The organism is Methanomassiliicoccaceae archaeon, from assembly GCA_034928305.1.
Lineage (GTDB): Archaea > Thermoplasmatota > Thermoplasmata > Methanomassiliicoccales > Methanomethylophilaceae > VadinCA11.
Genome location: JAYFOZ010000002.1, coordinates 170,921 through 226,750, shown reverse-complemented (window position 1 = coordinate 226,750; position 55,830 = coordinate 170,921). Strand labels below are relative to the sequence as shown.

Below are 55,830 nucleotides of genomic sequence, written 5' to 3'. Positions count from 1 at the left end.
GCGCCGAGCACGCTTCATCGCCGGTTAGCACCCTGTCGACGGATTCCTTCAGGCCCTCTGTGTCGAAGAAAGAATTGTCCGGAAGACCTGTGGCGAATGATATCATGCCGGGCCTTTCTGCGACCTCCACGAGCCCCATGATATACGAAGCCATCGTGCCGTCTGCGGCTTCGGAAAAAGATGGGCGCATGATGACGTGATGTGACCAAACCATAAAAGCATACACCTGCGCGCGAGCATAACCTTTAAGTCCTACTCGGCTTAGCGGACACAGGAGATAAAATGGGGAACGAAGAAGATTACTTGGCATTGCTCGGCAGAGCGAAGATGAACCTACCGGAGACTATCGAGAGCCACGAGAGGTTCGTACTTCCGGAACTGGACATCATACAGGAAGGTAAGATTACCATCCTCAGGAACTTCATGGATATCGCCGACAAGGTCAGACGCGACCCTCAGCATCTTTTGCACTTCCTCCTCAGAGAATTGGGGGCGCCTGGCGACATTGACAACAGAAGGGCGGTCTTCAAGGCTAAAATCTCATCTCAGACCATCTCCGAAAGACTTCAGCAATACATGGACACCTACGTCGTGTGCACCGAATGCGGACGCCCCGATACGAAGATCGTGAAAGAAGACAGAGTCATGGTATTGGAGTGCGAGGCGTGCGGTGCACGCAGGCCCATCGCCGTCCGCAAGACGATCAAGACAGACGCCAATGCACTGAAAGTGGGAGATATCCTCGAAATACTGATAACCGACGTCGGAAAGAAGGGGGACGGAATAGGCAAGTACAATGATTTCGTAATAATCGTCCCGGGCACAACCAAAGGGGCCCGCGTACATGCCAAGGTCACCAACATATCGAACAAGACCGGTTTCGGCCAGGTGACGAACGAGGCCGTAACCCGCTGATATCCATGAGATATTTCGTCGAATCCTACGGATGCACGATGAACTACGGCGAGGGGGCGCAGCTCTCCGAACGTATGTCTGGCATGGGATACGAAGAGGCTGCGTCCGCAGAAACAGCGGACGTGGTCATTTTGAACACTTGCACCGTGGTCGATGCAACAGAAAAGAAAATGGTCAAAAGGATGACCGAACTCAGAAGAATGGGTAAAGAGGTCATAGTCACTGGCTGCATGGCCGAGGTACAGCCCGGAAGAATATCTGTGCGGTTGCCCGATTCGTTGATCATACCTCCTAAAAGTTATTCCGAGTTCTCTGATAAGGTTGGAAATAAATACGGATGCTGGCACCCTCTAGACAATATGGAGACTGGCACTTCGGCGATACTGCCGATAGCCCAGGGTTGCTTGGGCGCCTGCTCGTACTGCATCACCCGTTTCGCGAGAGGAAAGCTTCTCAGTTATCCAGGGGACGAGCTTCTCGCAGAGTTCAGAAAAAGGGTTCAAAGAGGGGCGAAGGAGATCCTCGTTACTGCCCAGGACACTGCATGCTACGGCCGCGACATCGGCTCCAGCCTGCCCGATCTTCTCTCCAGGATGCTTGAGGTCCCGGGGGATTTCAGGGTCCGCATCGGCATGATGAACCCCGACTGGCTCTCCCCGGTAGCCGACGAACTGATGTACGTTTTTGAAGATCCGAGAGTCTATAAATTCCTGCATATCCCCGTACAGAGCGGGAGCGACGACGTACTCAAGGCCATGAAGAGGGGATACACCGCAGGAGAGTACCTGTCTTTGGTTAAATCCATACGTGCCAGATACCCCGAGATCAGCATTTCTACCGACATGATAGCCGGATTCCCGGGGGAAACGGAACAAGACCATATGAAAAGCGTAGGGCTGTTGCGCGAACTCAGGGCCGATACTGTCAATATAACGCGGTTCTCGCCCCGTCCCGGGACGAAGGCGGCGGAGATGGAACAGGTCAACGGACGTCTGATCAAAGCCCGTTCGACCGAGCTCACCGATGTAAAGAACGAGGTCGAGCTTGCCAATAACGAGAAGCTTGTGGGAAGGACCTTCAATGTCCTCGTTACTGAAGAGGGAAAGGATAGTTCTGTGATCGCCAGGACCGATAACTACAGGCCCGTAGGGATATCCGGGAACATTCCGCTGGGTACTTTTTGCGATGTCGAGATAACCGGGTGCAGCTCGACTTACCTCATCGGAAGAACGTTAAATAACGGAAGCAGATAACCGTTTAGAGTCCTGTAGTGTAGCGGTCAATCATGCTGGCCTTTGGAGCCGGCGACCCTGGTTCGAATCCGGGCAGGACTACCATTATAATTCTGAATCTGGCTCATATCAGTTCAAAAAAGCGCGCAAGACCGTATGAGGCACCGATGGACACGAATAGCGAGAAGGTCGTCCTTGCCGCTGCTCCCATACCACGTGCCTTACTGGCCTTTCTCCCCTCGCCGGTCTTGAAGAATCTTCCGTAATTTACCCAATAACTTCCGAGAGCCAACATTATCGCCACAGGGATCAGGGACCTGAAAAAGAGCACCAATACGAATTCCTCTGAAAAAAACGACCTTTGGAAAAGAGATGCACCGATCATGCATCCCGAAATAATGTGCAGAATGCCATTCACTGTGGAGATCCTCTTCTGATCATACAATGACAGTTCCTCACGGGACATCGAAGAAAATTCTTTCAACGTACCGATGGGCCTGTTTCCTAATATCTCGTGCACCCCTTCCGTAGCGATAACAGCCGAGAATGCTGCGAACAAGGTCATCAAAAACGATTCCAGGAATCCGGTCCGAGAGAGGATTATCAGATTGACCGCAAGAAGCAGGAAGAGGGTCCAAACAATGAAACCAGGCAATGACGCCCTGACCCCGTCGCTCATATCGGTTCAACATCGTTCCGATAAATATAGCTGCGGAAACCATCGGCTTCCAGTTTGAGAACGATCGGCCCGCCGATGTATACAATATTATAATGGCCTCGGCCATAGAACAATTACCGTGGGAGTGCAGACATGAAAGAGAATATCAAGGGCAACGTCAGCTGGGTCGGATATATGGATTGGGAACTTCAGAAGTTCCACGGAGATGACTTCACCATAATGAACGGATCAAGTCAGAACGCATATCTTGTCGAGGAGGGCAAGACCGTGCTAATTGATACTGTCTGGACGCCGCATGGGGCAGAATTCGTCGACAATCTCAGGAAAGAGGTCGGCCTGGAAAATATAGATATCATAGTGATTAACCACGGAGAGGCCGACCATTCCGGGGCACTGCCCGAACTCATGAGAAATATTCCTGACGTACCGATATACTGCACCGCCAACGCCGTTAAGAGCCTGGAAGGACAGTACGGCAAGAGAGGATGGGACCTGAGAACGGTCAAGACCGGTGACTCGGTGGACATAGGCAACGGCAAGAATCTCATTTTCATAGAGATGAGGATGCTCCACTGGCCCGACAGTATGGCCACATATCTGACGGGGGATAACGTCCTCTTCTCCAACGACGCCTTCGGCCAGCACTTCGCCGTTGGAGGGCTCTTTAACGACACTGCAGACCAGTGTATACTGGAGAAGGAAGCGACGAAGTATTACGCTAACATACTCAACCCGTTCTCATCCTTCGTTTCTAAGAAGATAGACGAGATAAAATCCATGAAATTACCAATGGACATCATCGCCCCGAGCCACGGCGTCATATGGAGGGACGATCCTATGCAGATTGTCGAAAAATATGCCGAATGGGCCGCCGCATACCAGGAAGACCAGCTCACAATAGTGTACGACACCATGTGGCAGGGCACCGCGGCCATCGCCCATGAGATTGCTGGAGCCGTCGCGAAGGTCAGCCCCGGGACAGTTGTGAAGGTATTCAACTGCTCCAAAGCGGATAAGAGCGAGATAATGGCCGAAATCTTCAGGTCCAAAGCAATAGCGATAGGTTCCCCTACTGTGGGCGGCGATGTGCTCACCAGCGTCAGCGGCACCGTTCGCTTCATGAAGTCCCTGAAATTTAAAGGCAAGAAAGCTGCAACATTCGGATGCTACGGATGGAGCGGCGAGGGCGTGACCATCCTGAAAAGAGAGCTGACGGATGCTGGTTTCCAAGTCATAGATGAGAACATCCGCTCAATGTGGAAACCTGATGAGGGGGATCTTGCATCGGCCGAGTCCTTAGTGATGGCTTTGCTCGGATAAAACCCGAGTTTGACGAAAGAAAATATGTGCCGATCGACATCTCATTGGCCCTGATATGCAGACGGTCTACGCTCCGAACGATTCCGAATAGAAGAATCCGTGAGAGAGAATCTGAGAGGCGACATATGCTGCAACCGGCGGATAACGAGCAAACCGAATATTGGAACTGAATGTTTCGGCTTCGAATTCAGAGACATAGGAGCTCTCCAGCCCCGATTTCCCAGATTGCTTCGCGTACCTCTTCGATTGGCCCCTGCGCCCGCATTCTTTCCCATTCACACCAGGAATCGCGTCACCGCTTGCCGTACATGCGGACCGTTTCAAATTTATCAACGTTGAACATGATTAGGTCGCCAACGGTACCCCCGCGACAGAGGATATCGACACATATGGCGTTCCCCGCGTTATCGCGCACCATGATCGCTTCTGGCAAAATCGCATTTATGCCTTCGGCCGACTTCAAAAGAACGTCTGACACGCATACAACTCCTCACGGAACATACGTATCAGTATAGTTTATAGGAAAATATTAAAAAAATCATATGACGTTCGATGCTACGTTTAGTGCATGGCAAGCTGCCAAGGAATCGCGGGAAATCCGTTTAGAATTTCCTTGCTTATTTCGTTTTTATACACACTTAATTTTGGTTGAGGGTGGGGTGTGAACCCCACCCTGCTTAGGAGGTGATCCATCTGCAGGTTCCCCTACAGATACCTTGTTACGACTTAACCTTCCTTGCTAAATCTCAGTTCGAATACCCTAATTAGAGGTAACCTCACTGAAACCCAACTCGGATGGTTTGACGGGCGGTGTGTGCAAGGAGCAGGGGCATATTCACCGCGAGTTGTTGATTCGCGATTACTACGGAATCCAGCTTCATGAGGGTGAGTTACAACCCTCAATCCGAACTACGGACGGGTTTCGGGATTGCTTGCACCTTTCGGTGTCAGAACCCATTGTCCCGCCCTTTGTAGCGCGCGTGTAGCCCAGGAAATTCGGGGCATACTGACCTACCGTTGACCTCTCCTTCATCTGACTTAGCGCCAGCGGTCCCGATAATGTGCCTTACCCCCGGAGGGATAAGTAGCAATTATCGGTGAGGGTCTCGTTCGTTATCTCACTTAAGAGAACGCCTTACGGTACGAACTGACGATGGCCATGCACCACCTCTCTGAAAATCTGGCAGAGTCTTTAGCCCGGCCTTCATGTAACAGTCTTCCCTGGTGAGTTTTACGGTGTTGAATCCAATTAAACCGCACGCTCCTCCCGTTGCGGTGCTCCCCCGCCAATTCCTTTAAGTTTCATCCTTGCGGACGTACTCCCCAAGTAGCAGACTTAACAACTTCTCTCCGGCACTGAATGCCCCCAAAGGGCCTCCAACACCAAGTCTGCAGCGTTTACACCCTGGACTACCGGGGTATCTAATCCCGTTTGCGACCCAGGGCTTCGTCCCTCACCGTCGGATCCGTTCTAGCTAGACGCCTTCGCCACCGGTGGTCCTTCTAGGATTACAGGATTTTACCCCTACCCCAGAAGTACCTCTAGCCTCTCCCGGTCCCAAGTTCGGCAGTCTCCTCGGAAGTCGGGAGGTTAAGCCCCCCGATTTACCCAAAGATTTACCGAACCGGCTACGAACGTTTTAGACTCAATAAAATCGACCACCACTTGGGCTGCAGGTATTACCGCGGCGGCTGGCACCCGTCTTACCCAGCCCTTATTCCTCTAGTTTTCTAAGCTAAAGAAAAGCTAACACAAATGTGCTAGCACTAGGAATTCCCTCATCGGGGTTGCCCCCATTGTGAAGTTTTCGCGACTGCTGCGCCCCGTAGGGCCTGGATTCGTGTCTCAGAATCCAACTCTGGGCTCCCTCTCTCAAGGCCCATACCCGTCGTAGGCTAGTAGGTACGTTACACCCACTACTACCTGATAGGCCGCAGACCGATCCTTAAGCGCCGGAACTTTGAACCATGGGTCATTCCAGATCCCATGATCTATGGAGTATTATCCTCAATTTCCCGAGATTATCCTCCTCTTAAGGGCACGTTATCCACGTGTTACTGAGCAGTCCGCCGAGTCCATTACGACTCTCGACTCGCATGTCTTAATCGAATTCCTATAGCGGTGGCCGCCGGCAGGATCAACCGGAGTCAAATCCTATGACTTTATGTAATCGTCTTGGATGGATGAAATTTTTGAAACTGGCAGTTTACCATGTTTCACCACTGTCCTGTCAAACGGCTCACTCTTATCGAATGTTCCGTCAACAGAACATTCGTAGCATCGAACGTCAGAGTTCAAGAGTGCACGCCCAAAGGCGGAGATCTTGACTCTCCATGTGCCGCAACTTTCGAAGCCAGTACGTTTCCATACCGGCCTTCCAAGCCGCGCATCTCCTCGTATTGCGGTTGAGTATATAACAGTTTTGATGCTGTTATTCCTCCTCGCATATCGGGGATTTGAACAATACAGAACCCATATAAAATACTGCGCAAAGGCGCCACCGTTAATCGAGATTGTTACCCCCAGATGCCGGAACTTTGAGCTGAAAAACCATATCTGAACCTCAAATATGCTCCGATCGGCGAAATATCCAAAACTTTAATATCCCGACCCCATACCCCAAGGCATTGTGGGGGTGGCCCAGCCTGGTAAGGCGATAGACTGCTAATCTATTGTCCCAAAAGGACCCGCGAGTTCGAATCTCGCCCCCCACGCCATTTCTCAATTTAATTTCTGAAATTCTTATTCCGACTATTTCCGCGCTCAGCGCGCGCATATATGCGCGACTATTTGGTCGAGCGCACACGCTGACGCTCGCCCGGATACCTTATTTCAATATCGGCATTGGTTTTAACCCGCATATGGGTATGCGACCGCCTTAGAGTTCATGACACTGCGGTAAATATCTATCTCGTGCGGGCTCCCGCGCCCGAGCTCGATGCCAGTATCCGCGCTGTGCGCAAAATGTATTATAATTTCCTCACTGTATAGAAATTCATGAGATTTCTTGTCATTACCGATTTTCATCAAAAAATATCAATGCTCGATTTGATAAACAGCAGAATCGACGAGTACAAGCCAGAATTCACATTGTTCCTCGGAGACGTTACCGATATGGGCACTGGAGAAGATGCGGTCGGGATTATTTCTTCTATCAATTCAGACGTCTATGCTATACCGGGCAACTGCGACCCCAGGGATTTTCCGCAAAAGATTTCTGAAGCGGCCCATGATATGCACGGAAAGGGAGTCGATATCAGGGGACAATACTTCGCCGGGCTTGGCGGATCTAATATCACAATATTCGGGACACCGTTCGAACTTACGGAGGATGAGCTTTACAAAGGGCTCAAACCCATATCCAGGAAAGACATGGTGCTCATGACGCATGTCCCGTCCTACGGCGTGCTCGATATGATACCGTCGGGCCTTAACGTCGGCAGCAAATCCGTGAGACGGATAGTGGATGAATACAAGCCTGTGCTGGCACTGTCTGGGCACGTCCATGAGGCGATTGGTGCGATAGAGCTGAATGGGACCCTTTTTGTCAACCCAGGACCGGCCAGACAAGGCAGATGCGCCATCATAGATCTCGAAAACGGTCATGCCAGCGCCGAACTAATTGGTCCCATGGATTAAAGGAACCCACAAAGCTTTTTATAGGGCACCATGTTTAGTGGGTTCGATTAGAATGGCACTTTGGCAGGGTAAATCCAAAAGGAAGTCTACCGGAGGCAGGCGTGTGCTATGCGCCGGTAAGAGAAAGTTCGAGATCGGCAGAGAGAAACAATTCACCAAGATCGGCCCCCAGACATCCAAGGTATTCCGCGGAATGGGTGGCAACTTGAAGATTGGCGTGCTCACTGCTGAGTTTGCAAACGTTATCGACAAGAAGACGAACGCGACGAAAAAAGTAAAGATCATAAAGGTCAAATCCAACCCCACCGACCCCAACTACGTTCAGCGTAACATTCTGAACAAGGGAGCGACCATATCCACCGAAATCGGTGAGGCAGTCGTCACTTCCAGGCCTGGACAGGACGGGGTAGTAAACGCCGTTCTGATCTGAGTAATCTACTTTTCAGGGGCCGCCTGATTAGGCGGCCCTTGCCTGCCTCCTGCAATCAATTTTAATCGTATCATGCGATACGGTGCTTATTATGGTCTACGACGAAGACAACGCCATTATAATTTGGCCGGAATATTTCGACATCGAGAGGACTCGCGGGGAAGGAAGAAGGCTCCCGAAGTCCCTTTGTGTCAAGAATCCCGACCTGGATTTGATTGCCAAAGGTGCAATGATATTGGATTTAGAATATCGCATAGCCGATGGCAAATCATACCCGGGCAACGCAGCATCGAAGAGAGGTTGTATACGCGTTGAGAAGGGAAAAATGAGCAAGACTGAGATTATTCCGCGCATCGGCGAAGTCTTGGTAAAAAATCAGAAGTGATCCGGATGATGCCTGCGAAGGAATTCCGCATCCTGGACATCAACGCTGAAGCTGCAGGTGTGGATACCGTAACTTTGATGGGCAATGCCGGTTTGAAGCTTGCTGAAGTCCTTAAGAATAGATACGCGGGCAAGAGATTCCTTTTTGTCTGCGGCTCAGGTAACAACGGAGGGGACGGCTTCGCTGCGACGGCCGGGATGAAGGATGAAGACGTAACCGTCTGTCTGATCGGGCCTGCTTCTTCGATACATTCTGACGCTTCAAAGAATTATTTTTTAAATCTCGGCTGCCCCGTAATCGATTTCAAAGATGTGTCATTTGACGAATATGACATACTTGTAGACTGCGCATTGGGGACCGGACGGGCCGGCAATCCTCGTGGCCAATATTTAGATTATATCATACTGGCACGTTCGTTTAAGGGGCTGATTGTTTCTGCTGACGTACCTTCGGGCCTAGGTTGCCGGGATAGCATCAGACCGAATGTCACGGTGACTTTCCATGATGTCAAAAACAGCATGAACACAGAAAACTCTGGAGAGATTATTATCGCAGACATAGGTATACCGGAAGTGGCCGTAAACAACGTTGGTCCAGGAGATATGCTTAGGTACCCGATACCTGCACTTAATAGCCATAAAGGCCTTAACGGCCGTGTTTTGCTGATAGGAGGAGGCCCTTACTACGGGGCTCCGGCGATGTCTGGACTGGCTGCTTTGCGTGTGGGCGCAGATATTGTAAATATTGCCGTTCCGGAGCATATCGCTCAGACAATTGCCTCTTTCTCTCCGGTCTTCATGATCGAACCGCTGAGTGGAAAGTTCCTAAGATCCGAGCATGTGCCACACTTACTGAATAAGTCGAAGAGCTACAACACGGTTTTGATAGGTCCCGGACTCGGGACCGACATCGATACAATCGAAGCCGTGAGGGATTTTGTATTCAGATGCGAAGTGCCGTTGGTCATAGACGCAGATGCCATCGGCGCCATCGGCGCCGGTTTTATTGCCAATGTCCCTGTAGTTATAACGCCGCACAAAGGAGAGTTCATAAAGCTCGGAGGAGCCGACACGTTCGGGGAAGAGGATGTTCGCGCCCTTGCTTATTCTACGGGCTCCATTATTCTCCTCAAAGGCAATACTGACATTATTTCTGATGGAGTACGCACTAAAAAGAACACCACCGGTACGCCTGCCATGACCGGGGCCGGTACCGGCGATGTTCTGGCAGGCATCGTTGCAGGCCTTATGTCGAAGGGCATGACGTCTTTCGATGCCGCGTGCCTTGGGGCATACATCTGCGGCAAAGCGGGAGAATACGGATTCTCCGAAAGGTCGTACGGTCTGATAGCCACGGACGTCATAGAGAAGATTCCGATCGTTCTTAAAAATGAGCTGAAGGAGTAAAATGGACCTTCAGCCGATCAGCGGAACTCCTGCCCTGAAATACGACAGAACGCTGATAATTGGGGATCTCCATATCGGATTGGAATCTCATTTATTGTCCAAAGGGTTCCATGTGATCACGAGAACATGGGAAATGTTCGATTCTATAGTAGAAACATCGAAAGATTGTGACAGACTTATCATTCTCGGAGACATTAAAGACTCTGTTCCTGGCACATCTAAGCAGGAGTATCGTGAGATACCTGCATTCTTCGACAGTCTCCTGGAGTATTTCGATGACATCGATGTTGTGAGAGGAAACCATGATACCAACATTGAGGAATTCCTTCCCGGCGGCGTGAGGATACGTCCGGCGTCCGGTCTAAAGATCGGCGACGTCGGTTATGTGCACGGACACACCTGGCCCTCTCCGGAGGTGATGGAGTGCAACACGCTGGTATTGGCCCATGACCATCCGGCGGTCATGTTCAGGGACGGCGTTGGAAAGGTCACCACGGAGCCTTGTTGGCTACGCGGTAGGTTTGCTTCGGTCGCTTCTGAAAAATACGGTATGCTGCCGTCGGAGTTCGTAGTAGTCCCGGCCTTCAACAAAATGCTGGGCGGATCTCCCGTTAATATTATCGGCGAGCCTCTCCTCGGCCCGATCCTCAACAGCGAATTGCTGGACCTTGATAATGCCAGGATATACCTTCTTGACGGAATGGACCTCGGAAAGCGCAAGGACATGCTCCTGGAGGGACGCGACCGCTCCCGCTGGAAGAAGAGAAAATGAAAAAAGTAAAAAGTTGGAATGGGGGGTTCTTCCCCCCCCCCTGTTTTTCGCTCAGTTGCGGGAGACGGTCTCGAGGAGAGAGCCGTCTGCGTACCTGATCTCGGCCGTCATCGGCATCTGTCCGGGCAGGCTGTGGGTGGCACAGGAGTTGCAGGGGTCGTATGCCCTGAACGCCATCTCCACCATGTTCAGCAGACCGGGAGAAACCTCGAAGTTGTGGATCAGGCCCTTGGCCACCTTGGCAACGTCGCAGTTTATCGGTCCGTTGTTGTTGGTGGTTCCGACTATCATGTTGCAGGCGGTAACGATTCCGTTCTCGTCGCAAGTGTAGTCGTGGGTGAGCGTTCCCCTCGGTGCCTCGACGATACCGACGCCGCGTCCTCCGGGCATGACGTCGTGCTGCTTGACGTTCTGGTCGACGAACTTGTCGCTCTGAATATCAGCCAGGCACTTCTCTGCGGCGTAAATCATTTCGATGATCCTTGCCCAGTGGGTGGCCAGCGTGTGCTGGATGGGGCCTTCGACCCCAAGGTCCTTGAAGAACCCGTGGTAGTACTCGAACTCGGCCTGGGCCAACGGCGTGGAGATGCTCTCGGCGACGTTCAGCCTAGACAGGGGAGATGCACGGTACAGGCCGCTGTCCGGCCCTGCGACCATTCCCTTGTATCCGACGTTCTTGAGGTACGGGAACTTCTCGTAGCTCCACTCCTCGGACGCTTCTGAGACGTTGTCCAAATAGTCATAGGGCTCGTACTTTACGAACTCCCTGCCCTTCTGGTCGACGACCCTGACAGGTCCGTCATGGAACTCGAGCTGGTTCTTCTCATTGACCATTCCCATGTGGTAGGTCTCGTTGTAATAGAGGTCGGGGTTGGCGATGATGTCGACGTACTCTTTGTTTCCGAGCACGACGTCCTTCAGGACCTTCATGGACGTCTGAGAGAAGTCCACCATATCCTTCGCCATCGCTTCCATCTCCTTCTGCTCCTCGCTGTTGATCGGCTTGGTGACTCCGCCCGGGACTCCCATTACGGGGTGGGTGGCCTTTCCGCCTATCATGGCCTGGATCTTCTGTGCCTTTGCACGGGTAGCGAGGACCGCTCCTCCGAGCTCGAGACCCACGGTCGCAACGACTCCGAGCACGTTCCTCTGGGCAACGGGTGCGGCGGGTCCGCAAACGAAGTCAGCTGACGCAAGTGCATAGAAGTGCGCAATGTGGCTGTGCACAAAGTGGGCGTGGTAGAACGCATCCCTGATGGTGAACGCCGCCTCGGTAGGCTTGGTGTTGTAGCATCCGTCCGTTGCCTTGGTAGCGGCCATGTGGTGCGCACCGGGACATACACCGCAAAGTCTTGCGGTGATCTGGTTCATCTCGGTTACCTTTCTTCCGATGCAGAATCTTTCGAAGCCTCTCAGCTCCGGGACCTGCCAGTATGCGTTCTTTACGTTTCCGTTGTCGTCGAGGAATATCTCGATCTTGCCGTGTCCTTCGAGACGGGTAATGGGATCTATGACGACCCTCTTCTTATCTGTCTTATGTTTCTCATCCCAAATAATAGGTCCGGCCATTTACTGACCTCCTTCCTTGACGGATCTCCTAATCAGTGACTTAGACATCGAGAACGCATAGAAGTACCCGAGCGGGTCCTTTATCTGGCTCATGATCTCGTCGACCTTGTCCTCACCCATGAGCGGGTCCTCGTCGATGACCGGGAAGAGGGAAGCGATAGCCGTGAAAGCGCTCGATCCGATCTCCTGAACATCCGGCGAGGGTCCGTAGCATCCGCGACAGGGCTGTCCGACCCTGGTGCACTTTGCTCCGCACCCGCCCATCGTGGCCGCTCCGAGGCATAATATGCCCAGATCGACCAGGCACTGGTCGTTGTTGGTGTCAACCTGGTAGGGTTCTTTAACCTCAACTATCCTCTTGTAATCCTTCTTCCTGGGGCACTCCTCGCAGAGGGTCTTGGACGTGATTCCGACCATTGTTCCCTTCGGAGGCAGCGCAACGCCTTTGTAAGCGAAGTCGGCAACTGCTTTGAGCAGGTGCGAGATGGACTCCTGCATAGGGGGGCATCCCGGTATGTAGTAGTCGACATCGATGACCTGATCCAGAGAATAGACCGTATCATACATCAACGGGAGCGTCAGTTCTCCCTCGGGGACGGTTGTGGACGTCTGAGGGATTGTCGGCTTGACGTTGCTGTACTTTTTCTGGAAGGCCGCCGAGCTCGGCGTCTCGGTGTAGACATAGTCCAGAATCTCGTCCTTTCCACCGGGCACGAGGTTCGCAAGGGCAGGGGTTCCGCCGAAGCATGCGCACGTTCCGTAGGAAACGACGATCAGTGACTTCTTCCTGAGCAGCTTCACCATGTGCTCGTTCTCGCTGTTCCTGACCGCACCGTTGATCATGGATACGGTGATCGAACCGTCCTCCATGGCGGCGATGTCCTTTTCCTTACCGTCGATAGCGATTGGCCACATCACTATGTTGGCCATGTCGCCGATGGTCAGGATCCTCTCGTTAGAGTCGAGGATGGATACATCGCATCCGCCGCAACCGGCCGCCCAGTAGATAGCAAGGTTGACCTTGCCGTTCGGCGGGGCTCCGGGGAGCAGGGGTCCGAGGTCTGCAGCGGCGAGCCCGATGGGCTCTTTGTCGACTGCGCACTCGCACGCTCCGCCATCGGCTGCCTTCACAGTGGTGGCTTTCTTCTCGGAAGCGACCGGCTTAGCTGCCTTCTCCTCTTCCTTCTTTTTCTTTCTGTCTGCCCACCATCCCATTTACTCAGCCTCCTTTACTGCTTCCTTGCGGTCTACGACCTTCACCAGAGGGGTGGGGCCTAGTTCCTTTATTGTGTTCACGAAATTCGTTATTGTTGCCTGGAACTTCGTGGCCTCGGACGCGGAGACCCACTCGAGGTTTAGCCTCTTGGAGTCGAATCCGTACTGCTCGAGGACCATCCTGAGAAGGGATATCCTTCTCCTTGCCCTGTAGTTGCCACCGATGTAGTGGCAGTCTGCTGGGTGGCATCCCAGGACGATAACTCCGTCCGCACCTTTGGAGAGGGCCCTGAGGACAAACTCCGGGTCTATCCTTGCTGAGCACATCGTCCTGATGATGCGGAAGTTCGTGGGCATCTGGAGTCTGGCTACGCCTGCTCCGTCGGCGCCCGCGTACGAGCACCAGTTGCAGCAGAAAGCTACAATCTTTGGTTCAAAATCTGCCATGGTAATCACTCCCCTCCTGCAGGGTTAAGGAATGCGTCGATCTCGGCGCATATCTGCTTGCTCTTGAATCCTGCCTGTTCCATCGCTCCGGACGGGCATGAAGCAACACAGCTTCCGCATGCTTTGCACAGTGCGGCGTTGACGCTGCTCTTCAACTTCCCATTTCCGCAGTCCACGATGCTGATGGCATTGTAGTCACAGCATCCCACGCACACTCCGCAGCCGTCGCATCTCTCCGGGTTGGGGGATGCTACTATGCCTTCGGACACGCGCTTGTCCTTGGAGATGATGGTGATCATCCTGGAAGCGGCTCCGGATGCCTGCGCCATGCACTCGTCCATAAATTTGGGCCAGTGCGCGGTTCCTGCAACGAAGACACCTTCGGTGGCGAAATCTACCGGCCTCAGCTTCTGGTGGGCCTCGAAATAGAAGCCGTCTTTGCTGATGGGGACCTTGACCATCTTGGCGATCTCTTCCTTCTCCTCGCGACCGGGAGTCATGCCTGCTGCAAGAACAACTGTGTCAACAGGTATCTCGATCTCCGCTCCGAGAGTGGCGTCGAATGCCTTGACTCTCTTTCCATCATATGCCGGGAGGTCGTCCTCGACAGGATATCTCACGAACCTTATTCCGAGCTGGGATGCCAGATAGTACAGTTCCTCGCGGAATCCGTATGTCCTGACGTCCTTGTGGAAGTAAGTGACATCCGCCATCGGGTTGGCCATCTTGATCCGGACCGCATTGCGCAGTGCGCCCGAGCAACATACACGGGAACAGTACGCCACGTCCTTGGATCTGGACCCGACGCAGCTGATGAACGCGATCTTCTCGCCCTTGAAGGTGCCGTCTGCGATTTTCGCCTCCGCTTCGAGCGTGGTCATGACCTTTGGGTCCTTTCCATAGTTGAACTCGGTAGGCTTGTACTGGCTTGCACCGACTGCGAGAAGCACCGCTCCCGCCTCGATCTCGGACCCGTCGGACAGCTTCACGATGAAGTTGCCTACGTATCCCGGGATGTCCTTGACGGACACTCCGGTGTGCACCTTGATCAGGTTGCAGCTTTTGACCTTCTCTATTGTATCCTTGAGGAACTGGGCCACTTCGACCCCGTCTTCCTTGTGGTGGAAGTTGCGTGCGAATCCTCCGAGCTCCTTTTCCCTCTCGACGAGGTGGGTCTCGAATCCCTGGCCTGCAAGGTCGAGGGCCGCGGTCATACCGGTGATTCCTCCACCGATGACTGCGGCTACCTGCTTAACAGGAACGTCAGATCCGACGAGCGGCTCGAGGAGGACGGTCTTTGCGACCGCCATCTTAACGAGGTCCTTGGATTTCTTGGTTGCCGCTTCCGGGTTCTGCATATGGATCCACGAGCACTGGTCGCGGATGTTGGCCATGTTGCAGAGATACTTGTTAAGCCCTCCGTCCTGACATGCTTCCCTGAAGAGGGGCTCGTGCGTCCTGGGCGTGCATGAGGCAACGACGACCCTGTTGAGGTCCTTGGAAGTGATTGCTTCCGAGATTGCCTTGAGAGCGTCCTGTGCGCACGCGTAAGTTACATTAGTGGAGTATACGACTCCAGGCAGGTTCGCGGCGAATTCCGAGACCGCCTTTACATCAACGGTTCCCGCGATGTTCGATCCGCAGTGGCAGACCCAAACACCGACGCGGGGCTCCTTTCCGACGACGTCCTTCTCCTTAGGATACTCTTTGGGGGCGCAGGGCGTGAAGTCCTTGCCAACAATGTACTTTCCAGCCTTTGCGGATGCACCGCTCGCCTCTGCGACGGATGTCGGGATATCCTTGGGGGCCGCAAAAGACCCGGTGACGAATATTCCTTTCCTTGTGGTCTCGAGAGGGTAGTAGACGCTGGTCTTACAGAATCCATACTCGTTGAGCTCGATCCCGAGCATGTCGGCGAATTCCTTGGCTCCGTCCGGCGGTACGAGTCCGACAGACAATACGGCCATGTCGTATACCTCTGTCCTTCCGTTGTTGTCCGAGTCGGTGAAGTTGACCAGCACCTGTTTGGTGACTGGATCTTCCTCGAGATTGGAGACGCGGGCGCCTCTGATCATTCCGATCTTGTACTGGTCTTCGGCCCTGTGGATGTAGTCTTCGAACTCTTTTCCGTAGGACCTTATGTCCATGAAGTAGATGTCTTCTTCAACATCTGCAATGTGCTCCTTGGTAAGCATTGCCTCTTTGGTCGCATACATGCAGCATACGGACGAGCAGTACTTCTTCCATCCCTCTTTCTGGGACCTGGATCCGCAACACTGGATGAACGCTATCCTCTTGGGCGCTTCGCCGCTGGAGGGCATAACGATATGGCCGCTGCTGCAACCGGAAGCACACATGTACCTCTCGAATTCCATAGATGTGATGACGTTGGGTATCCTGCCGTATCCGTATTCGGTGGCTATCCCAGCGTTCCAGAGCTGGAATCCGTTGGCGGCGATTATGGATCCGACGTCGATGACGAGCTCCTCGTCCTTGTCGTCATAGTGTATAGCTCCCTTCTGGCATGCCTTCTGGCAGAGACCGCACTTTCCTTTTTGGATCATCCTGCAGTGCTCTCCATCGATGATGGCAACCCTGGGAACGGCCTGGGCGTGGGGGATATAGATCGCTTTCCTCTTGGTGAGCCCGTATTCGAACTCATCGGGAATATCCTTCACGGGACACTTAACGATGCAGTCGCCGCAGCTTGTGCACTCTTCAGGGTTAACGTATCTAGCTTTCTTCTTGACTGTTACTTTGAAGTCCCCTGCTTCACCGTCGATCTTCATTACCTCATGGTAAGTAAGCATCGAGATGTTCGGGTGACCCGCACAGTCTGCCATTTTCGGGGACAGAATGCATGCAGAGCAGTCGTTCGTCGGGAAAGTCTTGTCGAGACGGGACATCTTTCCGCCGATGGTGGGGTCCTTCTCCACCAAGTAGACGTGTATGCCTCTGTCTGCAAGATCCAACGAAGCCTGTATACCTGCAATCCCTCCTCCTATAACTAATGCTGATTTGGTCAAATCTTTGCCTCCGTTGTTCTAAGAAGTTTTGGAACGTACCGGTGTATATGATTTCTTATTATTAACCCTTCTACGCAACAGATTTAAATATATAACGACTTTAATTATGAACTTCGAATTTTCTAAAAATTACTTTCCGTAAAGAATCTTAGTAAATGATTTTTTTAACAGAGCCAGGTAGTTGAATAAATGTGGTTTTTCCATATTAGCTTATGAGATAACTCTACAATTATTTTTGTATTTGTGTTCATACATTTTTTGTATTCGTATGCCTTGGTTTAGGGCATTTATTCTTCCCTTCCGTGCATTATATATACAAAATGTTTATCTACTAGATTATGGACCTGACCGACACCGTTAATATGCTGGGTATCTTTTCAGCTGTGGCGATTTTAGTATCCATCGCGCTATTGGCCAGGCTCAACTCGGTAAGAAAAAATGTTGCTTTGAAGCGGCCGACCAGCGGAATTGCTACCTATTTTCTGGATGATTCCGAATCCGAGAAGAAGTGCGCGATCTGCTTCGGAAAAATAGGAACTAACGCCCTCTCAACATGCAACTGCGGCAAGATGTTCCACGACAGCTGCGCCTCTCCGACGGGGATGTGTCCTTACTGCGGAGGCCCCTATAGCAAAATGACCGTCGGCGAACCTAAACGTACCAGATGTCCTGTTTGCGGTCGTTTCCTGGACGAGAGCATATGTTCCTGCGGCGCTGTGTTCCCAAGAAGGGACGGCACTTTGATTTGCTCATGCGGCGGTTCTGTGGACTGCTCGCGTCCGCTCTGCGGAAAATGCGGCGCTCTTTACGAAAAGGTTGAAAAACACCCCGAACGCAGGGGCAAACATAAAACAGAAGCAGACGATTGAAGTATGATGACCGTCAAAAGCAAACGCGGAAGACGCAGATACATTGTCTTCGAGGTCGGCCCCGAGGTTAACGGAGGTGCGTTGTCCCGGGCGGTGTTCGGACTGGGGCCGCAGATCAAGGTCATCTCGTGCAGAGAGGGAATGGCTGCCATAAGATGCGCTCCGATAGATACGGAACGTGTCATTGCCACCGTGTTATCGTCCTTCCCGGGATCCAGATCGGTCAGGACGTCGGGGACTTTGAAGTCCCTCAGGGACCGTTACGGTTCTCTGAAAAAGGAACGCAGGCCCCCTGTGGGCCCTAGTAAAGGTGGGCACTGAAATAATATATACTGAGTCCCCTGTCTACCCGCGAGCACTATAGGAGAAGCATCATGCAACCAGGACAAATGGCTTATGACAGGGGGATTACGGTTTTCTCCCCCGACGGAAGGCTCTTTCAGGTCGAGTATGCCCGAGAAGCAGTGAAGAAGGGCACCACGACCATAGGGCTGAAGTACAAGGGCGGCGTGGCCCTCATCGTGGACAAAAAAGTGTCCAGTAAACTTGTGGAGCCGGCCTCCATCGAGAAGATCTATGACATTGATGAGCACATTGGGTGCGCGACATCCGGCCTCGTGGCAGATGCGAGAATCCTTGTAGAAGAAGCGAGGAAGAGCGCCCAGGTACACAAAATCACCTACGGCGAGAACATCTCCGTGGAGATGCTCGTCAAGAAGATCTGCGACTACAAACAGAACTACACCCAGTATGGCGGAGCACGCCCCTTCGGTACGGCCATGTTGATGGCTGGTATCGACGACATGGGCATCAGCCTTTTCGAGACTGATCCTTCGGGAGCGCTAGTATCCTACAGGGCGACATGCATAGGGTCCGGCCGCCCTGCCGTCATGGACATTCTCGAGAAGGAGTATGAGGACGGCATGGATTTCGAGGGCGCGCTTAAGCTCGCCCTGAAGGCGCTGGGCAGTGCCATGGAAGAGAAACCCGTTGCAGCGAATGTTGAGGTCGGTATCGTGGAGACCGGGAAGAAGTTCCGCAGGCTCACCGAAGAAGAGATTGCCGAACTGCTCAAAGAGTGAAAAGGAAATGGTCGACCTCGAAAACGCCATAGTGGCCAGGCTGGAGAGCCATGGCGAGACATTCGAGATACTTCTTGACCCTGCGGCGATGGACCTCATCAAACGTGGGAAAGAGATAGACTTATCAGAATATCTGGCAGTCGAGGACGTCTTTAAGAACGCCGGGAAGGGGACGCGTCCCCCCGAGGACAAGCTTAGAGAGGTGTTCGGCACCACGGACCCTCTCGCCGTAGCTAAAGTAGTGATACAGAAGGGCGAGGTGCAGATCACCACCGAGCAGAGGAGAGATATGCTCGAGGCGAAGCGCAGGCGGATAATAACGCATATCGCCGCCAACGCCATAAACCCACAGACGAAGCTGCCCCACCCTGCCCAGAGGATTGAAATTGCCCTGGACGAGGCCAGGTTCCGCCCGGACCTGTTCAAACCCATGGACAAGGAGATAGACGAGGCGATGAAGCTTCTCAGGCCGCTGCTTCCGATCAGATTCGAGAAGAGCAGAGTGGTCGTGAAAGTGAGCGGCCCTGATTACGCAAGGTGCTACGACGACATCGTACACTATGGCGTGGTCGAACGCGAGGAATGGGGAAGCGACGGCTCATGGATGGGGCTCATGGAGGTCCCTGCGGGACTTACTATGGAACTGTCCGAGAAGCTGAAGCACAAGACTAAGGGAACGGCATCCGTTAAGGTGCTCAATTAATTTCAAGATGTGATAGAATGGACAATAATAACGCAAAGAACGCCCGCGAGGTCGTCGTCCCAGGAGATAAATTGGACGGCGGTAACCTGAAAGCGGGAGAGAACACATATGTGCTGGACGGCGTGGTCCGAGCCAGCATACTCGGCGTCAAAATGGTACGTCAGAACACGATCAGCGTGATTCCGCTGGGAGGGCGCTACATGCCCGCGACCGGAGATACCGTCATCGGAATGGTCAACGACATAGGGTCTTCCAACTGGATGGTCGACATAGGCGCCCCCTATCCCGCACCGCTCCATGTGAGCGAAGTGCCCTGGAAGGTCGCATTTGGCGATACCTCGAAGTACCTGAACGTCGGGGACGTCGTCATGCTGAAAATCCTCATGGTCGATGAGAGCAACAAGATATCCGTCACAATGAAGGATTCCGGACTGAGAAAACTTGAGGGCGGGAGGCTCGTGAATGTCTCCCATACCAAAGTATCGAGGATCATCGGGAAAAGCGGGTCGATGATACAGATGATAAAAAACATCACCGACTGTCGCATATTCATCGGACAGAACGGAACAATATGGATCGATGGCGATGGCCTCAATGCGGACGTCGCGACTAAAGCGATCAAAATGATAGATGATGAGACCGTCAGGTCTAATCTGACCGAAAGGGTCAAGAAATTTTTAGAAAAGGAAATCCCTCAGGACGAGGAAGCAGAAGAGAACGAAGAGGGAGATGAGTGATCATGAGCGGACACAGTGACATTGTATTAGTTGACAAAAAAGGCATTAGGATCGACGGAAGGACCGCAGAGGAGCACAGACACGTGAAGATCGAAGCCGGCGTCCTCAAGAACGCCGACGGCTCGGCTTACGTAGAGATAGGAAAGAACAAAGTCCTCGCCGCGGTCTACGGACCCAGGGAATGCCACCCCAGGCACCTGCAGAACCCCACAAAGGCCATAGTCCAATGCAAGTACAATATGGAGGCCTACTCGGTAAGCGACAGGAAGAGGCCCGGAACCGACAGGAGGTCCGTCGAGATATCCAAGATAACGGCAGAGGCACTCGAGAACGTGATCCTCACCGGTCTGTTCCCCCGTGCATCGATCGACGTCTACATCGAGATCCTTCAGGCTAACGCAGGAACGAGGTGCGCCGGGCTCACCGCGGCATCGGTCGCCCTGGCAGACGCAGGAATACCCATGAGGGACATAATCCCTGCCATGGCCGCAGGAAAAGCCGACGGACACGTGCTGCTGGACCTCAACAAGGAAGAGGACAACTATGGTCAGGCGGACGTCCCCTTGGCCATCGTACCGAGCACGGACGAGATCGTCCTCCTCCAGATGGACGGCAACATGACCCGCGAAGAGTTCGACCGCGCCATAGAGATGGCTGTCGGAGGGTGCAAAGAACTATACGTCCTCCAGAAGGACGCACTTAAGAGACGCTACACCGTCGACGGAGAGGAGGATGATTCCGATGAGCAGTGAGATTATTTCAGAAATCAGGCGCGACTACATCGTAAACTTGCTCAAAGAAGGCAAGAGAGCCGACGGCCGCGGAGTGGCCGACATCAGGGACATCAAGTTCGAGGTCGGCCTCATTGAGAGTGCGGACGGTTCCGCAAAAGTAAGCCTGGGAGAGACCACCGTAATAGCCGGAGTGAAGATCATTCCCGGTACGCCGTTCCCCGACACACCGAACAGCGGAGTTCTGACCACCGGCGCGGAGCTGATCCCGATGGCGCACGCATCCTTCGAATCCGGACCTCCCGGAGAGGACGCCATCGAGCTCGCACGTGTCGTGGACCGCGGAATACGCGAGTCCGGAATGATCGACGTCAGCAAACTGTGCATAACGCCCGGACAGGAAGTCTGGATGTGCTACATAGACATCTACGTGATCGACTACTGCGGAAACCTGTTCGACGCCTGCAACCTCGCGGCAGTCCTGGCGATTAAGAACGCCATAGTTCCGGCGGAGCAGTACGGCAAGGGCGAGAACTATCCCATGCCGGTCACTTGCACTCCGATCTCGGTCACCGCGGCCAAGATAGGAAAAGACTTAATATTAGACCCAAATTTCGACGAGGAGCACATTGCCTCTGCACGTCTGACCATTGCGACGGACGATGACGGCAACTTCAGAGCCATGCAAAAGGGCGGCCAGGGTTCAATCACCCTCGACGAACTCAGCTCATGTCTCGACATGGCCGTGGAAACGGGAATCAAAATCAGAAAAATAATCGGGTGATATAATGTCTAAGAGAACCAACAAGGCAGGTAGCTCCGGAAGGTTCGGCGCAAGGTACGGTGTCGTCGTACGCAACAGGGTCAAATCAATCGAGGCCCAGCAGAAGATGAGACACGAGTGCCCAGTGTGCCACCACACGTCCGTAAAGAGGGTAAGTTCCGGAATCTGGGAGTGCAGCCGCTGCAACACGAAGTTCGCAGCACAAGCTTACACCCCCACCACCAAGAAAGAGATCTCCAAAGTATCGGAGCAGTGAGGCGACGCATGTACAGGTGCGCTAAATGCAACGAGCCTATAAGGAACGTCAACGCGCTGGGTCTCCAGTGCGAGAAGTGCGGCTCGAAGATCTTCTTCAAGGACAGACCGAACATCAAGAAGGTCCTTAAGTCAGACTGATGATATGCTGACTGCGGTCCTCGTCATCGGTTCCGGAGATGCCGACAGCATAGTCGCATCCGTCGGACCCGAGACAGGAGACCTCCCCCGTACACACGTGACCGTGCGTTCCGAGGGAGATTCCGCTGTGGTGGAGATTACCGCAGCGGACTCATCTGCGATGAGGGCTGCGCTAAACTCATATCTAGAATGCATAGCGATCACGGAAGACATAGAGAATATCATAAGGTGATACAATGAACGGAATCAGCCCCCAGCTCCAGAATCAGATAACTCAGTTCCAGCAGGTGCAGCAACAGCTGCAGAACGTCAGCACTCAGAAAGTACAGATGGAAGCCCAGCTCAGGGAGCTCCAGCGCACTTTGGAGGAACTCGGCAAGGCGAACGGCGACGTCTACAAGAACGTAGGGTCCCTTCTGATAAAGGTCGATGACAAAGACACGCTCAAACTGGACATCGAAGACTCGATGGAGACCATGGACATAAGGGTCAAAAGCCTGGACCGCCAGGAGAAGAGCCTGCGCGAGAAATACCAGTCGCTGCAGGACACCCTCAACAAGGCCATGGGAAACACCGCGGCCGGCGAAGAGTAAAAACAAATTACGGGCCTTCGGGTCCGAAAATATCCATTTTTCAGCATAGTTAACGCCCATGCAATAAATTTAATAACGCGCTATGCGTGAGCGCTCTCCATGGAAACTCTGCGCGTGGATAACGTGCACAAGATGTACGGGAACATAGAGGCCGTCAAAGGTATCGGCTTCTCGGTCAAGGAAGGAGAGATATTCGGCCTGATAGGCCCGAACGGTGCCGGTAAAACAACAGCGCTCAGGATGATATCGACGCTTATCACCATCACGTCCGGAAGCATCACCGTTTGCGGATACGACGTTGCAACTCAGGGTGACGAGGTCAGGAAATCCATCAGCTATCTTCCCGAGGACGCGGGCGCATACAAGGACCTGACCGGCCGTACATATCTGCGCTTTATTGCAGGCTTCTTCACTGACAATGAAGAGACGGATATAATGTGCCAGAGAGGTATCGATATCGCTAATCTAGGCGATAGGATCGACAGCAAGGTCAACACATACAGCAAAGGCATGATGAGACGCCTGCTCATCGCCAGAGCAATAATGACCGCTCCGCGCTTCGCCATCATGGACGAAGTCACATCTGGACTGGACGTAATGAACGCCCACGACATCAGAGAACTCATTCGGGATATAGCCAAATCCGGAGTTACCGTTCTGCTTTCCTCACACAACATGTTCGAGGTCGAATCCCTGTGCGACCGTGTCGCCATGATCAACAAAGGAGAAATCATCATGCAGGGAACTCCTGCCGAACTCAAGGCGAAGTACGATGCGAAAAATCTTGAAGAAGTCTTTATCAAGGGGGTGAAGTCGGTTGAACGATTTACTTAACCTCGTTAAAAAAGAGCTCAGGGAGCTAATGACCATCGAGTCTGCAATTTCGATAGTCGTCGTCATGGTATTGTTCGTGGGCCTGGGATTCATGATAAGCGACCAGACCGAACAGGCCATGGAACCTGTAAGGATGGGCATCATCAACTATGACGATCAGGGATCTTCGACTTATTACGACACGGTAAACTCCACATTGGATGAAATGTACGATCCCGCCACCAGAGACCAATATCTGATCAAACTTTACCCTTCCACGATACTAAGCGATGATAAGATAATATCGCTGATGAAAGATAACGGCCTCTCCAACCTGCTTATTGTGGATCCGTACTTCAGTGAAGATATCGATTCCGGAATACAGGGAAAAATCGAAGCGTATTATATAACGGTAAACTCCGGCGCGTTCGGCGGAATAGATTCTGATTCCGTACAGGGATTTGTATCCGTGATCAGCGGAGCGGTTTCGACAAAACTGATGGAGAACGAACTGTCTGTAGATCCTGCGGAGTCCGCGTTCCTCAAGAGCCCCGTGTCTTTCAACATGCCCGACAACCACACCTATGTCAACGGTAAGCTTTACTCCGACATAACGCCGTCGGCCATCAGCGGGGCGATGATGAGCCAGACGCTGATGGTTCCCATAATAATCATGATCGTCATCATGGTTGTCGGCAGCATCGTCATCTCTTCCATGGGCACTGAAAAGGAGAACAAGACACTGGAGACCTTGCTTACCTTGCCTGTGAAAAGGACGACCATCGTCAGCGGCAAGATCCTTGCATCCGGAATAATGGGCCTCGTTTACGGTGCTGCATATATGGTCGGGATGTACGCGTACATGAATGCCATGACTGCGAGCGCAGGGTCCGTTAACCTCGCAGATTACGGATTGGTATTGGAACCCATAGATTGGGCCATCACAATGCTTGTAATGTTCGCATCCATCCTATGCGCGCTTGGACTGTGCATGATAATGGGCGCGTTCGTCAAGAACTACAAGAGCGCACAGACCATGACTTTGCCTATATCCGTACTTGCGATGATCCCCATGTTCGTCTTCATGTTTGTAGGCTGGAACACGCTGCCGGCCGCGATGCAGGCCATCATGTTCATAATACCGTTCTCCCACCCGATGATGGTGATGCAGAACCTGATGTTCGGAGACTACCTTCTGGTCTTCGGAGGTCTGATATATTGCATCGCGTTCGCCGCGGTAACGGTCCTCATAACGGTAAGGCTGTACAACTCCGATATACTGCTTGTCGGCTTCGGACAGACAAGACTCGGCAGGATTTTGGCAAAGTTCAAAAAGGCAGACTGAGCATAGGGGCCATGGGACGATATACAGAAGTCGCGGAAGCTCTACGGCACGGAAAGAAGGCCGTGCTGGTGCACAGCAACGCGGACGTTGACGCGATCGGCTCCGCATACGCACTTTACAGATGCTTCCCGGACTGCACGATATGCGCATGCGGCGGGGTCGACTACGTTGCCAACGTATTCGCGGAAAAGCTGAAGATACCGATGACGAGCGAATATGACCCGTCCGACTACGACCTCACCGTCGTGGTCGATACGTCATCTCCCGAGCTGCTGTGTGTCACTGTCCCAGATAACAGTTTGGTCATCGACCACCACATCCCTACAAGCAAATGGGACGGCATGAGGTTCTTCTGCAACAGCGAAAGCGTGTCATGCTGCGAGATAATAGTCGAGATAATCCACGAAGCCGGGGCGAAGATCGACAGAGAAACAGGACTGGCACTTCTAGGAGGAATGCTCACCGACAGCGGTCATTTCCAGTTTTCCAAGTCGAATACACTTAGGCATTTCGCTGATGTGATGGATGAGAGCGGCGTGGCCATGGACGAAGCCATGTCCACCACTCACGCCGAGATCAGGATGTCCGAACGGACGGCAGTGCTGAAGACCATGGAGCGCGTGAAGTTCGAACGCGTAGGCGATATGATCGTCGCGTCGGCCGTGGGCAGCAGCTTCGAAGCCTCTGCCTGCAGAGCCGTAACATCTGCCGGTGCGGACGTGGTTTTCGTCGGTACGCAGAGAGATGATTTCTTTAGAGTAAGCGCCAGGGCGACCCAAGATATGGTCCGCAGGGGAATCAACCTCGGAGAAGTACTGAAAGACATCGGTTCCGAGATAGAATGTGACGGAGGGGGGCACATCGGTGCCGCAGGACTGTCCGGGATCGGAGATGTCGAAGCAGTGCTGGGCATCTGTGTTTACAGGACCATGGACTCCTTCCGGAAGATCAAGGCCCAGATGGGCGGCGGACCCGAGATCTGATCACATCTTTCCGAGTTTGACCAGCACTTCTTTCAGGGCCTCGAAGTTGTCCGGCTTTTTCCCGAAGTATTCCGATACGGGCTCAAGGGTCTCCGCCAGTGCATCAGATACGCCGTTCTTGAGGTCCAGCGGGAAAAGGGCCCCGCTGAAATATGCATCGGTCAGCTCCTCATAGCTGCCGTATGAGACCATGCCTCCGAACTTATCCGGGCGATTTATGTCCAGCCTGCCCATGCGCGGGAATATGACATAACGGCATAGCATAAGCACCGGATTAGTATCCTCTGATTCCCTCTCCTGAGGACAGAAGGCCTTCTTCATCTTTCTTGTGATCTCTTCCTTGGTATCGTGGATAGTTATGTTTCTGTCCGGCTTGCTCTTGGACATCTTCGACTCTGCGGGGTCCATCCTGTTGCCTCCTCCCAGGCCTGGCAACAATGGAGTGTGCAACGCTATAGGCTTTCTCCATCCCAACTTTTCGGCGGCATCTCTGGCGAGCATGTGCGCCCTCCTCTGGTCCATCCCCGCATACGCGAGGTCCACATCCATACAGAATATGTCCGTCACCTGAAGGATCGGATAGAATATCTTGGATGCGTCCACCTCTGCCTCGTCCTCGGAACGTCCCATGATGGTCATGGCCCTCTTGACCCTGTTCAGCGACGTCGCCTTTGCGACGATGATTACCTTCTCCCAGTAACCGGTGTCGCTTACAAGGTCGCTGGCATACTTGTACTCGACTTTATCCTGGGGCACTCCCAGGGCAGTAAAGCAATCCTCCATGTATCTGGCACATGTTCGGATATTTTCGATGTCACCTTCCAGTTTATCATTTATTGCCGCGTGCCAGTCTGCCCAGAATATTGTGACCTTGAACCCCGCATCCGCGAGGTCCCTGATCTTGGATGCCACGAGCACCCATCCCATATGGACAAGTCCTGACGGCTCGAAACCGATATACGCGGTGGGGTGCTCCTTAGTCCTGAGGAGTTCCATGAGCTCTTCCTCCGTTACTATCTCTTCCGCGTTTCGTGTTATCAGTTCGTACCTTTCGGTGGGATCCATTTTATCGATGATGTTATTGTACCTTCCCTTAAATACATCTCCTTCAGAACAGGTTAATATTTCCGAAGTGATGCACGGTCGGTGTACGAGCTTCTGAAAAAGAGCTTCATGGAGAGCCCGGTGATAGACAGGGGCGGTTATCCTTATTTTGTAAACCCCATAAGCGACGGCGTACCTCGCGTGGAGCCTGCGCTCCTCGAAGAGGTCATTGACGGCATAATCGACATCGGCGACTTCCAATGCGACGTCATACTGGCACCCGAGGCCATGGGCATACCTCTAGCCGTCCCCATTTCTCTCAGGCTTGGCATTCCGTACAGCATCATAAGAAAACGCAGGTACGGCCTTCCCGGCGAGATAGAGCTGAACCGCAGCACCGGTTATTCCTCCGGCGATCTATATATCAACGGGTTGGTCAGAGGCGATAAGGTTGTAGTGATCGAGGACACCCTCAGCACAGGTGGAACAGTTAGAGCGCTGGCGTCCGCCCTCGCTTCTCACGGGATCGAGCTGATGGAGGTTATCACTGTCTTCGATAAGACCGGGAATCTTGACACTGCGGTCTCGGGAATCAGCGTCAAAGCGATGTTGCGTGTAGGAATTAAGGACGGAAAGCCGTTTCTGGATTGCTAACTGTAATTACCTCCGTATATACCGCACGGCGACGGATAGCGCATTATGGGTGCAGAGGTTCTGCTACTTGTATTGCTGATGAGCTTGGCGGGAGCCTTCATGGGCGCGTTCACAGGACTCGTGCCGGGAATCCATGTCAACACGCTGGCGGCCATCATGCTGGCCTCGTATCCCTCCCTTTCTTCTTTCGTTTCAGGATTTGCGGACCCGGAGGTTGTCCCGCTTTTGGTCTCCGCATGCATAATCTCCGCGTCGGTGGTCCATTCGTTCCTCGATTTCATTCCTTCGGTCTTTATAGGGGCGCCGGATGCCGACGAAGCGCTTACGATGCTTCCCGGGCACCGACTGCTCACGGACGGCAGAGGCATGGCAGCAGTTAGGGCCGCCGCGGTCGGAAGCGCGGTCGGATCTTTCTGCGCGATAATGCTGGCTGTCCCCATCCAGTACATAATGTTGAACGGCGCGGCACTCGTCATGGAGGACCTTACGCTGGTCGTGGTCGTCTTCGTCTCCGCGGTTGTGATTTTTTCGGCGGAGGGCCTGCATGAACGGGCCCTTGCCGCGACACTGTTTGTTGCCTCCGGGATCCTGGGCTTAGTATGCGCGATGCCCGAGATGCCGTCCTCGGGAATTATCGAGAATGGCACTCTTCTTTTCCCGCTCCTCACGGGACTTTTCGGAATACCTCCCTTGCTGGAATCCACGAGGTCTGAAGGGATACCTGAACAGCTTGACGACGAAGGTGACACCGTTGGCCCCGTGCCAGGAATAAAGGGGGTGGTCACGGGCTGCATCGCAGGATGGTTTCCGGGAATAACCGCGACGGCCGGAGCCGCACTTTCGGCCAGCGTGACCCGCGAAGACGACCCCGAGAGATTCATATCGCTGGTAGCTTCGATTGGAACTGTTACGTCGGTGTTCTCCCTGGTAACGCTGTCTGTTACCGGGAGCGGAAGATCTGGCACATCCGCCGTTATAAAAGAAATCATCGGAGACGGGCTGGAAGGGTTCTGCTCGGGCGACTTCGTGCTCCTGCTGATCGCAATGTGCATCGCATCGATTCTGGGGTACATCATGACCATGGCCGCCGGACGGGGGATGTCGAAGTTGACGGAAAGTCTCGACCCCCGCATAATGAACCGCACCGCCCTTGTTCTGATACTCTCCCTTGTCCTCCTTATGACCGGCCCTTGCGGCATGGCCGTACTGGCTATATCGGCCCTCCTCGGGCTGGTCCCTCAGTCCGAGGGAGTCAGCCGCATTCCTCTGACAGGATGCCTCATGATGCCGGTGATATTGAGCGGACTGTTGTAAATCATATGCGCACGGCCGCCTTTTCAAGGAACTTTGCGACGTCTACGATGAATCTATCATGGGTGCCTTTGGCTATTTCGCCCGCACCGTCGCTGACCTTGAATTTGAACGAAAGGCGGCGGCGGTCGATTTCGACCAGTTCCGTCTCACATGTTACGGTCGATCCCACAAGGGTCGGAGCGAGATGTTCCAGTACCGTCCGGCTTCCGACACTGCATGTACCAGCTTCGAGCATGTCGATGATCGAGGTATATGCCGTTTTCTCCATGAGCGCAGAAAGTGCCGGGGTACCGAAAACTCTGAGCGTGCCGCTCCCCACGGATATTGCGGTCTTGTCCTCCGTCACCACTTCGGAGATTTTTCCTTTTATTCCCAATGACAGTTCATGCGCATCTCTAACCATTTGATCGCCCGCAGGGACAACATACTATAGGTTTTAATTATCACGCGCGGATTCGGGTCCGATGGGATCGAACGAGTTAGTTTTAGCGCTGAGCAGCCTCAGGGAAAAGATCAGGCGCGACGAGATGACGGACGACGGCCGTATGCCGAACGTCTGTTCGGACGAGGCGTTGCGTGAGATCTCGGAAAAGATGCCTTCGACCCCCGAGGAACTGGGATCCGTACGTGGTCTGGGCCCTGGCTTTGTCGACGATTACGGCGGTGCCTTTTTGGAAGCGCTTCAGAAATACCGCTCGGGCGGCGAGAACGGCTCGAACATGGATAAGAAGACGGCCGATACTCTCCGCGAGCTTGAAAAGAAACTTGTGAACATCAACAAGAACAACAGGATGCTGTACCAGGGAAGGATGGCCAAGGGCGTCACTTACGACCTGACCAGTATTGTGGGGCCCGATTTCTCCGATGTCCTGTTCGGCAACAAACGTTCCGCAAAGCTCTGCGACTCTGCGGCAGATCCGGAACAGATCAAGACCTACAAAGCCCTGAACGATATGATCAGAGAGGTCAACCGTAGTTCCAGAGAGACCGGACAATACGATCTTTTCATCGCATATCCGTTCGTACAGGGAAGGATGCCCGGAGAGGATTTTGATATAAGGGCTCCGCTCGCACTGTTCCCCGTACGCCTCGATAGAGACTCGCGCTACGTCACGCTCACCGTTGACAGGGACCGGGACCCCATCTATAACGGCACTCTCGTCCTGGCGTACATAAAATTCGCCGGAGAGAACAGGCCGATGCCTTACCTGACCATTGAGGACTACACTGCGGAGAACTTCTTCGGCAAAGTCATTGACTTTTATTCGAGCCAGGGCATATCGATGGAACTCTGCGATACCGCTCCCGCTCCTTTCAAAGAATACAGGTCCGGAGAATTTCCCAAATATCTCGCGGGAGACCTTAAGATGGTTCCCAATATGGTGCTCGGACGCTACTCTTCATATTCGAGCTCCATCCAATTGGATTTCGACCGCATCATAGAAAGTGGAGACATAAATGATGTCTTGAACGACCTGATAGTAGACCTGGAGTCAGGCGATTTCTATGACGACGGAAAGGACCCGCTGTCGGAAATACAGATCAAAGAAAAAGGCATCGAGGCGTCCGAAAAAGACCTCCTCTATGTCAATCCGCTGAACAGCGCCCAGGAGAACGTGCTGACCGGCATACAGAAAAACAAGGAGCTCGTGGTCCAGGGTCCCCCTGGGACCGGCAAGTCCCAGGTCATAACCGGCCTCATCATATCGGAGATCATGCGTGGAGGCAACGTCCTGATGGTCTCCGAGAAGAAGACCGCGCTTGACGTGGTCTATTCCAGACTGGGTACTCTTTCGAAATACTGTATAATGGTCGACGACGCTGCAGACAAAGAAGAGTTCTATTCACAAATCAGGCGCATGCTTGCGCCTTCGCCTCAGCGTCACGGTGCCAGCCTTAACGAGATATCCGAAGCTGTCGACAGGGACGTGGGAGTTTTGAGCAGTATAGCCGACCGGATGTACGAACCCGATTCGTTCGGCATAGCGCCTCACAAACTGTACTCGATGGACAGATGGCTCGACCTCGGGGACAGGCACCAGTATGAAGAATACAAGGAGCTCAAAGACGGCGTCCACCCGATCATACTCGCATTGGCCTATCCGGAGGTCAAAAATCTTCACAGGATGTTCTCTGACCCAATGACCTTGCGCGGGTTCAGAGAATATCACGAGTGCATAGCGCGCAACCCCTGGATAAGAGACATGAAGTCCGACCTGTCCGAATACGATATCGGAGAGATGAAAGTACTTTTGTCGGGTTTCATCGATGACGTGAAATCATGGAGGTCCAAGAACGCCATTTCGCGTTCGATGGGAAGGAAGAAGATCGAACAAGAGGCCGAAAATATCCTCGAGCGCGGTTTCGGGTCCCATGGCGAATCAATACTCCAGAACCTTATAGAAAATCCTGAGAACATCCTCTCGGCCCTTGACGACTATGAGATGTTTTCCGAGCGCAGCACCGTCTACAATCGCATGGATGACCATGAGAAGGCCTACGGAGAGACCCTCATGAAACTTGCCGTCTCCATGAAGTACCAGCCTCAGCAGTGCAACGACCAGATTTTGAAGTATGTGCTGAACGAGCGCCTTCAGAGGTTCGACGCGGACAATAAGGACCTTATTCAAAACATACAGGACTTCGACCGCATCGTTTCCGACATGGACTCCAAGATACACGAAAAGATGGAGATGTCGAAATCATCGGCAGAACAGAAGTTCCAGGAATTTCTCAGGAACATCAGCGAGTCCAAGAGGCGCGGCGATATAGCCAGAATCGCAGAGAGTAAACGTAAATGGAATATCAACAAGTTCGTGGAACGCTACAACTACGAACTTTTCAGAGGCGTGAGAGTATGGCTGCTCACGCCCGATGCCGTGTCCGAGATACTTCCTCTCAGGATGGGGCTTTTCGATCTGGTGATATTCGACGAGGCGTCTCAGATGTATGTCGAAAGGGGCGTACCCGCAATATATCGCGCAAAGAGGGCCGTCGTGGCCGGAGACCACAAGCAGCTCAGGCCCAGCAGTCTGGGTTTCGGCCGCATCGACTATGAGGACGGGGGAACGGACGAGGATGCCGCGGCCCTCGAGGAAGAAAGCCTTTTGGACCTTGCCAGGGCAAGATACGATTCGATACTGCTGAACTTCCACTACCGTTCCAGGTACGAGGAGCTTATCGCATTCTCCAACTACGCGCTCTACGGCGGACGCCTGTATGTATCTCCCAACATCTCCGAACCGGCAAAACCTCCCATCGAAGTACACAGGGTGAACGGCATCTGGGAAGACACCAGGAACGTGGCCGAGGCAAAGAGGATAATCGAAATGCTTCGGGATTTCTTCCTGAACAGACGTAACAACGAGACCGTCGGAGTGATAACCTTCAATGCATCTCAAAGGGACCTTATAAACGACATGCTGGACGATGAGTGCGCCAGGGACCCCACTTTCGGAAGAATCGTCAACGACGAACTTAGGAGGTTCGACAACGGCGAGGACGTGGGACTTTTCATAAAGAACATCGAGACCGTGCAGGGAGACGAGCGTGATGTTATCATGTTCTCGGTCGCCTACGCGCCGAACAAAGAGGGCAAGATGATGCAAAGGTTCGGCTGGTTGAACAACCGCGGAGGAGAGAACCGCCTAAACGTCGCCATAAGCCGCGCCAAGAGGAAGATCCACATAGTCACCTCGATCGATCCCGAGGACCTTAAGGTCGAAGAGACCATGAACGCCGGCCCGAAGATACTCAGGAAATACCTGCAGTACGCAAGGGCGATAAGCGACGGGGACAGACGCATGGCCGACAGCATCCTACGTTCGTTCAACGACGACAGGTGGAAGGAGGCACCGATCATAGAATCCGAGAGCGGAATAGCTGACAGGGTCTACAATTCGCTGATCCGCAAGGGTTACACTGTGGACCGCCATGTAGGCATAGGAGGATACCAGATCGACCTGGCCGTCAAGCAGAACGGGAACTACATCCTGGGGATCGAATGCGACAGCCACCTCTACGAGATGTCCCAGTCTACCAGAGAAAGAGATTATCACAGGCAGAAGTACCTTGAATCCAACGGATGGAGCATGCACAGGGTTTGGACCCCGGGAATGTGGAAGGACTCCGAACGTGAGATTTCAAAGATCGTCAAGGCCATAGAGAACCGTAACTGATTTTCAAATACCTGTATTCGGATGCGTGCTTATGTCTAAGTCCATTCTGAAAATCCAAGGTATGACTTGCGAGATGTGCTCCAAAAGCGTTGACAGGTCCCTCAGGGCCGTGAAAGGAGTGTCCGAGGTATCAATCGACTTGAAGAAGGGATTGGCTACGGTAGTCTACGACGAGGAACATTCTACAGACAAGGACCTTGTCCGCGCGGTCGTGGACGCGGGTTACAGAGCGGAGGTGAAGCGCGGTCTCTTCGGCTGAGGGCCGTGAAAGGATCACCCTCCGCATTGCAGGAATGTCATGTTCCGCATGCGCGACTAGGATCGAGAAATCGCTGCAGTCCGCTCACGGGGTCTATGAAGCTGCGGTAAACTTCGGCAACAGCGTAGCTGCCGTCAGTTTCGATCCGGAAAAAACGGACCGTGGAAAGCTTGTAAAAATAATCCAGAAGGCCGGATATTCCACCATCGATGACGATCCGGAAACAATCGCCAGAGCCGAGGCCGAGGAATCTTTACGCATGAGACGCGACCTTGTCCTCGCAGTTCTGTTCACCGTCCCCCTTTTCATAATCGCCATGGCGGACATGTTCACGGGGATACCTTGGCTTTCGGGTGAGCGCGCTCTGCTCGCCGTCCTAGAACTCACATTATGCATACCCGTGATTTACGCGGGGAGGAGGTTCTACATCCGCGGGTTTCCCGCCCTGTTCGCCGGGACGCCTTCGATGGATTCCCTTGTGGCCCTAGGGACCGCGGCTTCTTTCCTTTACGCTCTCTGGAACACGGCGACCGTGCTCTTCGGCGGATCTGCGGACGGCCTTACTTACGAATCGGCCGCAGTGATCATCGCCCTGGTCTCCGTCGGAAAGTACCTGGAGGCTCGCTCCAAGATCAGGACCGACTCGGCCGTGAGGTCTTTGATGAAGCTCCAGCCAGAGACGGCGACCGTAATACGCGACGGCGTAGAGAAGGAAGTTCCGATATCAGAGGTCGTTGTGGGAGACAGATTGTCGATAAAACCCGGAGACCGTATCCCAGCAGACGGAATAATCATATCTGGCACATCTTCTGTGAACGAATCTATGCTTACCGGAGAGAGCATGCCTGTCCCTAAATCCGAGGATAACGAAATCTTTGCGGGGACCGTTAACGGAACCGGCGGATTCATAATGGAAGCCGTCGAAACGGGAAAAAATACAGTGCTGTACCAGATAATCTCGATGATCGAGACCGCTCAGGGCACCAAAGCACCAGTGGCGAGGATCGCCGACCGCGTGGCGGGGATTTTCGTTCCGCTGGTTATCATCATTGCTGTGGGGGCATGTGTCGTCTGGCTTATCTCGGGAAGAACATTTGAATTTGCACTCACCGTGCTGATTTCCGTGCTCGTGATATCGTGCCCGTGCGCCCTGGGGCTCGCAACCCCTTTGGCCATAACCGTGGGCACCGGGATGGCCGCGGACCGAGGGATCTTATTCAAAAATGCATCGGCGCTCGAGAGGGCAGCAGATATAGATACCGTTATACTTGATAAGACTGGCACTATTACATTTGGGTCCCCGGAGGTAACAGGAATAGCTTACAGGGCAGACAAGGACGAGCTCATTGCCCTTGCCGCGGCGGCCGAGAGCGGTTCGGAGCATCCGATCGCCTCGGCCGTGGTCTCTTATGCGAGGAAGGAAGGGATAGATATCCCTGTACACAGCGACTTCACCTCGGTCACGGGAGGCGGCGTCAGGAGCACGGTCGATGGAGAGATTGTTACCGTAGGCAGCTCCAAGCTGATGGACGATATAGGGTGCGACGTCTCGGAATACGACGATGATGCCGAATCCTTCGCCGCCCGGGCCATGACATATTTCTATGTCGCAAAGGGAAACAGACCTCTGGGCATAATAGCGGTCTCCGACCCTGTCAGACCCGAATCCAGATTTGCCATTTCACGCATAAAAATCAACGGTGCGCGAGTGATTATGGTGACCGGCGATAACAAGGCCACCGCCGATGCGGTAGCGAAGGAGGTGGGAATAGACAGCGTCATTTCGGGCGCCACTCCGGAAGACAAGCTCGAGGTTGTGAAAGACCTTCAGACAGAAGGCAGATATGTTGCCGTGGCCGGAGATGGGATCAACGATTCGCCCGCCCTCGCACAGTCTGATCTGGGTCTTGCAGTCCGCAACGGTACCGATATAGCGATGGACTCGGCCGATGTTGTCATGATGACCGATGACATAAGGTGCATACCTGCCTCGATGGAGCTTGGGAAGGCCACCATCAAGAACGTTAAGCAGAATCTTTTCCTGGCTTTCGTTTACAACGTGATAACCATCCCGATAGCCGCAGGCGTCCTTTATCTGTTCGGCATAGGCGACATATCCATGATGCCGATGATATCTGCGGCGGCAATGTCCGCATCCTCCCTGCTGGTGGTCGCAAACGCCCTGAGGCTCAGAAGATATGTTCCCGGGAGCCTATCTTAAGCTTGGCCACGTTGAGCGTTCCGGAGTTGCGGCCGATGACCTTGTCGGAACCTGCGATTTCCAATGGATAGATATGCATCGGCGAGTCCTTGACCAGAGTCTCATACTCCCCGCCCTCGCCTATGACGCTGATTCCGTATTCCCGGTTCAACACCTCGAGATCTGATATGGCCTCATCATCGATCTCTCTGCCCAGCCACTCCGATCCAAAGCCTTCCGCATAGTATCCGATCACCACTGCTTTTATTCCGGAGGCGACGATCTCGCGAAGCATCATGCTCTGGTCCTTCCTCCACATCGGCGCAAATACTTTCAGCCCCATTTCTCCGCATACACGGTTAATGCGGTCCCATTGGTAATCGGACCATACGGCCCCGACCACGACCCCTTCGATGTCCAGGCCGGAAAGCGCATCCTGCAGACCAATCATATCCCCTTCCTCCGTGCCGTCGGTGGAGCCCATTATGTGCTGCCTGTCCATGGCCTCCGCCATTGCCGGAACGTTACCGATGTTCGGAACGTGGAAAATCCATGAAGCGCCGCTTAGGGGGCTTATGCTCACTACATACGGCACCTCGTGACCGGACTGGACCATGGAGTACATTGAGAACACCGAGTCCTTGCCGCCGGAGAAAAGAGATGCTAGGCGCATGCGGCTGCTAAGCGGTCAGATTAAATTAACGTATCCCTATGCGCGGACATGAACGTGGGAGAGATGACACGCGACGAGTTCGCCGAGGCCGTTGATATTGGAGCTATAGCCGTATTCGTCATCGGCGCCACGGAGGCCCACGGGCCCCATCTCCCCCTCAACAGCGACACCCTTCAGCCTATGTGGGTTGCGGAGGAGCTCGACCGCAGGTTGGAGAACCTCCTGATATTTCCGCCGATGAGTTACGGCGTCCACTCATCGACCAGGAATATGCCCGGAACGGTTGCACTTACTTTCGATACCATGAGGTCTGTGGTCTATGATGTGCTGACCTCCCTTTACGAGAAGGGCGTTGGAAAATTCCTGATCATGTCGGGACATGCGGGGAGCGCCCATATGACGGCATGCTCGGAAGCATGCAAACGCTTTGTACGAGAAACCGGGAGCAAGGTCATATTCCTCACGGACTACGACATAGCAGAGGGCCACCCTGACATCAACGGGATAAAAGGCGACGGACACGCAGGTTTCCTGGAAACCTCCCGCGTTATGGCGATCCGCCCCGACCTGGTGAGGGACGAGCGCCCGATAGGATTATACTCGGACCACGGTTTCCTGATTCTCGGCAATGCAGAGATTTGTTTCCCTGAGGGGCTGGCCGGCGACACTACAGGGGCGTCGGCGGAACTGGGAAAGAAGATAAACCGCTATGTTGCGGACAGACTCGAAGAGATGATCAGGAATGACCTTATCTGAAAACGATGCGATGAAGAAGGCAGCGGCCGAGAAGGCGGCCGACGAGTACATTAAAGACGGAATGACAGTGGGCCTCGGAACGGGTTCCACGGCCTTTTTTGCAATAAAGAGGATAGGCGAAAGAGTGGCTGATGAGAGGCTGACGCTCACCTGCGTATCCACTTCCGAGAAGAGCGCACAGCTCGGCAGGTCGTGCGGACTGAATATCGTCCCCTTCGAAGGCACCAGCGCGATAGACGTGACCATTGACGGTGCAGACGAGATCGACCCGCGGCTCCAGCTCATCAAAGGTCTCGGCGGCGCCCTGCTGAGAGAGAAAATCATTGCCGCGGCAACGGAAACAGAAGTTATAATCGCCGACAGATCGAAGCTCGTTGACGTGCTGGGCACAACATCCCCGCTCCCGGTGGAGGTCCTCCGCTTCGGATACGAGCGAACCAAATACGCCCTGGAGAAACAGGGTTGCGTGGCGACCCTCAGGACGAAGGACGGCGAGATATTCATTACAGACGGGGGGAATTATATCTACGACTGTAAGTTCGACGCCATCGACCGCCCCTTCTTCTTAGAATCGCGCCTCAACATCATACCCGGGGTGATGGAGAACGGGCTTTTCCTGAACACCGCATCCGTGGCGCTTGTTGCCAGAAGCCCGGACGAAGTGGAAACGATCAGACGGACCTGAGACGCCTGAGTCCTTCGTCGATCTCTAAAATCCTTTTCCTTGCCATCTCCTCTATTTCATCGGCGATGGCATCGAACGCCTTGGAGAGCCTATACTTATGTCTGGGTCTGCCCTTGGTGTCCGATCGGATCTGCTCGGTGGCGAGCCATCCCATTTCATCTAGGTCTTTTATGGCCGCCGAAACGCTAGGTTGTCCGATACCGAGGGCCGCCTCCAGGTCGTCGGACGTCGCCGCATCGTGGCCGGCCATATATATCAGGACCTTGGCGCTGTTGCGACGCATGTTCAATGCAATCAACAGGCTCTCGGCGGGACCTCCGTTTTCTTCAGACATATATTTTTCAATTTAGAGTTATAAATATATTAATGTTTGCGAAATAATATATTCCATTGGATGTAACTGGTGGAATTTTGCATCCAGCGATACGGAGAATGGTGTTGAATTGTCTTTTTTATACAGACAATCAGATATTATAAAATAGAAAGAAGGCATTGTTACCTTCCAGTATTTTTCCCAGTCCCCGTTTATCCACCGATATACTCGCGTAATAGTATAGGCCGACGGGTGAGCTTATTTATATGTCCTCGATATTAGCACGTTCCGTCCCAACAGACGAGGTGACTTGATAATGAAAATGCCCAGGGCTATCAAGACTTACTGTCCTTTCTGCAAGACTCACTCCATGCACGACGTGGAGAGGGTCAAAAAGAAAAAGGCCAGTGAGCTCAAATGGGGTCAGAGGAGATTCAGAGAAGTAACATCCGGTTACGGAGGTTTCCCCAGACCTAAACCAGAAGGAAGAGAAAAACCGACTAAGAGAGTGAACATCCGTTACAGATGCACTACGTGCAAGAAAGCACACCTCACAAGCTGCATCAGAGCTAAGAAGTTCGAACTTACGGAGTGATTTCATGACCGGTGATTTTATTAAAATTAAATGTCCAGACTGCGGAAACGAGCAAATCGCCTTTAGGAAGGCTGCAACCGAGGTTAAATGCCTTGTTTGCGGATCCACGCTCATCGTCCCCAAAGGAGGGGTCGGTAAGATCAATGGCGAAGTGCTCGAGGTGGTCGGCTGATGTCGAGGGCCAAAGGCTTTCCCGAATACGGCGAGTTGGTAGTTTGCACTGTAACTAACGTAAAGAATTTCGGTGCTTTCGTAACTCTTGACGAATACGACGATAAGGAAGGATTCGTCCACATAAGGGATGTAGCCACTGGCTGGGTCAAGTACATCAGAGATTACATTAGAGAAGGTCAAAAGATCGTCTGCAAGGTCCTGGGCGTGGACTCCAAGAAGGGTCAAATAGACCTTTCCCTCAAATCGGTGAACGAACACCAGAAGAGAGAGAAAATTCAGATATGGAAAAATGATAAAAAGGCCGAGAAGCTCGTTGAGATCATTGCCGAGCGCATGTCGATAACCGAGGACGAGGCCTATCACATGTTCGTCGACGAACTTGTTGAAACTTATGAAACGCTTTATGGCGCATTCGAATCGGTCGTCGCCGACCCTAACGGATTCCTGGAGGATTTTTCAGGAGAGTGGGTCGAAACGTTCATCGAGGTGGCCAAAGAGAACGTCGCGGTATCGTCCGTCCAAATAGACGGTACGCTTATCATGACGTCCGCCGCCCCGAACGGAGTGGTCCTTATCAGGGGCGCGCTCGAAGCCGGACTTGTGGCTGGAGAGGGGTATGATGTGGGAATCAGCTGCATAGGCTGCCCCAAATACAGAATACTCGTCAAAGCGGGAGATTACAAAGAGGCCGAGGAGATCATGAAAAATGTATCCGCGGCAGCTGTGGACAAACTCGTGGCCGCTGGCGGTTCCGCGACCCTCAAACGCGAAAGCAAGTGAAGACATGAAAGGAAAGATGAAACGTTGCAGCGCATGCGGAAGATACTCGTTCAAAGAGGACTGTCCGGCCTGCGGAAAGCACACTTCATCACCTATCCCCCCCAAATATTCTCCGGAAGACCGCTACGGCGCATACCGTCGCAAAGCCATTGAAGAGGAGTACGGAGAAAATGGAAAGTATCATAAGATATGACTCTAAGCCTGAACTTATAAGGCCTCTTGTAATAGAGGGCCTTCCTGGCATCGGGAACGTGGGCAAGATTGCGGCCGACTATCTCGCCAATGCCCTGGGAGCGAAGAGATTCGCCTGTCTCTATTCTCCCGATTTCCCCCCTCAGATAAGCGTGGACTCGAATTGCGTTGCTGATTTCGCAAGGAACGAACTTTGGTTCGCAAAGGCCGGAGACAGAGATATTGTTTTTATCAGCGGGAGCTACCAGGGATCCACCCCCGAAGGGCAGTTCCTGATATGCAGTGACATCATGGAGGCCCTCTTAAGCTACGATCCCTCCGAAATCATTACCTTGGGAGGCTACGGCACAGGGACCATGGTCGAATCCCCACGCGTGCTGGGGGCCGTCTCCAGAATGGATGTTAGACCTGCCTATGAGGACCTTGGCGTTGTTTTCGAGCCGGGAGAGCCCAAGGGAGGGATAGTAGGTGCCAGCGCTATGTTTTTGGCGTTCGGACAGATATACGGCATCGATTCGATCTGTCTGATGGGCGAGACACCGGGATACTTTATCGACCACAAGAGCGCCGGCGCGGTGATGGCTATCCTGGTGAAGAAACTGGGTGTCGAAGTGGATACCAGAGAGCTTGACACCCACTCGGCCATGATCGACGAGCTGAACCAGAAGGTAAAAGAGCTTGAGAACAGTCGCAATTCGTGTGAAGACCTTAATTATTTCGGGTGAAATAAAATCACCCATACCCAAATGGTTTTAAGTAATGTGCATATAATCCCCAAACGTCCCCACCTAGCTCAGTCTGGCCAGAGCGGCTGACTGTAGAGAGTTTCCGGATTTATCCGGTGCAGCCGCCGATATCAGCAGGTCCCCTGTTCAAATCAGGGGGTGGGGACCACTCCCATCTAGCTCTACCAGTTAACAGCGCTAATTGATCTGTATTTGATTTTCGGCGATGTTGCACCGAATTCTATGCGAAACGGGATAATTCTGAGGACATTTTGACGAGGAGGAAGACTGATGCCATCCTGTCCCCTCACGCCGGGCACGGCATGCGCGGCCGCCCTTGAGCTCGCTTCATCTAGCAGTTGCATCGGGCGCCCCTCTGCTACAATTACCGCCATGGCCGCCACAACGACATCGAGGAGTGCCGGGATTTGCAGAGGTTGAGAGAATGAAAAAAGCTTACTCCCTTTCTGATTTAACCGCAATTAGGCGCCTGGGCCCATCAGAGGACGGGGACCGTCCCTTTACAACTTTTCCCAAGATTCTTGTTCGAATCTATCAGAGAACAGAAATAAATCGCATCGAATTAATAACAAGCAGATATCAATAACATCATTCTTTGGCTTCGACGTCGTTTATACTTGCGTTTTCGGTGTTTAGGAACTTTACAAAATAAGGTTGTATGTCAAAGTGCTCCTTCAGAAAAGTACCGAACGCCTGGACGAATGTTCCCGTTATCACTGCCATTACCACTGTCCCGATCCCGATTCCCGCAAGGTCCCCCATGAACGCCAGCGACACTGCGACAGAGATGGTCAGACATGAAACGTCGAACATTGTCTTAATCCTCCTGAATGAAGTATGATAGTATGATGAGAGGCCGTTCGAGAACAGATCTATGATCAATAGCGGCATCTTGGACGTTATCATGAGAGCTATTCCAAAGCACATCAGCAGGAAGCTTCCTCCGAACAAAAGTATCCTCAGGTGGATTTCGTCAGGTACCGCTCCGATCATCATCTTTGTGAAATCAAGAATAACCGCGAATAAAAGGACCATTATGAATGAAATCATGTGAGTTCCCTTAACCTTGCGGGTGATGGACACGAGCATCACATAGAGCACGGCCTGGAATATCAGGTTCCACGCACCAAAAGAAATTCCTGGTACAACGAGATTAAGAGCATATGGCAGCGACGATATCGTTGATACGCCGAAACCGAGCGCGATCATCAGCGATATTGAAAAAGCAACGAGGAACAAACCTGCGACAATGAAAATCTCGCCGGGTAATTTGATCTTGTTGCTTGACATCCTGCTCTGTGGTCTCCTTGACGGAACAACGCTAAACTTGGCGATATATAAATCTGAGTTTGTTTACTAAATTTAAAAGGGCCGTTAGAACCGGACATCGAATATTGAAGTGCAATGTCTTGAGACGCCTTACGGGGACTCAGGATGCTTGTGCGTCTTTCTGTACCTGACAACCATTACCGGGCAGCTGACCTCTCTGACTGTTTTTTCGGCGACGCTCCCCATGCTTAAGCGCTTCCATCCTGTGCGGCCCATTGTGCCCATGACCACCATATCGTAGTATGCGGACATGCCGCCTATGACCTCGCTTGGGCTTCCCGGAACGATCTTCTTCTCCACTTCGAGCCCGATCTTCGAACCCTCTTCATACACATAGCGGACGGCGCTCTCGCAAGCGGTCTCCGTATCTACATTCCCGGATGCGCGAGAGATGGTCTTATTGTCAAAAACGCTGAGAGCTGTGATCTTGGTCACGCCGGGGGTCACCTTGGCCATCTTGAGCCCTTCCTTCACCGCAGGATCGGTGTATTCGCTCCCGTCGGTCGCGATTAGCATCTTCTCCATCTTGAACGATGCCTCCGGATCGAGGTTTCTTACTGCGATAACGGGGCATTTAGAATAACGGATTACTTTCTCGGTCACACTTCCCAGCAAAAGATGGGCCGCGCCCGCCCTTCCGGCCGTACCCATGACCAAAATGTCGAACTCCGACGTTCTCTTTATTATTTCGTCTGCGGGTATCCCGTCCGCGATCATCGTTTTGACCGTCATATCAAATTCTGTGCCTTTGTTCGCAATCCAGCCGAGTGCCGTCTCTCCCCTGATGCGGGGAGTGCCGCAGGCCAGATTGTTCACGTAATTTGTGGAGTCGTTGACATAGAGGGCCGTGACGTTCCCGCCCACGGCTTTTGCGAGCTTGAGAGCGTATATTGCGGACGCTTTGCTCTTATCTCCTGTGTCGGTGGTGACCAGAATATTGTAGACCATCTCGTTACTCCTTTGTCTCGGTGCCCTCTGTTTTGCCCTTCCTTTTCTTGTATAGCGCCTCTAGGTATGGCTCTATTTCAAAGTGGTCGTTCAGCAGTGTACCGAATGCCTGAATGAATGTCCCTGTTATTATAGCCATTACAACGGTCCCGATGCCGATCCCGGCAAGATTGCCCAGAAATAATAGCGAGACTGCTGCGGATATCGCCAGGCAGGTAATGTCGAACATTGTCTTGATCCTCCTGAAAGAAGTGTGATAATGGGATGCCAGACTGTTGGAGAACATCTCTACTATCGTCAACGGCATCTTGGATGTGATCATGAGGGCGACTCCGAAGCACATCAGCAGGAAGCTTCCTCCGAACATTGGCACCCTTATGTAGATTTCGTCCGGCAGGTCTCCGATCAGTGAATCCGTAAAATCCAGCATAAGGGCGAACAGCAGGACTATTACAAATGAGGCGATGTATCTTTTCTTGAATTTCTTGGTTATTGATATCAGTATCACGAAAAGAATGATCTGGAACGCAAAGTTCCATTCACCGAAGGACAGGAACGGAATTATGAGGTGGAGAGCATAGGGCAACGATGATATTGTCGAAATACCGAATCCCAACTTCACCATGGTGGATATGGCAAACGCAACAAAGAATATGCCCAGAGCCATGAAAATCTCTCCGGGCGCTTTGTATTTTCGATCGGTCATTCTATACTTTTTTCTCCCCGGTTTAAGCGCCGATTTAACAGTCTAATATATAAACATACGTTAGATAAAAAGAAAAGGTTACTCGTATCCCGAGATAGTCGTTCCGCGATAGTATCCCTTTTATCGCATCTGAGGGCCCGTCCGCTCCGGCGTTGTTCCGAACTCTGTTTATCGGTGCGGGCGGTCTCGGCAATGCGACCGTCCTATCCCGATTGCCGACAGAATATCAAAACGACAGAATAAACTTTTTTAATCGTCTGAAGTCGTTTCATTTACTTTCTTCGACCGATTCCACCTGCTCTCCGAAGAATGCGCGCGGGGACCTTTCTTCCCCCTCTTTCTCTTCCTTGTAGTATCGATGGTAGTGGTTGAAACTGTGGGTGTGCCCCCCTCGGTGCAATACGGGCTTTATCTCGATGTTGCCCTTTGCAAGAGCGAATGCGCTCTGCTCCCTGTACGTATAGATGTTCAGCTCCCCTCTGTTGCCTTTACCGTGCCTGATGCCCATGATTGCCCTTGTGGCCTCCATCGTGATCGGCGCTTTGGATATCATGGACCTCATCGGTCGTTGGTTCTGACCATCGCTGATGAACACCAAATATATTCCGCCGTTCTTCCTGGCTATCGCCTCTCTTGCGGTCATTTCGATCATATTCAGGGTTGCTCCTCCGAAATCGACCGCAAGCTCCAGCTCGCAACTCTCGGAATTGTAGTAACAGCCGGCGGACGACATCTTTCCGCTCCATACCATTTTTTTGAAAGTCTGGTTCCCGTTTCTGAACTCGCGCCTCAGTACCGCTATGACCATTGCGACCAGAACAAGAATTATCAGTACTGCGAATATTATAATCGCATCCACGTCACATAATACACATCTGGAACATATTATGATTACGTTGTTAATACCGGTTAAAAGAAGTTATTATACGCACATATTCCCATAGACGATTCGAGGCATACTATGAAGAAATGGCGTTGCACAGTTTGCGGTTACATACACGAAGGCGATGAGCCCCCGGAGGTCTGCCCTCAATGCGGAGCACCGAAGGAGAAATTCGAACTATACGCCGATGGCAAGAACATTGACGCCAAGGAAGAAATTTCGTACGTCGAAGGCGATACTGTCACCGATGTTGTCATAGTAGGCTCCGGAGCGGCGGCGTTCGCTGCCGCCGTGACTGCAAGGAGCAACGGTTCCGAAGTCGTCATGATCGAAAGGGCCGCAAAATTAGGCGGGACCACCGCCAGGTCGGGAGGCGGCTACTGGATTCCCAGCAACCATCTTCAAAAGAGGGCCGGGTACCATGACAGCAAGGAAGATGCCATGCGCTACATGGCACGCTATTCGTTTCCCAATTTATACGATCGGAAAGCTGAAAGGTACGGCCTGACAGAGCACCAGTTCGACCTCATCAACTCGTTCTACGACAACGGCTCCGAGATGGTCGAATATCTCGAAAGAATAGATGCCGTACACTCGATAATGGATATCGGCTGGAAAGGTAAGGCCCAGGTCGACTATGCGGACCACCTCCCCGAGAACAAAGGTATCCGCGGACGCATCTTGTTTTCCAAGACTCCCGAGGGCAAGCAGAGCTACGGTTTCAACCTGATCCAACGCCTCGAGGAGTGGGCGAAAAAGAACGGCATCATAATAATCACGAACTGCCGCGCCGGTGACCTCATTAAAGAGAACGGTAAGGTCGTCGGAGTGGAAGCCGAATCTAACGGCAAGAAAGTCAGGTTCCTTTCACGCCAGGGAGTCATGTTCGGCACAGGCGGATATTCGCATAATGCTGATTTGATGCAGCATTTCCAGCCCGGACCCGTTTACGGAGGGTGTGCGGTCCCCACCACCACCGGAGACTTCATTTCCATCGCTGGAAAATCAGGGGCGAAGATAGGCAACACGCACGGCGCATGGAGGGCGGACAGCGCTATCGAGCTCCATCTGGATGATCCAAACGGCATATCCAACATTTTCTTCATGGTCGGCGACAGTGTAATCATGGTCGACAAATACGGAAAAAGATACGTCGACGAGAAGCGCAATTACAACGACAGGGGAAGAATGCACTTCGAATGGGACCCTCAGAACGCAGAATACAAAAATATGCTCACGTTCCTGGTCTCCGACGAGCGTACCGCATCTATGTGGCAGGGCCATATGCCATATCCCAAGAAGGGCAACCCGATCCCAAAATATCTGATAAAAGCTGATAGCCTTGATGCTCTGGCAGACGAGATTGCCGAACGCCTCGGGAAGATCGCTGGCCACACCGGAGGTTTCTCACTCGCACCGACATTCAAGGAGAAGCTGAAAGAAACTGTCAAAACGTTCAACCGGTACGCCAAAGACGGAAAGGACCCGGAGTTCAGACGTGGCGAGTTCGACTACGATTTGGAATGGACATCGTTACCGCCATCGGACCCCGCTGCGGAATGGCCGGAGAAGGGTACGAAGAACTACAGCATGCATCCGATCGAAAAGCCTCCCTATTACGCTGTGATCCTAGGCTCCGGAACTCTCGATACCAACGGAGGGCCTGTCATCGACGGGAAAGCCAGAGTGCTAGATTGGAGCGGGGTGCCCATAGACGGACTATATGGTGCAGGTAACTGCATCGCATCTCCCACGGTGGAAGCATATTGGGGCGGAGGAAGCACGATCGGCCCCGCAATGACCTTCGGATATATTGCCGGAAAGCAGTTGGCCTCCAGAGACAGGTTCGAACCGGGTGTTTGAAAATGATTGATGACAAAATGATTAAAATCGTGAAAGGCGGACCCTATATCGTATCGGGATCGGTTCCGATATATGAAAAAGTCATCACCCCCAAGGGCGAAGGATATATCTGGACGGACGGAAAGGAGATAGAACAAAAAGAAAAGTACACGCTATGCAGGTGCGGGCGCTCAAAAACTTCTCCTTTCTGCGACGGCAGCCATTCCAAATCCATCGCGTTCGGTGGACGGGAAAAAGCAGACATGGCCCCTTACGAGGAAAGGGTGAAAGTGCTCGAAGGCGAGACATTGGATCTAAGGGACGACGGCAGGTGTGCCCTCGGGCGCTTTTGCCACACGGACCTGGGAAAGGTATGGACCCTTGTGAAGAACTCGGGGGACTCCGAGTGCCGCGAAATGGCCATAAGGGCCGCGTGCGAATGTCCTGCCGGCAGGCTCACCGCATATGACAAGGACGGCAAACCATACGAGGATGTTCTTGAGAAGGAGATTGTGGTGATCCAGGACCCGGAGAAGAACTGCAGCGGCGGTTATTACGTAAAAGGAGGCATAAAGCTGATCTCGGCCGAGGGCCGGGAGTATGAGGTGCGCAACCGTTACGTACTTTGCAGGTGCGGACATTCGAGGGACATGCCGTTCTGCGATGCGAGCCACATAGGGTATCGTTTTAAAGCCTGATAGATAGATATACTTAACATGGCTCAAAACGATTACAGAAGGCCCATATTGTTGAGCTTATTCGCAATATTGGAGATACTGGGTGGCATTATAACAGCGGCGATCGGTGCGTTCTTCATATTGGGAGGAGCGATTTCCCTTCCTTTCGCACTCCCCGCCGGAATAACACTCGTGGTGGCAGGCGGCATAACGATAGTGGCAGGCCTTATCATGATCATGATAGGAGTGGCCATGTTCTCCGGAAAGAAGTGGGGATGGTGGTTCGCAGTGATCATGACTGCACTGGCACTGATATTCAGCCTTATCTCGTTCAACATCGTCAGCGTGATTATTGAAGCGATCGTGCTCCTGTACCTTAACATGAAGAACACGAAGGGATGGTTCGAGATCTGATCAGAAACTATCCAACGGCACGAACACTTCGCTAGCCCTTACGACCATGACCGGGCACTTAGCGTACCTGATGACCTTTTCAGCAACGCTTCCGACGCGCATGTCCGTCAGACCGGTGCGTCCCAGCGTGCCTATGACGACAAGGTCGTATTCCGAGGAGCGCTCCGCGATCTCTTTGTGAGGGACCCCGTCCTCTATTATCGGATCGACGTTAAGGCCCAGAATTGCGCCCTGATGGATCACCCTGGTCACGGCTTCCTTGCTGATGTCGTTGAGCTCGGCCCTCGCCTCGTCGGCGTTCGTGCGGGGGATTTCCCTGATATCATTGATGCTGATCGTGCTGACCTTCATCCCTAAACGAGATGCCAGGCGGAGACCGCTGCGCACAGCCGACTCGTTGGCAGCACTGCCATCGGTAGCTATTAGCATGTTTCCGAACCTTGTGCCCTCTTCCTCATGCTCGGACTTGCGCACGACTATTACAGGACAGTGTGCCAGCTTGATCACTCTTTCTGCGACGCTTCCCACAAGCCACAGCGAAACGCCCGATCTGCCTATCGAACCGAGGATGATGGCCTTAGCGCCTATCTCTTCGGCCTTTTTGACGATTTCGACCGCCGGTATACCGAACTCGATGAACGGTTCGACGGGAATGGCCCTCTTGGTCGCCTCGTCTACGGCGTACTGTACTGCCGCCTCCCCGGGAGATACGTCGTGCTCTCCTTCTTTCAGAGGTTCATCGCTCACATAAATTACAGCTATTTCGTTTTCAAGAGCGGATGCCAGATCGAGGGCGTATTGCACCGTTTCCTCGCTTACTCTGCTGCCATCCGTCGCTATAAGGATTTTGGACAACTCTTTATTCCCCATTCGCGGCCACGTTACGCACCGCAGTGTTCTATAATGTTTTTCATTGAAGAACCTTGCGATGGATGGGGCCTCTGACAAAGAAAAATATGGTAAAAAGTTTGGAAATGCTGTTTGTGAAGCTTATGCTTCCCTTCTCAGGAATATCAGCCAACCGAGCACGAGCGGAACCGCCCCCCAAAGGAATAGGGTGATCAGTGCCTTAGATATCTGAACGGTTGAACTGAAGAGCGAGGATATGCTTCCTCCGGCTATGTTCAGCAGGTACCAATAATCTCCGCCTGGCTGCACGACCGTCAAAATCACAGATATGATCTGGGGAACCATAAGCACCAGGAAGAAGGTCATGAGCGCAGATATGCTTCCCTTCTTGGAGATACAGCTAAAGAATACCGCCAGGCCCGATACGGCGAATATGTAGGCCATCGCCATGCCGATGGATTCCAATGTTTTCGAGGTGACCGCTCCTTCGAGTACCAATGAGTGTACCGCTGAAACGCCGTAAAATCCCAAAACCACGAGCAACGTGATAGCGTAGCATGCCAGGAACTTACCTACGAAAATTGTGGTCTTCTTGACAGGTCTTGTGAACAGCAGCAGATAGGTCCTTTCCTCGAACTCGGAAACTATTGTGAACGAAGCAAAGAGAACCGCCCCCAACAGCACAATGAAAGAGATATTGCTCGCATGCCAAGACATTATTTCTTCAGGGGTTGATAAGAATGCCCCGAACTCTTCCCAGTAAAACGCCGGGAGAGCTATGTCTATCACAAGGAACAGCGCGGTCAGCAATATGAAGAGGAGAATCTTCTTCCCGCTGAGGAACTTGCGCATCTCGTTCTTTGCTATGACCAGCGACTGTCTGAGGTCGTCGCTCGTAATGCTTACTTTTCCTTTTCTGAATTTGAAAGACTCTGTTAACGACATGGAATCACCTCGACTCCTTGATGAGGCTCAGATATGTGGCTTCGAGCGATTCGTTCTCGTACATATTGTACACTCCTATTCCGAGATCTGAGATCGCCCTGAAAAGATCGGGGCTGCGGGCAAATTCCGACGGCATCTTAGCCTCTATGTCGACTCCGAACCTGGAAGCGGACGTGATCCCTGAAATCGCCGCGACCTTTGCCACATCGTCAGTGGTCGGGGTGTGGTCCAACTTGATTATTATCTGTCTGGCGCCCGATCTTGATGTGACTGCATCGATCGTGTCGTCCAGTATCAGCTTTCCATGGTTCAATATCGCAACGCGGTCGCAGAGGTCGCTGACCTCATGGAGCATATGGGAGCTCATCACTACCGTAACGTCTCTTCCGTTCCTGATGTTTTTGAGGACATCGCGCATCTCCGCCATGCCCCTCGGATCGAGGCCGGATGTCGGTTCGTCCAATATTATGATGCTGGGTTCGTCCAGGAATGCCTGTCCGAGGGCGACCCTCTGCCTCATGCCTTTGGAGAATGTGCCGATCTTCTTGTCCGCCCATTCGGTCATCTTGACCATTTCCAGTATCGATGCTGTCTCCGCAGAGATCTTTTCGCTGCTCATTCCGATTAGCTGTCCCAGGAGCTCGAAGGTTTCCCTTGGGGTCAGATATGTGTAGAACTCGGGAGTCTCGACGACGGTCCCGACCCCGGTCAGCGCAGCCTTGGGATCCCTGGTCACATCTATGCCGTTGATGTATGCCTCTCCGGAGGTTGTGTTGATCAGATGTGTCAGCATCTTCAGGGTTGTGCTCTTTCCGGCACCGTTGGGGCCTAGAAGACCTGTAAAACTGTTCTTTTTAATGTTTAGGCTTAGATTATCGACCGCGGTAAATTCACCGTATCTTTTTTCTAGGCCGATAATCTCGATTGGGTCTCTTGTTATGTTTAACCCTCCTTAATTTTGCCATTCTAAGTATTGTATTAATATGTTGCTAAACGACAGTTTATCATCATATATATTTCACATATCAAACATAGTGCTCCTTCTTTGACAAACATCATTAAGTTCACTGTGCATCTGGTTTCGATGCAGAATGATTTCGCCCCGAACAGTTTCTTCGGAAGAATATACGAAGGCAAAGAGCTAAGCAGCGAGGACCCCGACTATCGGGAATTCGCCGATGCCTTGGAACGTGCCAGATGTATATGCGACGAATATAATGAACTGAGGAGAAGGACTCCGGAGGAAAGAAGAGAGATGCTGGGAAGGCTGCTTATGGATGAGATCGACCCGGATACTATGATAAATCCTCCGTTCAGATGCGATGTGGGCTTTAACATAGTGTTAGGGAAACAGGTGCTCATCAACTGCAACTGCACGTTCCTGGACTCGAACCGCATAACCATAGGAGATTTTGTCATGATCGGCCCCAATGTGACGATTATCACTCCCGACCATTCCCGTGACCCCGCGAGAAGACGCGTGATCGGGACCGTTTCCAAACCCGTCACGATAGAGGATGACGCCTGGATCGGTGCCGGTTCGATACTGCTTCCAGGCGTCACAATAGGAAGGGGCTCTATTGTCGGAGCGGGGTCCGTCGTCACCAGGGACGTGCCTCCCGGAACTACCGTGGCTGGCAATCCCGCAAGACCGATAGGTGTCAGATAATGTTCGGAATAGTGATCCCCGGGGAATATGTCACGGGCAGCCTGTCAGGCGACATAATGCTTTTTATCATTCCTATCAACCTCATATTCATATTCTCAATGATGTTCTGGGAACGTTCCAACCCCAAGAGCACCATACTTTGGCTGCTCGTCATGTTGTTGTTCCCGCCCCTGGGATTCATACTGTACCTGTTCTTCGGACAGACGTTCTATTCGAAATATGCGTTCAAATCGAAGGCCCACTACGACGGGAGGCTCAGAAGGGCTGTTGAAAGCCAGAGGGTACGCCTCCGGATGGACTGTTCTTTGCTTGAAAAGAACCAGCCGGGAAGCGGCGAATTCGTCAGCACGATGATGAAGATCGGGCATAGCTACACGAACGATAACAAGATCAAAGTCTATACGGATGGGCGGGACTATTACAGAGACCTTTTTGAAGATATCCGCAAAGCAAGGGAGACCATAAATTTCGAGTTTTACATTATCAGGGACGATGAAATGGGTTCCGCCCTGATCAACCTGTTTATCGAGAAGCTCAAACAGGGAGTTCAGGTCCGGGTCATGTGCGACGCGTACGGTTTCGGAAAGGGACCCAAGAAGAATATGAGGGAGTTCGTCAAGGCAGGAGGCCAGTTTACGCTGTTCCACAACCGTGCGACCTGCCTGCTTACCCCGCGAAAGAACAACAGGAACCACCGCAAGATAATGGTAGTAGACGGCAGGATCGGATGGACAGGCGGCCACAACGTAGGTAACGAATACATAGGAAAGGGGCCGCTGGGCGACTGGAGGGACACCAGCGTCAGAATCGAGGGCGGAGCCGTCCTTGGAATGCAGATCAGGTTCTTGACGGATTGGAGATATGCCACAAGAATGGACATCACCACGGAGGACATCTTTTACAAGAACGTGCCTGGAAACGGAAAGGAGATCGTGCAGATAATCTCCGGCGGGCCCGATGTTCTGGAGAGCAGCCCGGTTCACGGTCAATATATGATGATGTTTACGCGTTGCAGGAAGACCCTCTACATACACACTCCGTATTTGGTGCCGGACGAGGCCGCGTTGTCGATGCTGAAGCTGGCCGCAACCTCAGGCGTTGACGTCAGGATAATAATACCTGACAAGCCCGACCACCCCCTCGTATACTGGACGAACCTGTTCTATGCCAACCTGCTGATGCAGGCAGGAGTCAGAATATACCACTACAAGAACGGATTCATTCACTCCAAGGCCATAGTCGCCGACTCGTACTATTGTTCTGTCGGCTCTGCGAACCTGGACGAACGAAGCATGAACCTTAACTTCGAGACCAACGCGATGATATACTCTCATGATGTGGGAAAACATCTGTCCGAGGCGTTCCTCAAAGACCTCGAAAAAAGCGTAGAGTTCACCACCGAAAAGTACGGTGAAAAGAAGATAAGAGATTCTGTCAAGATCGCTTTCTGTAGACTTGCCGCGAGTCAGCTCTGATTTCGTTTTCCTCAGGTGGCCTGCGATGTCTCCTGGAGTTCATTACCGTCTGTCCCAGTTGGACGAATCCCACGGACGGCGTATGCCTGCAGAACTCTGTAAGGGATACGAGGCCCATGCACGCCTTTGTAGCCAGATTCTTCTCGCGTCCGATCACGCTGTTCTTTCTTTTCACAATGCTGTCCAAGAACCCGTCTATGTCCGAAGCTTCCGAAATCGTGACGATTTTTCCAAGTTCGTTCAGAAGGTGCCCGTCTGTGCCTCCGGTGATGCCGAGGTCGTACTTCGTCGCACATTCGCATGCGACCATATTGGACCTGCGGGAGATGCCTCCGCTGATAACTTCGAACGCATCCAGGCGTTCAGCTTCCGAGACGGGGATGTAATTTTTTCTGATACATACTTCAAGCCCTTTGTTAGAACCGAGGTATCCCATGGGATGCGCGGCTGAGGTCACACAGTTCTCGTTCTCGAGAACGTCTAACAACCTTGCAGTCGGCATGTCCCTCAATGCGATCCACTGGCACTATCTGATGTGCTCCCTTATGTGATTGTCCCAAAAGGCCTTCAGGTCTCTCCAGCTGTAAAAGTATGTCAATATATGAGGGCCGTCCGACGTGCTCACTTCCATACCCGGGATTATGAATGCGTCGCTCTTCATCTCCATTGCGTCCAACACTCCCCCTATCTGGTTGTGGTCGGTGATTGCTACGCCAACGCCCCGATCTACAGCAAGCCTGACGACGTCCTTCGTTTGTGTGTAGCTGTCCGAATAATGCGTATGAAAATGCATATCCGCACATGTCTTGCCCGAAGAGACCGTCAATGCCACATCGGGCCTTTTGAATTCTATGATCTGGGTCATCTTAAGCAGAGTTGCCTCCACACCTGCTCCGACTCTGCAAGCACCGCTTCTGTGTCCAGGGTGCTGATGACAGCATTTTCCATAACGAGGTCCCCTTGGCACATTGTATGTTTGACATTAAGGCCAGATGCAGAGTAGGCTATGTTTCCGATTATGTTCTCGGGAAGCAGAGGCCTCATGTTCGGTGCCTTTCCATCTAGAACTATTATATCGGCATATTTTCCGGGCTCCAGCGAACCTATCTTGTCGGCCATTCCCACCGCTTTTGCACCGTTGATCGTTGCGAAGTCTATCAGTTCTTGCGCCTTGGCCACTGTTGCATCCCATCTGCTGGCCTTCTGAAGGAGTCCCAGTATCTTCATTTCGGAGAACATGTCCAGGGAATTGTTGGTTGTGTTCCCATCGGTCCCTATGGACACGTTCACCCCGCCGGAACAGAACTCGGGGATCGGGGCCACTCCGCCGGTCGCCAGTTTCATGTTGGACGCCGGACATGTGGATACCGACAGGCCCGACATGCCTATTAATCTGACTTCGTTCATAGTCAGCCATGCAGAATGTGCCGCGACTCCTCTGGGTCCGAACACTCCGAGGTCTGCAAGCCATTCGGCCGGCCTCTTCCCTGTTGATTTTCGGTGTTCGTTGACTTCCCCCCTTGTCTCCGAAAGGTGGAAGTTCATCGGCAGTTTTTCCCTGTCGGAAAGCTCCTTTGCCCCCAGGCATGTCTCCTCGTTGCAGACATAGACGCCCTGCAGCCCCACGCCCGGCACTATCTTTCTGACATTTTTATTTGAATTACAGAATCTGGCACAGTTCTTCAGGGGATTTCCGGACTGAGTAGTCTTGTCTTCGTCGAGCACGCACCAGCACAGCACACCGCGTATTCCGGCCTGCTGTGTGGCCTTGGCGATGATGTCTTCCGAATAATATAGGTCCATAAAGGTCGTGGTTCCGCTGCGGATCATCTCCATGCATCCGAGCTTTGTCCCGACATCGATATCGCTGTCGGTCCTGTCGGCATCGATTTTAAAACTGGAATTGAGAAAATCCGGGAACAGCAGGTCGTCTAGCGAACCTTTCATAACCGACATCGCGACGTGGGTGTGGGTATTGACCATCCCTGGCATGACGACATCGCCTTCTGCATCGATGTCCCTGTCGGCAGAGCCTTCGTATTTCGGCCCCGCATAGATTATTTTCTCGCCTCCGACGGCCACATCTCCCCTGTACACATCCCTGCTGGGATTCTGGGTGACGACCCATCCGCCGCGAAACACTGTGATCATAGTCCCGGTAAGCTGCTATGCGACTTTAACGTTTTCCGGAATTCAAAAAACGGATATATTCATAGGGCATACTAAGGCGAGTGTCGACACGTATTATTTTCCTAGGGACCGGAGGCGGTCGGCATACGACGATGTATCAGACACGTTGCACCGGTGGCTTCCTTCTTATGGAGGGAGAGGATATCATTCACGTGGACCCGGGGCCAGGTGCATTGACCCAGATGAACAAAATAAGGTATGATCTAACCCGTACCGATTCCGTGATAATCTCCCACGCGCACCCTGATCATTATGCCGATGCGGAGTCGGTGATCGAAGGGTGCGCGTTCGGTGGTTGGAAGAAGAGAGGACACATTTACGGAAGCGTCACCGCGCTGAAGGGGCAGGACAACCTGGGACCTTGTATATCGAAATATCATCAAAATATCGCCAAGGACTGTACAGTCATCGTCCCGGGCGATGTGCTGGAAATAGAGGGCCTTAGGACAGAAATATGCAAGTCCCAGCACAGCGACCCCACGAACGTAGGGTTCAGGTTCCACACTCCCGATGGCATAATTTCATACGTAAGCGATACCGACTACACGCCCGAGATAGCGGACCAGTATATCGGATCGAGAGTCTTGATCCTTCCCGTAACCGCGCCCGACAGCATGCATATCAAGGGACACCTGTGCACAGACCATGCGATATCTTTCATCGAAAGGGCAAAACCGGAAATCGCCATCTTTATCCATCTGGGCATAGTCATGATAAGGACCGGCCCGGAGAAACAGGCAGAGAAAACGGAAAAGGCCACGGGAGTCACTACCGTTGCAGTAGGTGACAGGACCATCATGGACATTGGTCAGGACATAGTGTTCCATGAGGCCCAGGTCTATGAGGGAGAATGGATACCGAACAGCTCGCCCTGATCATACGGGATAGAAACCGTTCATCCCCGTGGGGAGACCCGTAATTGTGGGCTCCACCCAATCGGTCAGAGGCCTGTTTTCGTATTCGACACTGGTATATCCGATGTGATATTGACTGTCCGTTGTGGTCTCACATCCGTAATATTTGGTAGAAACGCCGTCGATCGAAACGGTCTGAAAAATCTGGTAGTCGCCGACATAGCTTGGTGTTGAGTAAGAATACGGGTTTGAGGTAAGCTTTACTCCCGCCATCGCATGTCCCGGCACCATGGCAACAGCCGCATCGTACCCCGCAGCCTTGAAAAGAAGAGCGCAAAGGAAAGATGTGTCCTCGCAGTCTCCTGCACCTTGCATTATGGTCTCAGTGGGAAACGCCCAGTATTCGCTTGTGCC

General features: G+C 52.7%; 62 protein-coding genes, 3 tRNA genes and 1 rRNA gene (2 of these 66 only partly in view). 43 read left to right on the top strand and 23 right to left on the bottom strand.

The window, feature by feature from the left end:
- Positions 1 to 214 carry the start of a PLP-dependent aminotransferase family protein gene (locus VB016_02945; protein ID MEA4977493.1) on the bottom strand. It extends 992 nt beyond the left edge of the window, so 214 of the gene's 1,206 nt are visible here — the first part of the coding sequence; its start codon is at positions 212 to 214; the stop codon falls past the left edge of the window.
- A gap of 68 nt (positions 215 to 282) precedes the next feature.
- On the opposite strand from VB016_02945, the gene VB016_02940 reads away from it, so the two are divergent.
- The 3 genes from VB016_02940 (at position 283) to VB016_02930 (ending at position 2,252) form a co-directional block, all read left to right on the top strand.
- On the top strand, positions 283 to 915 hold the full coding sequence (locus VB016_02940; protein ID MEA4977492.1) for a translation initiation factor IF-2 subunit beta: 633 nt from the start codon (positions 283 to 285) through the stop codon (positions 913 to 915).
- A 5-nt stretch (positions 916 to 920) separates the two neighbouring features.
- Positions 921 to 2,168, top strand: coding sequence for a tRNA (N(6)-L-threonylcarbamoyladenosine(37)-C(2))-methylthiotransferase (locus VB016_02935; GenBank protein ID MEA4977491.1), 1,248 nt, complete (start codon positions 921 to 923; stop codon positions 2,166 to 2,168).
- Positions 2,169 to 2,176: 8 nt separating this feature from the next.
- A tRNA-Gln gene (locus VB016_02930) sits at positions 2,177 to 2,252 on the top strand.
- Positions 2,253 to 2,271: 19 nt separating this feature from the next.
- Here the strand turns inward: VB016_02930 and VB016_02925 are convergent.
- Entirely contained in the window at positions 2,272 to 2,826 is a 555-nt protein-coding gene (locus tag VB016_02925) for a hypothetical protein (GenBank protein MEA4977490.1), read from the bottom strand.
- A gap of 132 nt (positions 2,827 to 2,958) precedes the next feature.
- On the opposite strand from VB016_02925, the gene VB016_02920 reads away from it, so the two are divergent.
- The gene (locus tag VB016_02920; protein MEA4977489.1) at positions 2,959 to 4,146 is read left to right on the top strand and encodes an MBL fold metallo-hydrolase; all 1,188 of its coding nucleotides are present in this window, start codon (positions 2,959 to 2,961) and stop codon (positions 4,144 to 4,146) included.
- A 292-nt stretch (positions 4,147 to 4,438) separates the two neighbouring features.
- On the opposite strand, the gene VB016_02915 is transcribed toward VB016_02920, so the two are convergent.
- Both VB016_02915 and VB016_02910 read right to left on the bottom strand, forming a co-directional pair.
- On the bottom strand, positions 4,439 to 4,624 hold the full coding sequence (locus tag VB016_02915; protein MEA4977488.1) for a hypothetical protein: 186 nt from the start codon (positions 4,622 to 4,624) through the stop codon (positions 4,439 to 4,441).
- 201 nt (positions 4,625 to 4,825) lie between these two features.
- A 16S ribosomal RNA gene (locus tag VB016_02910) occupies positions 4,826 to 6,295 on the bottom strand.
- A 481-nt stretch (positions 6,296 to 6,776) separates the two neighbouring features.
- Between VB016_02910 and VB016_02905 the strand changes: the two genes are divergently transcribed.
- The 6 genes from VB016_02905 (at position 6,777) to VB016_02880 (ending at position 10,779) form a co-directional block, all read left to right on the top strand.
- Positions 6,777 to 6,864 (top strand) — tRNA-Ser (locus VB016_02905).
- A gap of 280 nt (positions 6,865 to 7,144) precedes the next feature.
- Positions 7,145 to 7,786 (top strand): metallophosphoesterase family protein, encoded by a 642-nt coding sequence (locus VB016_02900; GenBank protein MEA4977487.1) that lies wholly within the window; start codon positions 7,145 to 7,147, stop codon positions 7,784 to 7,786.
- A gap of 52 nt (positions 7,787 to 7,838) precedes the next feature.
- Positions 7,839 to 8,216, top strand: coding sequence for a 30S ribosomal protein S8e (locus VB016_02895; protein ID MEA4977486.1), 378 nt, complete (start codon positions 7,839 to 7,841; stop codon positions 8,214 to 8,216).
- Positions 8,217 to 8,307: 91 nt separating this feature from the next.
- On the top strand, positions 8,308 to 8,601 hold the full coding sequence (locus VB016_02890) for a signal recognition particle subunit SRP19/SEC65 family protein (GenBank protein ID MEA4977485.1): 294 nt from the start codon (positions 8,308 to 8,310) through the stop codon (positions 8,599 to 8,601).
- A 5-nt stretch (positions 8,602 to 8,606) separates the two neighbouring features.
- The gene (locus tag VB016_02885; protein ID MEA4977484.1) at positions 8,607 to 10,007 is read left to right on the top strand and encodes an NAD(P)H-hydrate dehydratase; all 1,401 of its coding nucleotides are present in this window, start codon (positions 8,607 to 8,609) and stop codon (positions 10,005 to 10,007) included.
- A 1-nt stretch (position 10,008) separates the two neighbouring features.
- A complete protein-coding gene (locus VB016_02880; protein ID MEA4977483.1) occupies positions 10,009 to 10,779 on the top strand; it encodes a metallophosphoesterase in 771 nt (256 codons plus the stop codon).
- A 51-nt stretch (positions 10,780 to 10,830) separates the two neighbouring features.
- Here the strand turns inward: VB016_02880 and VB016_02875 are convergent, their stop codons facing one another.
- From VB016_02875 to VB016_02860, 4 genes are read right to left on the bottom strand one after another with little or no spacing between them, the layout of a single operon-like run.
- Positions 10,831 to 12,348 carry a Ni/Fe hydrogenase subunit alpha gene (locus VB016_02875; protein ID MEA4977482.1) on the bottom strand — a complete coding sequence of 506 codons (1,518 nt, stop codon included), beginning with the start codon at positions 12,346 to 12,348 and terminating at the stop codon, positions 10,831 to 10,833.
- Positions 12,349 to 13,563 (bottom strand): oxidoreductase, encoded by a 1,215-nt coding sequence (locus VB016_02870; GenBank protein MEA4977481.1) that lies wholly within the window; start codon positions 13,561 to 13,563, stop codon positions 12,349 to 12,351.
- Entirely contained in the window at positions 13,564 to 14,010 is a 447-nt protein-coding gene (locus VB016_02865; protein ID MEA4977480.1) for a hydrogenase iron-sulfur subunit, read from the bottom strand.
- Positions 14,011 to 14,015: 5 nt separating this feature from the next.
- Positions 14,016 to 17,036: an FAD-dependent oxidoreductase gene (locus VB016_02860; protein ID MEA4977479.1), complete on the bottom strand. Its 3,021-nt coding sequence runs from the start codon at positions 17,034 to 17,036 to the stop codon at positions 14,016 to 14,018.
- A gap of 338 nt (positions 17,037 to 17,374) precedes the next feature.
- Here VB016_02860 and VB016_02855 point away from each other — a divergent pair, with 338 nt between their 5' ends.
- The 14 genes from VB016_02855 (at position 17,375) to VB016_02790 (ending at position 26,072) form a co-directional block, all read left to right on the top strand.
- Positions 17,375 to 17,905, top strand: coding sequence for a hypothetical protein (locus VB016_02855; GenBank protein ID MEA4977478.1), 531 nt, complete (start codon positions 17,375 to 17,377; stop codon positions 17,903 to 17,905).
- Positions 17,906 to 17,911: 6 nt separating this feature from the next.
- A complete protein-coding gene (locus tag VB016_02850) occupies positions 17,912 to 18,226 on the top strand; it encodes a hypothetical protein (protein ID MEA4977477.1) in 315 nt (104 codons plus the stop codon).
- A 53-nt stretch (positions 18,227 to 18,279) separates the two neighbouring features.
- Positions 18,280 to 18,987 (top strand): archaeal proteasome endopeptidase complex subunit alpha, encoded by a 708-nt coding sequence (gene psmA / locus VB016_02845; GenBank protein MEA4977476.1) that lies wholly within the window; start codon positions 18,280 to 18,282, stop codon positions 18,985 to 18,987.
- Positions 18,988 to 18,994: 7 nt separating this feature from the next.
- Positions 18,995 to 19,690 carry a ribosome assembly factor SBDS gene (locus VB016_02840; GenBank protein ID MEA4977475.1) on the top strand — a complete coding sequence of 232 codons (696 nt, stop codon included), beginning with the start codon at positions 18,995 to 18,997 and terminating at the stop codon, positions 19,688 to 19,690.
- A 17-nt stretch (positions 19,691 to 19,707) separates the two neighbouring features.
- A complete protein-coding gene (rrp4, locus tag VB016_02835; GenBank protein MEA4977474.1) occupies positions 19,708 to 20,427 on the top strand; it encodes an exosome complex RNA-binding protein Rrp4 in 720 nt (239 codons plus the stop codon).
- Between the two features lie 2 nt (positions 20,428 to 20,429).
- A complete protein-coding gene (gene rrp41 / locus VB016_02830; protein ID MEA4977473.1) occupies positions 20,430 to 21,179 on the top strand; it encodes an exosome complex exonuclease Rrp41 in 750 nt (249 codons plus the stop codon).
- Positions 21,169 to 21,942 carry an exosome complex protein Rrp42 gene (rrp42, locus tag VB016_02825; protein MEA4977472.1) on the top strand — a complete coding sequence of 258 codons (774 nt, stop codon included), beginning with the start codon at positions 21,169 to 21,171 and terminating at the stop codon, positions 21,940 to 21,942. Before rrp41 ends, rrp42 begins: the two co-directional genes overlap by 11 nt.
- 4 nt (positions 21,943 to 21,946) lie before the next feature.
- Positions 21,947 to 22,198 (top strand): 50S ribosomal protein L37ae, encoded by a 252-nt coding sequence (locus VB016_02820; GenBank protein MEA4977471.1) that lies wholly within the window; start codon positions 21,947 to 21,949, stop codon positions 22,196 to 22,198.
- A gap of 8 nt (positions 22,199 to 22,206) precedes the next feature.
- On the top strand, positions 22,207 to 22,338 hold the full coding sequence (locus VB016_02815; protein ID MEA4977470.1) for a DNA-directed RNA polymerase subunit P: 132 nt from the start codon (positions 22,207 to 22,209) through the stop codon (positions 22,336 to 22,338).
- A 4-nt stretch (positions 22,339 to 22,342) separates the two neighbouring features.
- Positions 22,343 to 22,570 (top strand): KEOPS complex subunit Pcc1, encoded by a 228-nt coding sequence (locus VB016_02810; GenBank protein ID MEA4977469.1) that lies wholly within the window; start codon positions 22,343 to 22,345, stop codon positions 22,568 to 22,570.
- A 4-nt stretch (positions 22,571 to 22,574) separates the two neighbouring features.
- A complete protein-coding gene (locus tag VB016_02805; GenBank protein ID MEA4977468.1) occupies positions 22,575 to 22,931 on the top strand; it encodes a prefoldin subunit beta in 357 nt (118 codons plus the stop codon).
- 99 nt (positions 22,932 to 23,030) lie between these two features.
- On the top strand, positions 23,031 to 23,765 hold the full coding sequence (locus tag VB016_02800) for an ABC transporter ATP-binding protein (protein ID MEA4977467.1): 735 nt from the start codon (positions 23,031 to 23,033) through the stop codon (positions 23,763 to 23,765).
- Entirely contained in the window at positions 23,749 to 25,089 is a 1,341-nt protein-coding gene (locus tag VB016_02795) for an ABC transporter permease (GenBank protein ID MEA4977466.1), read from the top strand. The genes VB016_02800 and VB016_02795 overlap by 17 nt, the downstream gene beginning before the upstream one ends.
- 11 nt (positions 25,090 to 25,100) lie before the next feature.
- Complete coding sequence (locus VB016_02790) at positions 25,101 to 26,072, top strand: DHH family phosphoesterase (GenBank protein MEA4977465.1); 972 nt, start codon at positions 25,101 to 25,103, stop codon at positions 26,070 to 26,072.
- Here VB016_02790 and VB016_02785 read toward each other — a convergent pair whose 3' ends face one another.
- A complete protein-coding gene (locus VB016_02785; protein ID MEA4977464.1) occupies positions 26,073 to 27,137 on the bottom strand; it encodes a tyrosine--tRNA ligase in 1,065 nt (354 codons plus the stop codon).
- A gap of 81 nt (positions 27,138 to 27,218) precedes the next feature.
- On the opposite strand from VB016_02785, the gene hpt reads away from it, so the two are divergent.
- The gene (hpt, locus tag VB016_02780; protein ID MEA4977463.1) at positions 27,219 to 27,770 is read left to right on the top strand and encodes a hypoxanthine/guanine phosphoribosyltransferase; all 552 of its coding nucleotides are present in this window, start codon (positions 27,219 to 27,221) and stop codon (positions 27,768 to 27,770) included.
- A 45-nt stretch (positions 27,771 to 27,815) separates the two neighbouring features.
- Positions 27,816 to 29,084: a tripartite tricarboxylate transporter permease gene (locus VB016_02775; GenBank protein MEA4977462.1), complete on the top strand. Its 1,269-nt coding sequence runs from the start codon at positions 27,816 to 27,818 to the stop codon at positions 29,082 to 29,084.
- A gap of 1 nt (position 29,085) precedes the next feature.
- Here the strand turns inward: VB016_02775 and VB016_02770 are convergent, their stop codons facing one another.
- The gene (locus VB016_02770) at positions 29,086 to 29,487 is read right to left on the bottom strand and encodes a thioesterase family protein (GenBank protein MEA4977461.1); all 402 of its coding nucleotides are present in this window, start codon (positions 29,485 to 29,487) and stop codon (positions 29,086 to 29,088) included.
- A 61-nt stretch (positions 29,488 to 29,548) separates the two neighbouring features.
- Between VB016_02770 and VB016_02765 the strand changes: the two genes are divergently transcribed.
- From VB016_02765 to VB016_02755, 3 genes are read left to right on the top strand one after another with little or no spacing between them, the layout of a single operon-like run.
- Positions 29,549 to 33,262, top strand: coding sequence for an AAA domain-containing protein (locus tag VB016_02765; GenBank protein MEA4977460.1), 3,714 nt, complete (start codon positions 29,549 to 29,551; stop codon positions 33,260 to 33,262).
- A 31-nt stretch (positions 33,263 to 33,293) separates the two neighbouring features.
- Entirely contained in the window at positions 33,294 to 33,521 is a 228-nt protein-coding gene (locus tag VB016_02760) for a heavy-metal-associated domain-containing protein (protein MEA4977459.1), read from the top strand.
- A 13-nt stretch (positions 33,522 to 33,534) separates the two neighbouring features.
- Positions 33,535 to 35,742 (top strand): heavy metal translocating P-type ATPase, encoded by a 2,208-nt coding sequence (locus VB016_02755; protein ID MEA4977458.1) that lies wholly within the window; start codon positions 33,535 to 33,537, stop codon positions 35,740 to 35,742.
- Here VB016_02755 and VB016_02750 read toward each other — a convergent pair.
- A complete protein-coding gene (locus tag VB016_02750) occupies positions 35,711 to 36,394 on the bottom strand; it encodes a diphthine--ammonia ligase (protein MEA4977457.1) in 684 nt (227 codons plus the stop codon). The genes VB016_02755 and VB016_02750 overlap by 32 nt on opposite strands.
- Before the next feature lie 48 nt (positions 36,395 to 36,442).
- Here VB016_02750 and VB016_02745 point away from each other — a divergent pair, with 48 nt between their 5' ends.
- Together VB016_02745 and rpiA are read left to right on the top strand one after the other, a co-directional pair.
- Positions 36,443 to 37,150, top strand: a complete 708-nt coding sequence (locus tag VB016_02745; protein ID MEA4977456.1) for a creatininase family protein — start codon at positions 36,443 to 36,445, stop codon at positions 37,148 to 37,150.
- Positions 37,137 to 37,835: a ribose-5-phosphate isomerase RpiA gene (gene rpiA / locus VB016_02740; GenBank protein MEA4977455.1), complete on the top strand. Its 699-nt coding sequence runs from the start codon at positions 37,137 to 37,139 to the stop codon at positions 37,833 to 37,835. The genes VB016_02745 and rpiA overlap by 14 nt, the downstream gene beginning before the upstream one ends.
- Here rpiA and VB016_02735 read toward each other — a convergent pair.
- Positions 37,822 to 38,169, bottom strand: a complete 348-nt coding sequence (locus VB016_02735) for a MarR family transcriptional regulator (protein MEA4977454.1) — start codon at positions 38,167 to 38,169, stop codon at positions 37,822 to 37,824. The two genes, rpiA and VB016_02735, sit on opposite strands and share 14 nt — an antisense overlap.
- Before the next feature lie 295 nt (positions 38,170 to 38,464).
- On the opposite strand from VB016_02735, the gene VB016_02730 reads away from it, so the two are divergent.
- The 6 genes from VB016_02730 to VB016_02705 all read left to right on the top strand — a co-directional run bounded on the left by VB016_02730 (position 38,465) and on the right by VB016_02705 (position 40,783).
- Complete coding sequence (locus VB016_02730; GenBank protein MEA4977453.1) at positions 38,465 to 38,743, top strand: 50S ribosomal protein L44e; 279 nt, start codon at positions 38,465 to 38,467, stop codon at positions 38,741 to 38,743.
- A gap of 4 nt (positions 38,744 to 38,747) precedes the next feature.
- Complete coding sequence (locus tag VB016_02725) at positions 38,748 to 38,915, top strand: 30S ribosomal protein S27e (protein MEA4977452.1); 168 nt, start codon at positions 38,748 to 38,750, stop codon at positions 38,913 to 38,915.
- Positions 38,915 to 39,697 carry a translation initiation factor IF-2 subunit alpha gene (locus VB016_02720; protein ID MEA4977451.1) on the top strand — a complete coding sequence of 261 codons (783 nt, stop codon included), beginning with the start codon at positions 38,915 to 38,917 and terminating at the stop codon, positions 39,695 to 39,697. Before VB016_02725 ends, VB016_02720 begins: the two co-directional genes overlap by 1 nt.
- 4 nt (positions 39,698 to 39,701) lie before the next feature.
- Positions 39,702 to 39,890, top strand: a complete 189-nt coding sequence (locus VB016_02715) for an RNA-protein complex protein Nop10 (GenBank protein ID MEA4977450.1) — start codon at positions 39,702 to 39,704, stop codon at positions 39,888 to 39,890.
- Positions 39,868 to 40,614 (top strand): proteasome assembly chaperone family protein, encoded by a 747-nt coding sequence (locus VB016_02710; GenBank protein MEA4977449.1) that lies wholly within the window; start codon positions 39,868 to 39,870, stop codon positions 40,612 to 40,614. Before VB016_02715 ends, VB016_02710 begins: the two co-directional genes overlap by 23 nt.
- A gap of 57 nt (positions 40,615 to 40,671) precedes the next feature.
- A tRNA-Tyr gene (locus VB016_02705) sits at positions 40,672 to 40,783 on the top strand.
- 440 nt (positions 40,784 to 41,223) lie between these two features.
- On the opposite strand, the gene VB016_02700 is transcribed toward VB016_02705, so the two are convergent.
- From VB016_02700 to VB016_02685, 4 genes are all read right to left on the bottom strand, one after another.
- Positions 41,224 to 41,925: a DUF6198 family protein gene (locus tag VB016_02700; GenBank protein ID MEA4977448.1), complete on the bottom strand. Its 702-nt coding sequence runs from the start codon at positions 41,923 to 41,925 to the stop codon at positions 41,224 to 41,226.
- A 129-nt stretch (positions 41,926 to 42,054) separates the two neighbouring features.
- Positions 42,055 to 42,912, bottom strand: coding sequence for a universal stress protein (locus VB016_02695; GenBank protein ID MEA4977447.1), 858 nt, complete (start codon positions 42,910 to 42,912; stop codon positions 42,055 to 42,057).
- Between the two features lie 4 nt (positions 42,913 to 42,916).
- Positions 42,917 to 43,618: a DUF6198 family protein gene (locus VB016_02690; protein MEA4977446.1), complete on the bottom strand. Its 702-nt coding sequence runs from the start codon at positions 43,616 to 43,618 to the stop codon at positions 42,917 to 42,919.
- Between the two features lie 268 nt (positions 43,619 to 43,886).
- Positions 43,887 to 44,477 carry a hypothetical protein gene (locus VB016_02685; GenBank protein MEA4977445.1) on the bottom strand — a complete coding sequence of 197 codons (591 nt, stop codon included), beginning with the start codon at positions 44,475 to 44,477 and terminating at the stop codon, positions 43,887 to 43,889.
- 102 nt (positions 44,478 to 44,579) lie between these two features.
- Here VB016_02685 and VB016_02680 point away from each other — a divergent pair, with 102 nt between their 5' ends.
- The 3 genes from VB016_02680 to VB016_02670 are packed head-to-tail and all read left to right on the top strand — an operon-like array spanning position 44,580 to position 47,434.
- The gene (locus VB016_02680; GenBank protein MEA4977444.1) at positions 44,580 to 46,364 is read left to right on the top strand and encodes an FAD-dependent oxidoreductase; all 1,785 of its coding nucleotides are present in this window, start codon (positions 44,580 to 44,582) and stop codon (positions 46,362 to 46,364) included.
- A gap of 2 nt (positions 46,365 to 46,366) precedes the next feature.
- Complete coding sequence (locus VB016_02675; protein ID MEA4977443.1) at positions 46,367 to 47,041, top strand: CDGSH iron-sulfur domain-containing protein; 675 nt, start codon at positions 46,367 to 46,369, stop codon at positions 47,039 to 47,041.
- Positions 47,042 to 47,059: 18 nt separating this feature from the next.
- The gene (locus tag VB016_02670) at positions 47,060 to 47,434 is read left to right on the top strand and encodes a hypothetical protein (GenBank protein MEA4977442.1); all 375 of its coding nucleotides are present in this window, start codon (positions 47,060 to 47,062) and stop codon (positions 47,432 to 47,434) included.
- Here the strand turns inward: VB016_02670 and VB016_02665 are convergent, their stop codons facing one another.
- From VB016_02665 to VB016_02655, 3 genes are all read right to left on the bottom strand, one after another.
- On the bottom strand, positions 47,435 to 48,304 hold the full coding sequence (locus tag VB016_02665; protein MEA4977441.1) for a universal stress protein: 870 nt from the start codon (positions 48,302 to 48,304) through the stop codon (positions 47,435 to 47,437).
- 120 nt (positions 48,305 to 48,424) lie between these two features.
- Positions 48,425 to 49,228, bottom strand: a complete 804-nt coding sequence (locus VB016_02660; protein MEA4977440.1) for an ABC transporter permease — start codon at positions 49,226 to 49,228, stop codon at positions 48,425 to 48,427.
- Positions 49,229 to 49,232: 4 nt separating this feature from the next.
- Positions 49,233 to 50,144 (bottom strand): ABC transporter ATP-binding protein, encoded by a 912-nt coding sequence (locus VB016_02655; protein MEA4977439.1) that lies wholly within the window; start codon positions 50,142 to 50,144, stop codon positions 49,233 to 49,235.
- Positions 50,145 to 50,273: 129 nt separating this feature from the next.
- On the opposite strand from VB016_02655, the gene VB016_02650 reads away from it, so the two are divergent.
- The gene (locus tag VB016_02650; GenBank protein ID MEA4977438.1) at positions 50,274 to 50,897 is read left to right on the top strand and encodes a sugar O-acetyltransferase; all 624 of its coding nucleotides are present in this window, start codon (positions 50,274 to 50,276) and stop codon (positions 50,895 to 50,897) included.
- Positions 50,897 to 52,372, top strand: a complete 1,476-nt coding sequence (gene cls / locus VB016_02645; GenBank protein MEA4977437.1) for a cardiolipin synthase — start codon at positions 50,897 to 50,899, stop codon at positions 52,370 to 52,372. The genes VB016_02650 and cls overlap by 1 nt, the downstream gene beginning before the upstream one ends.
- Here the strand turns inward: cls and VB016_02640 are convergent.
- The 3 genes from VB016_02640 to VB016_02630 are packed head-to-tail and all read right to left on the bottom strand — an operon-like array spanning position 52,332 to position 54,523.
- A complete protein-coding gene (locus tag VB016_02640) occupies positions 52,332 to 52,874 on the bottom strand; it encodes a PHP-associated domain-containing protein (protein ID MEA4977436.1) in 543 nt (180 codons plus the stop codon). The genes cls and VB016_02640 overlap by 41 nt on opposite strands.
- Before the next feature lie 24 nt (positions 52,875 to 52,898).
- Positions 52,899 to 53,258 (bottom strand): PHP domain-containing protein, encoded by a 360-nt coding sequence (locus VB016_02635; GenBank protein ID MEA4977435.1) that lies wholly within the window; start codon positions 53,256 to 53,258, stop codon positions 52,899 to 52,901.
- Complete coding sequence (locus VB016_02630; GenBank protein MEA4977434.1) at positions 53,234 to 54,523, bottom strand: amidohydrolase family protein; 1,290 nt, start codon at positions 54,521 to 54,523, stop codon at positions 53,234 to 53,236. Before VB016_02630 ends, VB016_02635 begins: the two co-directional genes overlap by 25 nt.
- A gap of 131 nt (positions 54,524 to 54,654) precedes the next feature.
- Here VB016_02630 and VB016_02625 point away from each other — a divergent pair, with 131 nt between their 5' ends.
- The gene (locus VB016_02625) at positions 54,655 to 55,437 is read left to right on the top strand and encodes an MBL fold metallo-hydrolase (GenBank protein ID MEA4977433.1); all 783 of its coding nucleotides are present in this window, start codon (positions 54,655 to 54,657) and stop codon (positions 55,435 to 55,437) included.
- Here the strand turns inward: VB016_02625 and VB016_02620 are convergent, their stop codons facing one another.
- Positions 55,438 to 55,830, bottom strand: partial view of a zinc-ribbon domain-containing protein gene (locus tag VB016_02620; protein ID MEA4977432.1) — the end only. Its footprint extends 942 nt past the window's final position; only the last 393 of its 1,335 coding nucleotides appear in the window; its start codon lies off the right edge, out of view; it ends in the stop codon at positions 55,438 to 55,440.

What these genes read in the sequence shown, in the direction of transcription:
- VB016_02785 (MEA4977464.1), bottom strand. Translation starts at nt 27,137, where the DNA reads ATGGATCCCACCGAAAGGTACGAACTGATAACACGAAACGCGGAAGAG.
- VB016_02940 (MEA4977492.1), top strand. Translation starts at nt 283, where the DNA reads ATGGGGAACGAAGAAGATTACTTGGCATTGCTCGGCAGAGCGAAGATG.
- VB016_02935 (MEA4977491.1), top strand. Translation starts at nt 921, where the DNA reads ATGAGATATTTCGTCGAATCCTACGGATGCACGATGAACTACGGCGAG.
- VB016_02875 (MEA4977482.1), bottom strand. Translation starts at nt 12,348, where the DNA reads ATGGCCGGACCTATTATTTGGGATGAGAAACATAAGACAGATAAGAAG.
- psmA (MEA4977476.1), top strand. Translation starts at nt 18,280, where the DNA reads ATGCAACCAGGACAAATGGCTTATGACAGGGGGATTACGGTTTTCTCC.
- VB016_02670 (MEA4977442.1), top strand. Translation starts at nt 47,060, where the DNA reads ATGGCTCAAAACGATTACAGAAGGCCCATATTGTTGAGCTTATTCGCA.
- VB016_02765 (MEA4977460.1), top strand. Translation starts at nt 29,549, where the DNA reads ATGGGATCGAACGAGTTAGTTTTAGCGCTGAGCAGCCTCAGGGAAAAG.
- VB016_02665 (MEA4977441.1), bottom strand. Translation starts at nt 48,304, where the DNA reads ATGGGGAATAAAGAGTTGTCCAAAATCCTTATAGCGACGGATGGCAGC.
- VB016_02675 (MEA4977443.1), top strand. Translation starts at nt 46,367, where the DNA reads ATGATTGATGACAAAATGATTAAAATCGTGAAAGGCGGACCCTATATC.
- VB016_02870 (MEA4977481.1), bottom strand. Translation starts at nt 13,563, where the DNA reads ATGGGATGGTGGGCAGACAGAAAGAAAAAGAAGGAAGAGGAGAAGGCA.
- VB016_02800 (MEA4977467.1), top strand. Translation starts at nt 23,031, where the DNA reads ATGGAAACTCTGCGCGTGGATAACGTGCACAAGATGTACGGGAACATA.
- VB016_02725 (MEA4977452.1), top strand. Translation starts at nt 38,748, where the DNA reads ATGACCGGTGATTTTATTAAAATTAAATGTCCAGACTGCGGAAACGAG.
- VB016_02680 (MEA4977444.1), top strand. Translation starts at nt 44,580, where the DNA reads ATGAAGAAATGGCGTTGCACAGTTTGCGGTTACATACACGAAGGCGAT.
- VB016_02865 (MEA4977480.1), bottom strand. Translation starts at nt 14,010, where the DNA reads ATGGCAGATTTTGAACCAAAGATTGTAGCTTTCTGCTGCAACTGGTGC.
- VB016_02850 (MEA4977477.1), top strand. Translation starts at nt 17,912, where the DNA reads ATGACCGTCAAAAGCAAACGCGGAAGACGCAGATACATTGTCTTCGAG.
- cls (MEA4977437.1), top strand. Translation starts at nt 50,897, where the DNA reads ATGTTCGGAATAGTGATCCCCGGGGAATATGTCACGGGCAGCCTGTCA.
- VB016_02695 (MEA4977447.1), bottom strand. Translation starts at nt 42,912, where the DNA reads ATGGTCTACAATATTCTGGTCACCACCGACACAGGAGATAAGAGCAAA.
- VB016_02920 (MEA4977489.1), top strand. Translation starts at nt 2,959, where the DNA reads ATGAAAGAGAATATCAAGGGCAACGTCAGCTGGGTCGGATATATGGAT.
- VB016_02840 (MEA4977475.1), top strand. Translation starts at nt 18,995, where the DNA reads ATGGTCGACCTCGAAAACGCCATAGTGGCCAGGCTGGAGAGCCATGGC.
- VB016_02745 (MEA4977456.1), top strand. Translation starts at nt 36,443, where the DNA reads ATGAACGTGGGAGAGATGACACGCGACGAGTTCGCCGAGGCCGTTGAT.
- VB016_02625 (MEA4977433.1), top strand. Translation starts at nt 54,655, where the DNA reads ATGTATCAGACACGTTGCACCGGTGGCTTCCTTCTTATGGAGGGAGAG.
- rpiA (MEA4977455.1), top strand. Translation starts at nt 37,137, where the DNA reads ATGACCTTATCTGAAAACGATGCGATGAAGAAGGCAGCGGCCGAGAAG.
- VB016_02760 (MEA4977459.1), top strand. Translation starts at nt 33,294, where the DNA reads ATGTCTAAGTCCATTCTGAAAATCCAAGGTATGACTTGCGAGATGTGC.
- VB016_02815 (MEA4977470.1), top strand. Translation starts at nt 22,207, where the DNA reads ATGTACAGGTGCGCTAAATGCAACGAGCCTATAAGGAACGTCAACGCG.
- VB016_02890 (MEA4977485.1), top strand. Translation starts at nt 8,308, where the DNA reads ATGGTCTACGACGAAGACAACGCCATTATAATTTGGCCGGAATATTTC.
- VB016_02790 (MEA4977465.1), top strand. Translation starts at nt 25,101, where the DNA reads ATGGGACGATATACAGAAGTCGCGGAAGCTCTACGGCACGGAAAGAAG.
- VB016_02775 (MEA4977462.1), top strand. Translation starts at nt 27,816, where the DNA reads ATGGGTGCAGAGGTTCTGCTACTTGTATTGCTGATGAGCTTGGCGGGA.
- VB016_02660 (MEA4977440.1), bottom strand. Translation starts at nt 49,228, where the DNA reads ATGTCGTTAACAGAGTCTTTCAAATTCAGAAAAGGAAAAGTAAGCATT.
- VB016_02885 (MEA4977484.1), top strand. Translation starts at nt 8,607, where the DNA reads ATGATGCCTGCGAAGGAATTCCGCATCCTGGACATCAACGCTGAAGCT.
- VB016_02735 (MEA4977454.1), bottom strand. Translation starts at nt 38,169, where the DNA reads ATGTCTGAAGAAAACGGAGGTCCCGCCGAGAGCCTGTTGATTGCATTG.
- VB016_02820 (MEA4977471.1), top strand. Translation starts at nt 21,947, where the DNA reads ATGTCTAAGAGAACCAACAAGGCAGGTAGCTCCGGAAGGTTCGGCGCA.
- VB016_02750 (MEA4977457.1), bottom strand. Translation starts at nt 36,394, where the DNA reads ATGCGCCTAGCATCTCTTTTCTCCGGCGGCAAGGACTCGGTGTTCTCA.
- VB016_02715 (MEA4977450.1), top strand. Translation starts at nt 39,702, where the DNA reads ATGAAAGGAAAGATGAAACGTTGCAGCGCATGCGGAAGATACTCGTTC.
- VB016_02730 (MEA4977453.1), top strand. Translation starts at nt 38,465, where the DNA reads ATGAAAATGCCCAGGGCTATCAAGACTTACTGTCCTTTCTGCAAGACT.
- rrp4 (MEA4977474.1), top strand. Translation starts at nt 19,708, where the DNA reads ATGGACAATAATAACGCAAAGAACGCCCGCGAGGTCGTCGTCCCAGGA.
- VB016_02880 (MEA4977483.1), top strand. Translation starts at nt 10,009, where the DNA reads ATGGACCTTCAGCCGATCAGCGGAACTCCTGCCCTGAAATACGACAGA.
- VB016_02690 (MEA4977446.1), bottom strand. Translation starts at nt 43,618, where the DNA reads ATGACCGATCGAAAATACAAAGCGCCCGGAGAGATTTTCATGGCTCTG.
- rrp41 (MEA4977473.1), top strand. Translation starts at nt 20,430, where the DNA reads ATGAGCGGACACAGTGACATTGTATTAGTTGACAAAAAAGGCATTAGG.
- VB016_02925 (MEA4977490.1), bottom strand. Translation starts at nt 2,826, where the DNA reads ATGAGCGACGGGGTCAGGGCGTCATTGCCTGGTTTCATTGTTTGGACC.
- VB016_02700 (MEA4977448.1), bottom strand. Translation starts at nt 41,925, where the DNA reads ATGTCAAGCAACAAGATCAAATTACCCGGCGAGATTTTCATTGTCGCA.
- VB016_02805 (MEA4977468.1), top strand. Translation starts at nt 22,575, where the DNA reads ATGAACGGAATCAGCCCCCAGCTCCAGAATCAGATAACTCAGTTCCAG.
- VB016_02640 (MEA4977436.1), bottom strand. Translation starts at nt 52,874, where the DNA reads ATGCCGACTGCAAGGTTGTTAGACGTTCTCGAGAACGAGAACTGTGTG.
- VB016_02770 (MEA4977461.1), bottom strand. Translation starts at nt 29,487, where the DNA reads ATGGTTAGAGATGCGCATGAACTGTCATTGGGAATAAAAGGAAAAATC.
- VB016_02720 (MEA4977451.1), top strand. Translation starts at nt 38,915, where the DNA reads ATGTCGAGGGCCAAAGGCTTTCCCGAATACGGCGAGTTGGTAGTTTGC.
- VB016_02810 (MEA4977469.1), top strand. Translation starts at nt 22,343, where the DNA reads ATGCTGACTGCGGTCCTCGTCATCGGTTCCGGAGATGCCGACAGCATA.
- rrp42 (MEA4977472.1), top strand. Translation starts at nt 21,169, where the DNA reads ATGAGCAGTGAGATTATTTCAGAAATCAGGCGCGACTACATCGTAAAC.
- VB016_02895 (MEA4977486.1), top strand. Translation starts at nt 7,839, where the DNA reads ATGGCACTTTGGCAGGGTAAATCCAAAAGGAAGTCTACCGGAGGCAGG.
- VB016_02710 (MEA4977449.1), top strand. Translation starts at nt 39,868, where the DNA reads ATGGAAAGTATCATAAGATATGACTCTAAGCCTGAACTTATAAGGCCT.
- VB016_02855 (MEA4977478.1), top strand. Translation starts at nt 17,375, where the DNA reads ATGGACCTGACCGACACCGTTAATATGCTGGGTATCTTTTCAGCTGTG.
- VB016_02900 (MEA4977487.1), top strand. Translation starts at nt 7,145, where the DNA reads ATGAGATTTCTTGTCATTACCGATTTTCATCAAAAAATATCAATGCTC.
- VB016_02630 (MEA4977434.1), bottom strand. Translation starts at nt 54,523, where the DNA reads ATGATCACAGTGTTTCGCGGCGGATGGGTCGTCACCCAGAATCCCAGC.